Origin of the sequence: Formosa sp. Hel1_33_131, from assembly GCF_001735745.1 — a bacterium.
Taxonomy (GTDB): Bacteria; Bacteroidota; Bacteroidia; order Flavobacteriales; family Flavobacteriaceae; genus Hel1-33-131.
In genome coordinates this window covers 2399026-2456696 of the sequence record NZ_CP017260.1, presented here as the reverse complement: position 1 = coordinate 2456696, position 57671 = coordinate 2399026, and the positions used below count along the sequence as shown (strand labels likewise).

Below are 57671 nucleotides of genomic sequence, written 5' to 3'. Positions count from 1 at the left end.
CTTATCAATTCTTTAAAATACACAGATATTAATTTTTCTGCAAAAGAAGAGTTGATTCATTTAATCGGAAAAGATGTGGATGACGTTTTTATAAATGCAGCCGTTAAAAACGGTAGCTTAGAAGTGAATACTCCAGCATCAAGAGAAAATGTATCCGTCGTTTTTACGGCCTTACACGGAACTTCCATTACAGCCGTTCCAGAAACCTTGAAACGAGCAGGTTATACGAATGTACATCTTGTTGAATCACAATCCGTACCAGACGGAGATTTCCCAACAGTGAAGTCGCCAAACCCTGAAGAACCAGAAGCTCTGAAAATGGCCTTAGAATTGGCGGAAGAAGTCAATGCTGATATCGTAATTGGAACTGATCCTGATTGTGACCGTCTCGGAATTGCAGTGCGTAATTTTGACAATAAAATGGTGATGCTCAACGGGAATCAAACCATGGTTATGATGACCAAGTTTTTGTTAGATTTATGGAAAAATAACGGAGCTATTAACGGAAATCAATTTGTAGGATCTACTATTGTGTCTTCTCCAATGCTCCCTAAACTTGTGGAAGCTTACGGCGTTGAGTGCAAAATTGGACTTACAGGATTTAAGTGGATTGCCAAAATGATAAAAGATTTTCCTGAAATGGATTTCATTGGTGGTGGCGAAGAAAGCTTCGGTTTTATGGTGGGCGATTTTGTCCGCGATAAAGATGCAGTTACTTCTACCCTACTGGCTTGTGAAATTGCAGCCCATACCAAAGCAAATGACAGTTCGTTTTTTAATCAATTGATCAATACTTATGTAGAGCATGGCTTTTATAAAGAACGCTTAATTTCTATCACCAAAAAAGGAATTGAAGGCAGCCAAGAAATAAACAACATCATGGAATCTGCTCGAAACAATCCGGTAACTTCTATCAACGGTTCAAAAGTGGTGACTGTAGAAGACTTTAAACTCTCTATCTGTAAAAACTTAGCTTTAAACAGTACGGAACCCATTTCAATACCCAAAGCCGATGTGTTAATTTACACTACAGAAGATGGCAGTAAAGTAGCGCTACGCCCAAGTGGTACAGAACCTAAAATAAAGTTTTATATTAGCGTCAATACTCGCTTATCCAGCTCAGAAGCGTTTTCACAAACAGAAAATGCACTGGATGCTAAAATTGATGCTATAATTAAAGACATGAAATTGATCTGATGAATTATTTAAAACCGATTCTTCGCTATGCGATTCCTTATAAATTTTATGCGTTACTGAATGTTATTTGCAACATCTTTTATGCATTTTTCGGGACCTTATCGATGATTTCTTTATTTCCAATGCTTAAAGTGTTATTTGGAGATTCCGAAGCACTTTTCATTAAACCCAAATGGGAAGGATTTAGACATCTAACCTCTTATGGAGAAGACTATCTTAACTATTTTATCACCCTAAAAAAATCTGAAGGAAATGATGATGTCCTTATTTTTATGGTGGGATTTGTGATAAGTTCATTTTTATTAAAAAACTTCTTTAGCTACTTAGCAATGTTTTTTATTACCTTCTTAAGAAATGGTGTTTTAAAAGATATGAGAAACGAATTGTATGACAAAGTAACCAGTCTTCCATTAGCCTTTTATTCCGAAAAACGAAAAGGAGACACCATGTCTAGAATCTCTACAGATGTTTTAGAAATTCAACACTCGTTTTTATCTATTCTAGAGCTGATCGTAAGAGAGCCACTCACAATTCTGTTCACGCTTGTATCCATGTTTATAATCAGTCCAAAACTTTCAATTTTTGTATTGATATTTATCCCAATCTCTGGATTTCTGATTTCACTCATAGGGAAGTCGTTAAAACGAAATTCTAATAAAGTTCAAAAAGAACAAGGCTATTTCCTGTCTATTGTTGATGAAACACTTTCAGGTCTTAAAGTTATTAAAGGTTTTAACGGTGAAAAGATTTTTAGTAATAAATTCCAATCCTCTACCACACGGTTTTATAAGTATTCAAATAAATTATTAAACAAGCAAAATCTAGCAGGTCCGACAAGTGAATTTTTAGGTATTACAGTCATCGCTATCTTGTTATGGTACGGAGGAAATATGGTGTTGAATGAAAAATCATTAGACGCAAGTTTGTTCTTAGTTTACATGGGATTGGCTTATAATATCCTAACACCCGCCAAAGCTATAAGCAAAGCAAGTTATGGCGTTAAGAGAGGGAATGCCGCAGCAGAGCGAGTGATGGAAATTCTAAACTCAGAATCGCCTTTAAAAGACATCCCAAATGCTCTGACTAAAACTGATTTTGAGTCTGCTATTGAAATAAAAAATATTAGCTTCAAATATGAGGATGAATATGTTCTGAAAAACTTTTCAATTTCAGTTCCTAAGGGAAAATCCGTCGCACTTGTAGGACAATCTGGAAGTGGAAAATCGACCATCGCCAATTTAGTAACTCGATTCTATGATGTGAATGAAGGACAGATCGATATTGATGGTACAGATATTCGGACGCTTACAAAACACTCCTTGCGTAACCTAATGGGCTTGGTCACACAAGATTCTATTCTTTTCAATGATACCATTAAAAATAACGTGCGTTTAGGTAAAGAGGATGCCACTGACTACGAAGTTTTAAAGGCCTTAGAAATTGCGAATGCTTGGGAGTTTGTAAAAGACTTACCGGAAGGCATGGATACCAACATTGGAGATTCAGGAAATAAATTATCAGGAGGTCAAAAACAACGTTTGAGCATTGCCAGAGCCGTCTTAAAGAACCCTCCGATCATGATTTTGGACGAGGCCACTTCTGCATTGGACACAGAGAGCGAACGCTTGGTGCAAGTCGCCTTGGAAAACATGATGAAAAACAGAACCTCTATTGTGATTGCGCATCGACTTTCAACCATTCAGAATGCGGATGAAATCATCGTGATGCAAAAAGGTCAAATAGTAGAGCAAGGAAAACACCAAGAATTGTTAGACAAAAAAGGAGTTTACAACAACCTTGTATCTATGCAGTCGTTTCAATAAAAGTTTAAACTTTAACAAACTGATCTATTACTGTCACTACTTAAACGTCAGTTTAGAAATTTTCCCTTTTCCAGCAGCGAAAGCCACACTGTCATTTAAAAATCGAAGGGTATAATAGCTTTCATCGCTAAGGTGCTTCCAAGTAGCACCGCCGTCTTGACTGTAATCGACCCCCGCAAAACCCAAGGCAACCAAGCCCATTGCGTTGCTGTTAGGCACATATTGCACACAACTCCGATAACCCGGGCTTTGATCCTGTGCCACCACTTCCCAAGTTTTCCCGCCATCCTTTGTACGGATTTTATTGGAATGTTGACTTTTTGGTTTTGTATAATCGCCACCAATGGCAAATCCGTTTAGAGCATCATAAAAATCTATGGAATACATACCCGTCGTTTCAAGACCTTGAACAATTGGAGTCTCAAAAACATCCCAAGTCATTCCTTTATCCGAAGAATATAAAACACGACTCGATCGACCGCCAGTAGCCACCCAAGTTTGATCGCCTACAATCGCAATATTTGTATCACTCGCAGCAAAAGCGGCTTCACCTTCCATTGCTGGAGGTAGTATATCACATGATATTTTTTGCCATGTCAGTCCGCCATCTCTTGTAATCACCATACTCATGCAACCATCCGTTGGATCACCAATCGCAATGCCTTCTTTGGAATTCCAAAAATGAAGCGCATCATAAAAAGCAGCAGGATGTGTTTCTTCATACACCAATTCTTGATTTTTAAATAAATACGCTGGACTTCCAATGCTTAACGCAAAATAAGAATTCTCTACGATTGCCGAAGCTCGAAAATTTAGAGTATCCTCCGAAACCCTTTCGACTGCCATTTGTCCTGTTTTTGTATCATAAGTATAGACATCACCAATAGAGGATACAGCTTTTAAGGTTTGTTCATTAATTTCCAAAGCTCTAATATTGAGCAGAGAATCTTCAATCACCGATTCAATAATCAATTTAGAAAATGGAGTTGAAGGCGTTTTTTTTGAATGCTTACACCCCGTAAAAAAGAGGATGAACATTCCGATGGAGAGTGCGTATTTCATGATCGTTTTTATTTAGAAAAATTGAATTCTCAATATACATATTATCTGTAATAATTAGCATTATTAAACGTAACTTTGCAGCTATAACTAATTTACTTATGCGTTTACACAGAAACTTATGTTTTGCGGTCATCGACGGACTTTTACTGATCTTTAATGAAGGAGAATATGCTGACAAAGTCATTCAGAAATTATTAAAACGTGATAAACGTTGGGGAAGTCGCGACCGTGGATTTGTGGCTGAAACCACTTATGATATCGTACGCTGGAAACGTTTGTATGCAGAGATTGCGCAAATCAAAGAGCCATTTAGCAGAGATGATGCTTGGCGCTTGTTTGCAGTATGGGCAACGCTTAAAGGAGTGAAATTACCCGATTGGAAATATTTTGAAGGCACACCTTCTAGAAAAATAAAAGGGCGTTTTGACGAACTTTCCAAAGACCGGAAATACCGTGAATCCATTCCAGATTGGATTGATGAATTAGGTGTTAAAGAATTAGGCGAAGCCAAATGGACCAAAGAAATGGCCATGCAAAATAAACAAGCCAGTGTTATTTTAAGAACCAATACCTTAAAAACATCGAAAGCAGATTTAAAATTAAAATTAGAATCTGAAGGCATTGAAACCATCGAAATTGAGGGGTATCCTTACGCCTTACAACTGAAAGAACGCGCCAATGTATTTACAACGGAAGCGTTTAAAGATGGCTGGTTTGAAGTTCAAGATGCTTCTTCGCAATTAGTTGCTGATTTTTTAGATGTGAAACCAGGCATGAAAGTAGTGGATTGTTGTGCAGGCGCAGGTGGAAAAACCTTACACCTTTCTGCATTGATGGAAAATAAAGGCTCCGTCGTAGCGATGGATATTTACGAAAGTAAATTGAAAAAACTAAAAATTAGAGCCCGTCGTGATGGCGCCCATAATATTGAAATGAAAGTGATTGACTCTACAAAACCAATCAAAAAATTGCATGAAAAAGCGGATCGCTTATTGATTGATGCGCCTTGTTCTGGATTGGGAGTTTTAAGACGAAATCCAGATTCAAAATGGAAACTAGAACCTGAATTTATAGACCGAATCCGTAAAACTCAACAAGAGGTTTTGCAACAATATTCTAAAATGGTAAAGCCAGAAGGAAAAATGGTCTATGCCACTTGTTCAGTATTGCCTTCTGAAAATGAAACTCAAGTTAAAACCTTTTTAAAATCAGAATCTGGAAAAGATTTTACATTTATAAAAGACAAAAAAATACTGGCGCACGAAACTGGATTTGACGGATTTTATATGGCTTTATTAGAGAAAAAATAAGATGGTTTTATAATCCTTTTTGGGGATGTTCAAAACTGGTGAATAACTCCATAAATTAGGAAATAAAATCATTCAAAAATACTCTTAAAATCATTAAATTTGTAGGATCGAATAATATCCAAAACAAAACGAATGATTCATTTCTTTGGTACCCTAGATACAAAGGTATTTGCAGTTCAAACCGTAAACGAATTAACTCCCGAAACGATCGCCAAACTACAATGGCTTTTTGGTGACCAACCAAAAATAGAACAGACAACACTCAATTCAACTTTTGTAGGCCCACGTGCAGCAATGATTACGCCTTGGAGTACGAATGCCGTCGAAATTACCCAAAACATGGGTATTGAAGGGATTATTCGAATCGAAGAATTTCATACAATTGAAGAAGGTTTTTCTGATTTTGATCCTATGATTTCAGAAAAATTTGAAGGCTTACACCAGCAGAGTTTTGATATTGACATCACCCCAGAACCGATTTTGAATATCAATGATATTTCTGCTTACAACCAGCAAGAAGGACTGTCTTTAAATGCCGATGAAATTGAATACCTCAATCAAGTCAGTAAAAAAATAGGCAGACCCCTCACCGACTCGGAAGTCTTTGGATTTTCACAAGTCAATTCGGAGCATTGCCGCCATAAAATATTTAACGGAACCTTTGTAATTGATGGGGAAGAAAAACCAACTTCCCTTTTCAAACTCATAAAAGAAACATCTAAACAACACCCGAATACCATCGTATCAGCATACAAAGATAATGTTGCTTTTGTAAAAGGTCCCGTCGTAGAACAGTTTGCACCTAAAAGTGCTGACAAACCTGATTTCTATACCACAGAAGATTTTGAATCTGTAATTTCCATCAAAGCTGAAACGCATAATTTTCCCACCACTGTAGAACCTTTTAATGGGGCTGCAACAGGTTCTGGAGGCGAAATTAGAGACCGTCTCGCAGGCGGAAAAGGGTCGTTGCCCTTGGCAGGAACAGCGGTTTACATGACCTCTTACTCGCGATTAAATTCCAACCGACCTTGGGAAGCTGGATTTAAAGAACGGAACTGGCTCTATCAAACTCCCATGGATATTTTGATCAAAGCCTCTAACGGTGCTTCTGATTTTGGAAATAAATTTGGTCAACCCCTCATTTGTGGGTCGGTGCTCACATTCGAGCATCAGGAAGACGCCCAACGATTAGGATTTGATAAAGTCATCATGCAAGCTGGTGGGATTGGCTACGGAAAAGCCGATCAAGCACTGAAAGACACCCCTGAAAAAAATGATAAAATCGTCATCCTCGGAGGCGAAAATTACCGCATTGGAATGGGCGGCGCAGCTGTATCCTCTGCAGATACAGGCGCATTATCAAGCGGAATTGAATTAAATGCCGTACAACGTTCGAATCCTGAAATGCAAAAGCGTGCTGCAAATGCCGTGCGAGGCATGATTGAAAGTGAAGAGAATTTCATTGTATCCATACACGATCATGGCGCAGGTGGACATTTAAATTGCTTGTCAGAATTGGTCGAAGATACCGGAGGGCATATCGATTTAGATCAACTTCCAGTTGGCGATCCTACCCTCTCAAACAAAGAATTAATTGGCAACGAATCTCAAGAACGCATGGGGCTTGTGATTGCTGAAAAACATATTGATACCTTACAAAAAATTGCCGACAGAGAACGCTCGCCTATGTACACGGTGGGAAACGTAACCGGCGATCACCGTTTTGTATTTGAATCAAAATCTACAGGAAATAAACCTATGGATTTTAATTTAGAAGACATGTTTGGAAGCTCTCCTAAAACGATTTTAGAAGATAAAACCATTGTCAGAAATTACAAATCGGCTTCTTATGACAGCAGTTTATTTCAAATTTATCTTGAAGACGTTTTAAAACTTGAATCTGTCGCTTGTAAAGATTGGTTGACCAACAAAGTCGATCGTTGTGTGGGTGGTAAAGTTGCCAAACAACAATGTGTTGGCCCCTTACAACTCCCGCTCAATAATGTGGGTGTGATGGCCTTGGATTATTCAAGTCAAGAAGGGATTGCGACTTCTTTAGGACATGCGCCTGTGGCGGCACTTATTGACCCCAAAGCTGGGAGTCGTGCTGCCATTACTGAAGCACTTACTAATATTATTTGGGCCCCTTTAAAAGACGGTTTAGATAGTATCTCATTGTCTGCCAACTGGATGTGGCCTTGTAAAAATGAAGGAGAAGATGCACGCTTGTACAGCGCGGTGGAAGCCATTTCTGAATTTGCGATTGACTTAGGAATCAACGTTCCAACAGGAAAAGATTCACTCTCAATGAAACAAAAATATCCTGAAGGCGATGTGGTCTCTCCAGGGACGGTTATTATTACGGCGGCAGGAAACTGTAATGCGATTTCTAAAGTGGTAGAGCCTTTATTTAAACAAAATGCAGGTCCTATTTATTACATCAATATATCTCAAGATGCTTTTAAATTAGGCGGCAGTGCCTTTGGACAAATTTTAAATACCATTGGAACAGAAACGCCAAACGTACAAAGTGCAGCTTATGTGAAAACGGTATTTAATACACTTCAAGAGTTGATTCAAAACAATAAAATTGTAGCAGGTCACGATGTCGCTTCTGGTGGATTGATCACCACTTTATTAGAACTGTGTTTTTCAGATACCAATTTAGGAGCCGATTTGGATTTGAATTCCCTTGAAGAAGCAGACAGTATCAAACTGTTATTCTCCGAAAATTCAGGGATTGTATTTCAAGCAGTAGATGCCTCTGTAGCAGCCGAACTATCAAAAGTGTCTATTGATTTTTATGAACTTGGAACCGTGACAAATCAGCCTGTTTTAAACATTAAAAACGCATCGGATGATTTAGCTTTAAACATCAATGAATTAAGAGATGTGTGGTATGAAACCTCATATTTACTCGATCAAAAACAAACGGCTAATGGATTGGCAAAAGATCGATTTGATAATTATAAAACACAAGTACTTAACTATAAATTTCCACAACAGTTCACTGGGAAATTGCCTAATATCAACCTAACAAACAAACCAAAGGCCGCTATCATAAGAGAGAAAGGAAGTAACTCTGAACGAGAAATGGCAAACGCCATGTATTTGGCTGGTTTTGACGTGAAGGATGTGCACATGACCGATTTAATTTCGGGACGTGAAACTCTTGAACATATCCAGTTTATTGGAGCCGTTGGCGGCTTTAGCAACAGTGATGTTTTGGGCTCGGCTAAAGGATGGGCAGGCGCGTTTAAATACAATGAGAAGGCCAAATTGGCTCTCAAAAATTTCTTTGAGCGTCCAGACACGTTATCTGTCGGCATCTGTAATGGGTGTCAACTTTGGATGGAATTGGATTTGATCAACCCAGAACACGAAAAACATGGGAAATTAACATACAATGATTCTCAAAAACACGAAAGTGCGTTTACGTCGGTCACCATTCAGAAAAATAATTCGGTGATGCTTTCGTCTTTGGAGGGAAGTACACTTGGCGTTTGGATATCTCATGGGGAAGGGAAGTTTAAATTGCCTTATGAAGAGTCCAACTATAACATTGTCGGTAAATATGCCTACGATGCCTATCCCCACAACCCAAATGGTTCCGATTTTAACACCGCCATGATGTGTGATGCAACAGGGCGTCACTTGGTAACAATGCCGCATATTGAGCGTTCGACCTTTCAGTGGAATTGGGCACATTACCCTGAAAACAGAACTGATGATGTCTCGCCTTGGTTAGAAGGATTTGTGAATGCAAAACTGTGGTTAGAGGCCTTAAAATAAGATGTATTTATTTTTAAAGAATCAAATTTGATACTCTTTTAAAAATTAGTACTTTGCATGCTCACAAACTTATTACAATTCGATGAAACCAATTACGCGACTATTTGACTTTGCTTATTATCAATTAGAGACTCATAATTTAGAAGCCGCTTTGGTTTCTAAGAAAGATGGCGAATGGGTGAAAACATCCACAAAAGAATACCTCGATAAAGCAAATGCACTCAGTAGGGCCTTACTAAAAATGGGCGTTCAAAAAAATGATAAAATCGCCGTCATTTCGACAACCAACCGTACCGAATGGTGTATTGTCGATGTTGGAGTGCTTCAAGTTGGCGCGCAAAATATCCCGATTTATCCGACAATTTCTTCGGACGATTATGAATATGTTTTAAATCACAGTGAAGCTGTTTACTGTTTTGTATCCGATGAAGAGGTTTATAACAAGGTTCTCAAAGTAAAAGACAACACAAAACTGAAAAAGGTATTTAGTTTTGATGAAATTGAAGGTTGTGAAAATTATACAGAATTATTTGAACTGGGTGCCGATGAAAGTACGCAACCCGATGTTGAAACTCGAAAGGCAGAAGTCATTCCTTCAGATTTAGCAACTATTATTTATACCTCTGGAACGACTGGAAAGCCAAAAGGCGTGATGTTGTCTCATTACAATGTGGTTGAAAATGTGTTGGTAAGTATGCCACGTCTCCCCTTAATGGAAGGGACAACGCGCGTCCTTAGTTTTTTACCACTCTGTCATATTTTTGAACGTGTATTGATCTACATATATCAACATGCAGGGATCAGTATTTATTTTGCTGAAAGCATCGAGAAGATTGGCGAAAATGCTCAGGAGATCAAACCCAACCTGATGAGTGTGGTGCCACGCTTGTTAGAAAAAGTATTTAATAAAATAAACGCCAAAGGCAGCGAATTAACAGGGATCAAAAGAGCCTTGTTTTTCTGGGCCATCAAACTAGGCGAACGCTACGAACCGTACCAAGCCAACGGATTTTGGTATGAATTTCAATTAAAAATAGCTCGAAAATTAATTTTCAGCAAATGGAAAGCCGCGCTCGGTGGCGAGTTGCACACCATGGTTTCGGGAAGTGCAGCCCTGCACCCACGCTTGGCACGTATTTTTTGTGCATCGGGAATGATGATTATGGAAGGCTATGGCCTTACAGAAACGTCTCCAGTCGTTTCGGTGGGAATGCATACGGATCATCATTTTAAAATTGGAACGGTTGGAAAACCGATTTCTAATGTGGAAGTGAAAATTGCTGAGGATGGCGAAATTCTCATCAAAGGCCCAAACGTAATGGTAGGCTATTTCAAAGATCCTACAAAAACCGCGGAAGTCATGAGTGGCGATTATTTTCACACAGGTGATAAAGGTGAAATTGACCCCGATGGGTTTCTTAAAATCACGGGGCGTAAAAAGGAAATGTTCAAAACTTCGGGCGGGAAATACATCATTCCAACACTAATTGAAAATGATTTGAAAGAATCTAATTTCATCGAACAAGTGATGGTGATTGGTGAAAATAAAAAAATGCCAGCGGCTTTAATTCAGCTTAATTTTGAGTTTATCAAAGAATGGATCGTAAGAAAGAATATTGATCTTGAACCCACACCAGAAGCAATTTGTGCGTCTGACATCATCATTGATCGCATCCAGAAAGAAGTCAGCAAATCCAACCAAGGCTTTGGGAATTGGGAACAAATCAAACGGTTTGAGCTCACTCCAGATGTGTGGTGTATTGAAGGTGGGCACCTCACGCCTACCATGAAAATGAAGCGCAGTGTCATTTTTGACCTCTACAAAGATTTGGTTTCTAAAATTTATACAGACGATTAAATTTAGTTTAAGTTCCGTTGACTCTGAGTCACAAACTGTTAAAATCACGTGTATCTTTGGATGTACGTGATTTTTTTTATAAGTTTATCTTTGATTTTAGCTCCCAAGTCTAAATCTTCATAAGCAGCTTAACCAATTGTAAGCGATTTTTTTATTTAAATTTTAGATAACACTTGGGGAACTAGAGTGGTTCAATACACGCCAATTTGGGATGTATTGAACCACTCCAAACAAAATATAATGAAAATAAACACCACTAGTGGTTTATATACGCTAGTTATCGTTAAGAAAAATAATGTATAAATTCAGAAATAATACCACATTAGGGGGCATTCCAGAATATATTATAAATGATTTTGATGTCATTAAATTTATTGATTTAAAGGACTTAAAATCTTGTAAAGAAGGAAATTTTCTTATAGGTTCAGTTGTAAGAAATAAAAAATTTAATGATGCTAGATGTGATAGTGGTGAAATGACAATTTCGATAGATTGGGAAAATACCGACAAAGAGGAATGGACGCTTAGAGGTAAAGATTGTAAAAAGTATATTGGAATTGAAGCAACAAAAAAATTTAAAGCTATAAAAGGAAGTGGAGGATTATCAATTAAAAATCAACCTATAGCTATTGGTAATCCATACTCTTTATCGTTATCTCTTATTCCTAAAAACATATCTAAAGAAAAGAGAGAGGAGGTTATTCATTTAATTAGAGAAAGTATTGGTTTAGCAAAGGATGTAGCACTTTTAAAAGTGAATAACCCTAATGAATTAATTAAATTAATCACAAAAAAAATGAACAATAAGGTTAATCGGTACTCTTTAATTTCTTGCTCTAAAATGATTGAATATAAAGATAGAGTATTAAAAAATGGGTCTTTTAAAGAATTTAAAAAAGAAATAGATAAAAAATTTCATTCCAATGCTTTGCACTTAGATTATTTATTCATAAAACCAAATAGTTATTCCTTGGACAATGAATATCGAGTAATTTGGATTGGTCATAGCGGTAGCTTTTATTTAAATGTTCAGAGTCCTTTGACTCTAAATTATCAAAATGAAGAATTTACTATCTTAAAAGGAGTGTCATTTAAAAAATATTTCACTGTAATTGACTATAACGATAACAAAACCTAAACTGCATTAAAACGCAGTTTAGCCAAACCGTTACCTACCATTTGAATGAACGAAACCCCCGCTGCCGCACGAATCCTTTCGTGTGGTATCACAGCTCCACAAAATCTTTGACTTAGCGGATTATAAAAAAGTAAATAAACCAATCTCAACTATAAATTTAGAAATGCAATAAATGGTTCGTATTAAGAAAAAATATTTTTTAGTAATTAGTATTGGTCTCTTTTTAATTTCATTGAGTCAAAGAGCATATTGCACAAATGGTGATTGTGGTGAAATAGGCAGTGGAATGCTAATATTTTTATCTGGTTTTTTTGGTTTATTTATTGGAGGTGCATGTTTAACTTGGCTTGCCAATCCACTTTTAATTGTTTCCTGGATTCTATTTAATAGTAAGAAAAAAACTTCATTGGTATTGAGTTTAATATCACTGCTTATAGGGTTAAGTTTCCTTCTATTCAATGAAATTATTATAAATGAAGCAGGGAACTACGGAGAAATTACAGGCTATGAATTTGGTTATTGGTTATGGCTTCTCAGTATGGCTACTATGCTGATTGGAGGGATTTATATACAAATTAAAAATAGACAGATAAATAATTAACCCACTCCGTATTCTATGACTTAAACAAATAAAATTTCAATTAATTTTAAGCTGCATATTTCATAAAATCAACGTAAGGTGAATTTCTTTTAATCCCAGCTACCGCACGAATCCTTTCGTGTGGTGTGGGATTTATAACCAACGATAAACAACCTAAAAACTTACAGATTGATTCATCTGTTTTTTTTGATAATCGACAACACTAACGCAAATCAATAATAAACAGTTATACTTTTAGGATATAATTAAGCCCGTAAAAACACCTAAAGGATGAAGAAGTTTATAGCCACACGAAAGGATTCGTGCGACAGCGACGCAGTTAACCGTAAAGAAATACAAAATAATACTATGCATGCATAACTTTTTTGCTTTTTACTATGCATGCATAATATATTTACCTATCTTTGAGTTTAGATATTAAAATACGCATGAAAGATAAAACGATAGATTATGTTTTGAGAACCACATGGTTGGCGGTTCAAAAAATGTATAATGAAGAGGCTTCAGATAATGGAATCACAATGGCAACAGGTTTCACCCTCCTAAGTGTGGACCCACAAAATGGGACGCCTTCAACATCATTGGGTCCAAAAATGGGAATGGAAGCTACAAGTCTATCAAGAATTTTAAAAACCTTGGAAGGCTTGAGTTTAATTGAACGCTTACCCAATCCAAATGATGGTCGTGGTGTACTGATACATCTGACGGAATCGGGGCTTAAAAACAGAGAGGAAGTAAAACAAATTGTTTTACAGTTTAACAGTGTGATTAAAAATGAAATTTCAGAAGAAAAGCTGAACCACTTTTATGAAGTATCGGATTCTATTATGAACCTCATATCAAATAAAAAAATATTCTAACAACACTATATATACTTAGATGAAAACAAGACGAATCAAAAAAATTGCCATTATTGGATCTGGAATCATGGGCAGCGGAATTGCTTGCCATTTTGCCAATATTGGAGTCGATGTATTACTTTTAGATATTGTTCCCAGAGAACTCAACGCCAAAGAAAAAGCTAAAGGCTTAACTTTAGAAGACAAAGCTGTCAGAAACCGATTGGTGAACGAAGCCCTTACTACCTCTTTAAAATCAAAGCCCTCCCCTATTTACCATCAAAAATTCGCCCAGCGAATTACGACCGGTAACTTGGAAGATGACATCGCAAAAGTAGCCGATGTGGATTGGATCATGGAAGTGGTGGTTGAACGTTTGGACATCAAAAAAATGGTGTTTGAAAACTTAGAAAAACACAGAACGCCGGGCACTTTAATTACATCCAACACATCAGGAATTCCTATAAAATTCATGAGTGAAGGACGCAGTGACGATTTCCAAAAACACTTTTGTGGAACGCACTTTTTTAACCCTGCGCGTTATTTACAATTGTTTGAAATTATCCCAGGGCCAAAAACAGATCCCGAAGTTCTTGAGTTCTTAGGAAGCTATGGAGAGCAATTTTTAGGAAAAACGGCTGTCATTGCCAAAGACACCCCTGCATTTATAGGAAACCGTATTGGAATTTTTAGCATTATGAGTTTGTTTCATGCAGTTAAAGACATGGACATGACTGTTGAAGCTGTTGATAAATTAACAGGTCCCGTCATTGGCAGACCAAAATCGGCCACTTTTAGAACGGTGGACGTTGTTGGTTTGGACACCTTGGTACATGTTGCTAACGGAATTGCAGAAAACTGTAAAGACGATGAACGCTTAGAATCCTTTCAACTTCCAGATTTCATCAACACCATGGTGGAAAACAAATGGTTGGGCAGCAAAACGGGTCAAGGATTTTATAAGAAAAATGTATCTGCCGAAGGCAAAAAAGAAATTTTAACTTTAGACCTGAACACACTTGAATACCGTTCGGCTCAAAAAGCAAAATTTGCCACATTAGAATTAACCAAAACAATTGATAACGTCATTGATCGTTTCAAAGTTTTAGTTGCAGGAAAAGACAAGGCGGGCGAATTTTACCGTAAAAGTTTTACCGCACTCTTTGGTTACGTCTCTAATCGAATTCCTGAAATTACAGAGGAACTTTATAAGATTGACGATGCCATGAAAGCAGGATTTGGCTGGGAGCATGGCCCCTTCCAAATTTGGGATGCGATTGGCGTTGAAAAAGGAATTGAATTAATGAAAGCCGAAGGTTTGGAACCCGCTGCTTGGGTGAACGACATGCTAGCTTCTGGAAACACTTCTTTTTATACGGTTAAAAATGGAGCGACTTGTGCTTATGATATTCCTAAAAAGACACAAGAAAAAATCCCTGGGCAGGATAGTTTTATCATCCTAGATAACATTCGAAAATCTAACGAAGTCTTTAAAAATTCGGGCGTGGTGATTGAAGATTTAGGCGATGGCATTCTCAACTGTGAATTCCGTTCTAAAATGAACACCATAGGCGGGGATGTATTGGCAGGCTTAAATAATGCGATTGATTTGGCTGAAAAAGATTTTGCTGGTTTAGTCGTTGGAAATCAAGGGGCGAATTTTTCAGTGGGTGCTAATATTGGAATGATTTTTATGATGGCTGCAGAGCAAGAATATGACGAGCTCAATATGGCAATTAAATACTTTCAAGACACCATGATGCGCATGCGTTATTCCTCCATTCCAACGGTAGCAGCACCACACGGTATGGCTTTAGGAGGCGGTTGTGAATTGTCTTTACACGCCGATAAAATAGTCGCTGCAGCAGAAACCTATATGGGACTTGTAGAATTTGGTGTTGGGGTAATCCCTGGCGGAGGGGGTTCAAAAGAAATGGCTCTTAGAGCTTCCGATACCTTCCAAAAAGGAGATGTTCAATTGAATGTATTACAAGAACATTTTTTAACCATTGGGATGGCAAAAGTATCAACTTCTGCTTATGAAGCATTCGACTTAAACCTTTTGCAAAAAGGAAAAGATGTAGTAGTCGTCAATAAACACAGACAGATAGCGGTTGCAAAACAACATGCTAAATTAATGGCTGAAAGTGGATACACACAACCTATCATGAGAACGGATGTAAAAGTATTGGGCAAACAAGCTTTAGGGATGTTTTTAGTAGGAACAGACTCTATGCAGGATAGCAACTACATTTCGGAACACGATATGAAAATCGCTAACAAATTGGCGTATGTCATGGCGGGTGGCGATTTATCAGAACCAACGTTGGTATCTGAACAGTATTTATTAGACATTGAAAGAGAAGCTTTTTTGAGTCTCTGTACAGAACGAAAAACATTGGAACGTATTCAGCATATGTTGACGACGGGGAAACCGCTTCGTAACTAGTACAAAGTATAGAGTACAAAGTACTAAGACAGGTAACTAATAAAATATAATTTAAATGAAATTTTTTTAATCTTAATACTAACTACTTAATACTTAATACTAACTACTTAATACTAACTAACACTTATCCCCATGCACAAATTTGAAGATTTAAAAATATGGCAAAAAGCAATGGACATCACTGAAAAATGTTACAAAGCATCAGAAAATTTCCCCAAAGAGGAAAGATATGGTTTGACCTCTCAACTTCGAAGAAGTGCGGTTTCTATTCCTTCTAATATTTCAGAAGAGGCAGGAAGGAATACAAATGGAGAATTTAAGCAGTTCTTAGGAATTGCAAATGGTTCTTCTTATGAATTATTAACACAATTATATTTATCATCAAGGTTAAACTTAATAAAAGAAGAAAATGTAAGACCCATTATAAATGAAGTTCTTGAAGTCACAAAAATGAATTTCTCACTTCAAAGAAGTCTTAATACTTAATACTAAAAATCTTAATACCATGAATAGCAAACAAGCTTACATTGTAAAAGCCTACAGAACCGCCGTAGGGAAAGCACCAAAAGGTGTATTCCGTTTTAAAAGAACCGATGAATTAGCAGCTGAAACCATCAAATACATGATGAAAGAATTGCCTGATTTAGATCCAAAGCGTATCGACGATGTGATTGTTGGTAACGCGATGCCCGAAGGGTCACAAGGATTAAATATGGCACGACTCATCTCTTTAATGGGATTGGATATTGTAGATGTTCCTGGGGTCACCGTCAACCGTTTTTGTTCCTCTGGAATCGAAACGATTGGGATGGCAACTGCAAAAATTCAAGCTGGAATGGCTGATTGCATCATTGCGGGCGGTGCTGAAAGTATGAGCAGCGTTCCAATGACGGGTTATAAACCCGAACTCAATTACGACATCGTAAAAGCAGGTCACGAAGATTATTATTGGGGCATGGGAAATACGGCTGAAGCAGTTGCCAATCAGTTTAAAATTTCTCGTGAAGATCAAGATGCGTTTGCTTATAACTCTCACATGAAAGCCTTACGCGCACAAGCGGAAAATCGTTTTCAAGATCAAATTGTACCGATTGATGTAGAACAAACATATATTGATGCCAATGGAAAGAAAGCAACAAAATCCTATACAGTCACTAAAGATGAAGGTCCAAGAGCCGGAACGAGTAATGAAGCATTAGCAAAACTAAGAGCTGTCTTTGCTGCGGGTGGAAGCGTAACCGCAGGAAATTCATCACAAATGAGTGATGGTGCCGCCTTTGTCATGGTCATGAGTGAAGACATGGTAAAAGAATTAAACTTAGAGCCGATTGCACGATTGGTCAACTATGCAGCCGCAGGTGTCGAGCCAAGAATCATGGGGATTGGTCCCGTAAAAGCCATCCCAAAAGCATTGAAACAAGCCGGATTAAAACAAGACGATTTGTCTTTGATTGAACTCAATGAAGCCTTTGCTTCTCAATCGTTAGCAGTGATCCGAGAATTAAACCTCAACCCTGATATCATCAATCCAAATGGAGGCGCAATTTCATTAGGACACCCCTTAGGTTGTACAGGTGCAAAACTATCGGTTCAATTGTTTGATGAAATGCGAAAGCAAAAAATGAATGGAAAGTATGGAGCCGTCACCATGTGTGTGGGAACAGGACAAGGTGCGTGTGGGATTTTTGAATTCCTTAATTAGAAACAAGAGAGTAGAGAAAAAAGAGGAAAGAGGAAAGAGGAAAGAGGAAAGAAATTAAGACTAATGTGTGCTAAACAAAGACATAACTACAAAAATTTGAAAATTTGGAATCTCGGCTTGGAAATTACTAATGATATTTCGGATATTTTATTGGACTTCCCAAAGCACGAACGATATGGTTTAAGTACACAAATAAGTAGATGTTCTGTTTCAATGCCTAGCAATATTGCAGAAGGGTCTTCAAGAACAGATAAATCTTTTAGTCATTTTTTAGATATCTCTTTAGGATCATCGTTCGAGTTAGGAACACAATTATTAGAAGCAAAACATAGAAATTATATAAATAACGAAACTTTAAAAAAAATAGAAGAAAAAATAGAAGAATTCCAAAGAATGACAATGGGGTTTCAAAATAGTCTCAATTAGGGTCTATTCTCTATTTTCTATCTTCTTTAATCTATAAAAGAACATGGAAACAAACGACAAACAACTACTCAGAGGAGGTCAATTCTTAGTGAAAGAAACAAAATGTGAAGACGTATTCACACCTGAAGATTTTACGGAAGAGCAAACAATGATGAAGGAAGCGGTGATGGAATTCAACGACCGAGAGATCATTCCTCATAAGGCACGCTTTGAAGCTAAAGATTTTGCGTTAACAGAAGAGGTGATGCGAAAAGCTGGGGATATGGGCTTTTTAAGCGTTGCTGTTCCTGAAGCCTATGGCGGAATGGGAATGGGTTTTGTCTCGACTTGCCTGACTTGTGATTACATCTCTAGTGGAACTGGGTCTTTTAGTACTGCTTTTGGTGCACATACAGGAATTGGAACCATGCCAATTACCTTATATGGTACTGATGAACAAAAACAAAAATACGTACCAAAATTAGCTTCTGGAGAATGGTTTGGAGCCTATTGCCTTACAGAACCGGGCGCGGGATCAGATGCCAATTCAGGAAAAACAACGGCTGAATTATCTGCTGATGGAAAATCCTATAAAATCAATGGTCAAAAAATGTGGATCTCAAATGCAGGCTTCTGTAGTGTGATGATTGTATTTGCACGTATTGAAGGAGATAAAAATATTACGGGTTTCATTGTTGAATATGATGGTGACAAACCAAACGGTATCGTTTTGGGTGAAGAAGAACACAAATTAGGAATTCGTGCGTCTTCTACACGTCAAGTCTTTTTTAACGATTGTGTGGTACCTGTTGAAAACATGTTAGCGGGACGTGGTGAAGGTTTTAAAATCGCAATGAATGCACTGAACGTAGGTCGTATCAAACTGGCTGCGGCTTGTTTGGACTCGCAAAGACGTATCTTATCCATCGCTGTAAATTATGCTAAGGAACGTAAACAATTCGACACCCCTATTGCAGACTTTGGAGCCATTAAAGTAAAACTAGCTGAAATGGCATCGAATGCCTATGCTTGTGAGTCTGCAACTTATAGAGCTGCAAAAGATATTGAAGACCGAATCGCAATACGTGAAGCGGCTGGAAATACCCATCAAGAAGCCGAACTAAAAGGCGTTGAAGAATATGCGATTGAATGTTCCATCTTAAAAGTGGCGGTTTCTGAAGATGTACAAAATTGTGCCGATGAAGGAATTCAGATTTTTGGTGGTATGGGCTTCTCTGAAGAAACCCCTATGGAATCTGCTTGGAGAGATGCTAGAATTACACGTATTTATGAAGGTACCAACGAAATTAACAGAATGTTGTCTGTGGGTATGCTCGTTAAAAAAGCAATGAAAGGACATCTTGATTTATTAGGCCCTGCATCGAAAGTTCAAGAAGAACTCATGGGCATTCCCTCTTTTGAAACACCCGATTACTCTGAATTATTTTCAGAAGAAAAAGAAATGATTAAGAAATTGAAAAAGACGTTCTTGATGGTTGCTGGGGGTGCGGTTCAAAAATATGGACCTCAACTTGAAGAGCATCAACAATTGTTAATTGCTGCTGCTGATATCTTAATTGAAATCTACATGGCAGAATCTTCAATTTTACGAACGGAGAAAAATGTGAAGCGCACAAGTCAAAAAGAGCAATCGGCACAAATAGCGATGGCTAAATTATATTTATACCATGCCGTAGATACCGTTGAAGAAAAAGGAAAAGAAAGTATTATCTCTTTTGCTGAAGGCGACGAACAACGCATGATGTTAATGGGACTGAAGCGTTTTACAAAATATGCGAACTATCCGGATATTGTAGATTTACGTATTGAAATTGCAGAAAAAGTCAAAGAAGAAAATGGCTATTGTTTTTAACCAATTTAACTAGTGAAGAAACGTCTCAAAGTGATTTGAGGCGTTTTTTTTTATTCAAAATGTACAGTCTTAGAGTGCTAAGTTTAAAAATTGTTTAACTTTAGAAAAAAAATATGAAAACCAAATCTCTATTTTTAATCCCAATTTTGCTTTTAAGCATGTTGATTAATGGACAAAGTTTAAAATCAGACTCAGAGACCTTTACACGTCAAGACTCTCTAAGGGGTAGCATTACTCCAGAACGTGTATGGTGGGATTTGAATTATTACCATTTAGATATTTCAGTCCATCCTGAAACGAAATCCATCGAAGGGAAAAATACCATTCAGTACACAATTCTTGAACCCTATCAAACACTTCAAATTGATTTACAGCCGCCTATGAAACTGACGAAAGCAGTTCAAGATGGAGAAGAATTAGTGGTCGTAACGGAAGGCAACGCTCATTTTATCTCCTTAAAAAAACCACAGACTGCCATTGGATCTCAGGAAGAAATTGAGGTCTTTTACGAAGGTAAACCAAGGGTAGCCGTCCGAGCGCCTTGGGATGGTGGCATCTCATGGAAAAAAGATTCTAACGGTAATGATTTTATAGCCTCTTCCTGTCAAGGCTTAGGCGCCAGTGTATGGTGGCCTAATAAAGACCATATGTACGATGAAGTGGACAGCATGAAAATTAGTGTGAATGTTCCAAAACACTTGATGGACGTTTCTAATGGACGGCTAGAATCAATTGAAGAACACGACGACAATACCACCACCTACAATTGGGTCGTAACAAACCCCATTAACAACTATGGTGTGAACATCAATATTGGGGATTATGTACATTTCTCTGAAATTTATGAAGGCGAAAAAGGCCCTCTAGACATGGACTATTATGTTTTAAGAGACCATCTAGAAAAAGCTAAAAAACAATTCAAAGATGCTCCAAAAATGATGAAAGCCTTTGAACATTGGTTTGGACCCTACCCTTTTTATGAAGACAGTTTCAAATTAGTGGAAGTGCCGTATTTAGGAATGGAACACCAAAGTTCTGTCACCTATGGAAATGAATTCAAACAAGGTTATTTGGGAAGGGATTTATCAGGAACCGGTTGGGGATTGAAATTTGATTTTATTATCATCCACGAATCGGGGCATGAGTGGTTTGCAAATAACATTACGTATAAAGATGCAGCGGACATGTGGGTTCACGAAGGGTTTACGGCCTATTCAGAAAATCTGTTTTTAGATTATCATTACGGAACAGAAGCTTCTGCAGACTATGTGATTGGAACCCGAGCGAACATTCGAAATGACAAACCGATCATTGGGACCTATGATGTGAATTCTGAAGGCTCATCTGATATGTATTACAAAGGCTCCAATCTGCTCCACACACTACGCCAACTCGTAAATGATGATGAAAAATGGCGACAATTGTTAAGAGGATTGAACGAAACATTCTACCATCAAACCGTCACCACTCAAGAGATTGAAACCTATATGAGTGAATTTTCAGGTTTAAATTTAACCGCCTTTTTCAATCAATACCTTCGGGATGTTCGAGTTCCGACTTTAGAGTATTCTATAAAAGATAATGAATTGAGCTATCGCTGGATCAATATTGTAGATGGGTTTCAAATGCCTATTGAAGTAGAAATCAATGAAGAAAAACAATGGCTCTACCCTACTGCCGATTGGAAAAAAATGGAAATCAATTCTACAAAAATCAACATCGATAGAAACTTTTATATCGATCACAAACAACTAAACTAAAAACATTTTCTAATGAGAACTATACTATCAATCTTACTATTAATGTTCAGTTTTAATGGGTTCGCACAAGAATTTTCCATGGAACTTCTTAAAAACAAAACCCCTCGAAACATAGGGCCTGGCGGCATGTCGGGACGGGTCACTTCTATTGATGTGGTGCATTCCAATCCTGATATCATGTATGCAGGTACCGCTTCTGGTGGCTTGTGGAAATCCACTTCGGGAGGTATTAAATGGGCACCCATTTTTGAAGACGAAGCGACTGCTTCTATTGGCGCTGTTGCCGTTCAACAATCCAATCCAAGTGTCATTTGGGTAGGAACTGGCGAAGGCAATCCCCGTAACAGTTTGAACGGCGGTTATGGCATCTATAAATCCTTAGATGGTGGTAAAAATTGGATGTTGATGGGCTTAGAAAAAACCCGACATATTCATCGTGTTATTATTGACCCTACAAATCCGAATACGGTGTATGCAGCAGCCATTGGATCGCCTTGGGGAGAGCACCCAGAACGAGGGGTGTATAAAACCACCGATGGCGGAAAAACATGGAATAAAATATTATATACAAATCAAAAAAGTGGTGCAGCGGATTTGGTGATGGACCCTCAAAACCCTAATAAATTAATCGCAGCCATGTGGGAACACAAACGCGATCCTTGGTTTTTTAATTCTGGTGGCGAAGGCTCTGGACTGTACAGCACTTACGATGGTGGCGACACATGGAAAAAAATAAGTTCTGAAGATGGATTGCCCGAAGGGAATTTAGGACGCATTGGCATCGCAATTGCTCCTAGCAAACCCGATGTTATTTATGCGCTGATCGAGGCCAAAAAGAATGCTTTATACAAAAGTACCGATGGTGGTGTCAACTGGAAAATGGTCAGTGATAACATGGACGAAATCGGAAATCGCCCTTTTTATTATGCAGATATTTATGTCGATTCTCAAAATGAAAATCGGTTGTTTTCAATTTTCACCTACGTCAATGTAAGTGAAGATGGCGGAAAAAGTTTCAAACAACTCATGCCAGCTTACGGCGTAGATAATGGCATTCACCCCGATCATCATGCGTGGTGGATACATCCCACAAATGGTGATTTTATGATAGATGGAAACGATGGCGGTATGAACATCACCAAAGATGGTGGCGACAGCTGGCGTTTTATCGGAAATTTACCCGTCGCACAATTTTACCATATCAATATAGATAATGAATTTCCTTACAATGTGTATGGAGGCATGCAAGACAACGGTTCTTGGAGAGGTCCCGCCTATGTATGGCGTGCGCAGGGCATCAGAAATTCGTATTGGCAAGAAATAAGTTTTGGGGATGGATTTGACGTGATCCCCGATAAGGACGATTCTCAATTTGGATGGACCATGAGTCAAGAAGGCTATGTAAGTCGTTACGACTGGAAAACAGGGAATAATTACATTGTACGACCCACACACCCAGATGCAGATGTCACCCTTCGGTTCAATTGGAATGCAGCGATTAATATAGATCCCAACTCAAATAATACTTTATACTTTGGAAGTCAGTTTGTGCATAAATCAACCGATAAGGGTGAGACATGGCAAATTATTTCTCCCGATTTAACCACCAATGATCCCGATAAATTAAAACAACACGAAAGCGGCGGATTGACCATGGATGCGACAGGTGCTGAAAATCATTGTACCATCTTAGTCATCGAGCCTTCAGAAGTGGAAGCAAACATGCTTTGGGTAAGTACCGATGATGGTCGTGTGCACTATACACAAGATGGAGGCACCCAATGGACTGAGGTCACTAAAAACATTAAAGGCTTGCCAAAAGGGAGCTGGGTTCCACAAATCAAAGCATCTAAAACAAATAAGGGCGAAGCACTTTTAGTTGCCAATGATTACAGACGCTTTAATTATACGCCCTATGTCTATCGCACTACAAACTATGGAAAAAATTGGGAACGCATTGTCGATGCTACAGATGTAACCAGTTATGCATTATCCATTGTAGAAGATGAGGAAGAACCGAATCTATTGTTTTTAGGAACTGATGATGGTCTTTATATTTCTATCGACCACGGCACCAAATGGACCAAATGGACCGAAGGATTCCCAACCGTTTCGGTAAAAGATTTAATAATTCACCCCCGTGAGCATGACTTAGTCATTGGAACTTTTGGACGAGCGGCTTGGGTATTGGACGACATTCGCCCGTTGAGAGCCATCGCGAAAGATCAAAATGTACTTCAAAAAACAGTGCATTTGTTTGATCCACCTACCGCCTACCAAGCGGCGTATCAACAACCCACGGGAAGTCGATTTGGCGGGGATGCCTTGTTTAATGGTGAAAACCGAGACAGTGGCGCACAGTTTTCATATTATTTAACCGTGCAAGAAAAAGATTCAAAAGCGGATGAGGAAGAAAATGATGATGAGAATGAAGAGGAAGAAGAAATGACGACAAAAGTCAAATGGGATTCTTTACAGCTTCAACTATTTGATGGGGAACGGCTTATTAGAACCCTCAAACAGAAAGCTCCTAAAGAAAGTGGAATGCATACTTGGAAATGGAACATGGACGAAAAAGGCGTCGAATGGCCATCTAAAATAATAAGTAAATCAAAACGAGAACCTTCTGGAGTCCAAGTTCTCCCTAGCTCCTACCGTGCGGTGGTCAGTTATGGCGATCAAATTTCGGAAACTGTTATTGAAGTTCAGAGCGACCCTCGAATTCCCTACGATGTAGAAGCAACTCAAGATGTATATAATACGATGAAAGCTTTAGAACATCAGCAAGAAATGACGGGCAATGCCGTCAAACAACTGGTAGAAAGTAAAAACATCGTTTCTGAGTTTTCAGATAAACTGAACAAAAAAGACAAAAAAATAAATAAAGAGGCTCTAAAAAATTGCAAAGAAATCACCAAAAAATTAGATACTATTTTGGCCCTCTATTTTGGGAAAGACGATAAACGTCAAGGGATTACAAGTGACCCTGTGGTTTCTGTGACAGAGCGCATTGGGACGGCTTCGTATTATATCAGCACACGTCAGCATGGAATCACAGATACGGAACACAGCCTTGTGAAACAAGCAAAAACAGCTATTGATAGTGCCTTAAAAACCACGAACAGCTTTTTTGAAGCTGAATGGCTCACATTTCAAACTGAAATGGAAGCCAAGGATCTGTCTCCATTTAAGACGATAGAAACATTTAAACTAAAAAATTAAACTCCATTCTTATGCGGTTGCGATTTTTTAACTAACTTTCGAGGAACTAAATTTAAAATGAAAAAAATGAAAAATTCGATTCTAGCTTTACTTCTTATTTTCAGTGTATTATCCTGTAAACAAGAAGTCAAAAAAACAAATACGTCTGACAAAGACATGCTTAATACCGAGCAAAAACAAGAACCCGTTCAAAAGATGCGCTCTTTAACAATCGCTCTCAGCCCAAAAAGTAACAGTACAGTGACTGGAACGGCTAAATTTGTAGAAACCAACGGCATGGTTCAGATGACTGCGGTCATCAAAGGACTTTCCGAAGGATCTCATGCGATACATATTCATAAAACAGGTGATTGTACATCTACAGATGGGAAATCGGCTGGAGGGCATTGGAATCCAACGGCGCAACCACATGGAAAATGGGGTGCTGAAACGGGCTACCACAAAGGAGATATTGGGAATTTTATGGTTAAAAACGCAGCGGATGATACAACCGTTGAGTTTAGTACAGATGAATGGTGTATTGGCTGTGGAGATGACACAAAAGATATCCTAGGCAAAGGCGTTATTGTGCACCAAGGTATGGACGATTTTACATCTCAACCCTCAGGAGCTGCTGGCAGCCGTGTGAGTTGTGGAGGAATTATCGAATAATTTAATTTAAAAAAAACGATACAAAGCTACTTGTAATGAGTAGCTTTTTTAATTTTACATCAAATACGTTGCAGAATGAACCCATCAGGAAGCGGTTGGATTACGAAACTTTTAAAGCTACTCAAAGCACATTCAGAACATGAATTTGAGTCTTTGGAGCAGTTGTATCCAAAACTTAGAAATGTGGGGTTTTTATATGGGAGTAATATGGCCACACTTAGCCATATCGCTGACAATCCAGATTATACTAAGGAAGAGCGTTGTAAAATCAATTTAGTGATTGCCTTGTACGCAGTCCATTCTAATACGAAATCGACTGAACCCTTTGAAAAAAGTTTATTAAAGTTTTATAAAGAAATCACCTTATATAAATCAACCTTTATACGTACCATTCTAGGGAACAATCTAGAATCTATTCTTCATAAACGCATTCATATTGACAATAATATTCTGACTAAAAATTTTAGTTTTTTTGTGACGAATGCCCTCCTATTTATGGATGTGATGGCGTACCAAGAATATTTAAAAGGAGAAAAAAACGCCATCCTTTATTTAAATCAGTTTGAAAATTCCATTAGAACGTTGGTGTTAACGGCTTTAAATTCTAAATCGCTGAAAACATCTTATGATGACAGTTTGATTAAACTTTTAGAGTCTTCATTTCGATTCACAGAAAACGCTTCCCATAACTATAAAACGGTTATAGATGCTGCTCCCTCAGAATTAGAATCTTTATATTATTTAGATTTGGCGTGCATGTCCACTTGGAGTGATCTCAAACTTGAAGCAGCAGAACAAGAATTTTTAAATATATTAGGATCTGATCTTGGAATTTCAAAGACTCTAATTGATCAATCTATAACTTCGGTAGAAATATTTTATAAAACGCATAAAAACAAAATAGCACTTTTAAACTCCAAAAACAGTGTGCAAAGTTTTTATGACCATACCAGTTTGATGGTGCGTAAGTTGATTTCAAGAAATAGCAAACGCCTGTTTAAAGAATTAAAAGAAAGCAAGGAATTGGTGAAGTTGTTATCGCAATCGACCCAAAGAGAGCTGAATGATGCCGAACAAAAACAAATGCAAGAACAGTTGTTGGACCTCTTAAAATCGATTCCAAGTTTAGCCATTTTCTTATTACCTGGTGGTGCTTTATTATTGCCGCTATTTGTGAAATTTATCCCTAAATTATTACCCTCTGCTTTTGATGACAACAGAATAAAAGATTAACTCATAAAAATACTACCTTTGGGGCATGGGATTAAACAACAACGATATATTCAAAAAACTTAGAGTCGCTCATAAATTAAGAGATGACGATATTGTAAAAATTTGCAGTCTAAAAGATTTTAAAATCACAAAAAGTGAACTAAATGCGATTTTTAGAAACGAGACCCACCCCAAATATATGGAGTGTGGAGATCAGTTTTTAAGGAATTTCTTAGACGGACTCATCATTCACTTAAGAGGACCTATGCCACCTAAGGCTTCGAAGTCCACACCTGACACTAAAAAATAATTCAGATGAAATCCTATTTTATAATCGGCTGTTTTATAACACTCTTTTTCAATTGCAAAGAGGGAACTAAACAGAACCTTATGGATGCTGCGTATATGGATGCTTTGAACCAAAACCGTGAAATTCGTGCCGAAAACCGAGTCAAATATTTAGAGTTGACAGGTTTATTTAAGCTAGATTCTACCAGCAATACATTTGGGAAAGCAGTTTCAAATGAATTTGTTTTACCTATTGAAAATTTAGCAGAAACCATTGGAAGCATCGATTTATCAGAAGAAGCACTGACGTTTAATGCCGCTAAAAACATCAAAATTACCAATGCCCAAGATGAAGAAATAGAAACTTTACCACTAGAAATTGATGCCAATGGAAATTCAGTTCAGCTTTTTCACAAGCAGCTAAAATGGCAAGTGATTACCCGATCAGGCGCATTATATCTGAGAGTTTGGGATTTGAAAAATCCTGGCATTCAAGCCTTCAAAGGATTTAAAAATTATGATATTAATAGTGACTATATTTTTGAAGCCAACTTTAACTATTTTGAAACGGCACGTTTAGAATCTGTAGAATCAAAACTAGGGATCCCAGACGTCACCGATTTTATTGGACAACTGCGTTTTATGTATGAGGGCGAACCTTACAGCTTAGATATCGGAAGTGAAGGATTTGTGATGGTTGGAGATTTAACTTCCGGAGAAACCACCTATGGAGGCGGACGCTATATGTATATTGACCTTCCAGAAACAGATGGAACCGTTACTTTGGATTTTAATTATCTTTTTAATCCTCCCTGCGCCTATTCGGAATTTACAACATGTTTATTCCCACCACGACAAAATCAACTCGCTTTTAGCGTTAAAGCCGGAGAACTTCTAGAAGAAGCTCTTTAATTTTTTATAATTTGAGTAACAATTTATTACATTTAGATACTAACACTTCAACGAACCAATACATTTGAAATTATCATCAGAACATAATTTTGTAGAACTTTTGCAAAAGCACCAGAACATCGTGCACAAAATTTGCAGTCTTTATACCAATGATTCTGATGCGCATAAGGATTTGTTTCAAGAGATAACCATTCAGTTATGGAAGGCGTATCCGAAGTTTAGAGGGGACTCAAAATTTAGCACTTGGATGTACCGAGTGGGTCTAAACACCTCCATCACTCTCTACCGAAAATCCTTGCGACGGGTCGAAAGTCAGAGTATTGAACCTGTCGCCTATAAGCTTTCTTATGAGGAGTATGATGACACCAAGGATGAACAATTGAAACTAATTTATGCTGCCGTGCATAAGTTAAACGACATCGAAAAAGGAATTGTTTTCTTGTATTTAGAAAACAAAAATTATAAAGAAATTAGTGAAACACTAGGGATTAGTGAAGTCAATGCTCGCGTGCGAATGAACCGAATTAAAACAAAACTAAAAACCCAGTTAAATTCTTAGGTATGGATGAATTAGAGCTATTAAAAAAAGATTGGGAGACGTCTTCTAAAAACTATCCCGAGTTAAACAAAGAGGAGCTTTATAAATTAATTTATAAGCGTTCTTCATCGATTGTAAAATGGATTTTCATCATCAGTCTGCTAGAATTTGCGTTTTGGACTCTCCTCTCATTCGCCTTTAATAGCAGTGAAGATTTAGAGAAAATGCAGAGTTATAATGTCGAATACATCCTCTATCCTCTTATGATCCTAGGATATGGTGTGTTGATTTATTTCTTCTATGTTTTCTATAAAAACTACAAAAGTATTTCAGCGACAGAGAATACAAAAATGTTGATGGAACGCATTTTAAAAACACGCAAAACTGTAAAACACTATGTGATTTTTAATCTTGTTTTCATGTGTATTTGTATTGTTATTGGTGTGTATATTGAGTTGACAAACAACCCGGAAGTTCTAACCACACTCTCTAGAATCGATTCAGAAGGTGAAGGAAATGTTACTGTATTTTATCTGATAGTCGTTGGATTGAGTCTCGTTGCAATGGCCCTTATTACTGTGTTTTTATTAGGATTCTACTATTTGATTTATGGGATTTTATTGAAGCGTTTAAAATCGAATTACAAAGATTTAAAAGAATTGATAACAGAGTAATCATTTACCATTTACGTTTTTTGTTCAGCGATTCTTTTTCCAACAATTCTTCTTGAGAAATCACTTTCATGAATGAGGAATGTTGTTCAATCGCATACTCAATTTTTTCTACGATTTGTTCAATCGATTCCTTTTCATAATCAATCTCTAAAGGGGCTTTAATTTCCATCGACTGAAGAATATTTTTCTTCTTCACACGGATGCCTTTTTTATCAAACGACCGTCGAAAACCATCAATTACAATTGGCACAACAATGGGTTGGTAATGCTTGATAATATGTGCCGTTCCTTTACGAATGGGCTTAAAAGGAGTGGTGGTTCCCTGAGGAAATGTAATCACCCAGCCATCGGTTAGAGCTTTATTAATATTAGAAATATCGCTCATTTTAACCTGTCGGTTCACGTTTTCGCCAGAAGCACGCCACGTTCTTTCAATACTGATAGACCCCGCAAGAGCAAACATTTTTGGGAGAAATCCAGATTTCATGGTTTCTTTCGCCGCTACAAAATAGACATTCAATTTCGGATTCCACAAGTAGCCTACGTTTTTAATATTGTCATCGCGTCCGCTGAGGGCTGCGTTAAACACATGAAACATCGCCATCACATCCGCAAAATACGTTTGATGGTTAGAAATAAACAAGACATTATTTTGGGGTAAATTTCGTAAAATTTCGGAGCCTTCTATCTGAAGTTCGTTAAATCCTCTGTAACGTCGGTGACTTAATACCCCTGCAATTCGAATGATCCATTTTTTAAAGAATAAAAATTGACCGAATATATTTTTCTTGAAAAGACCCATTAAAATTTTAAAAAAAGTTATTCTGCAAACGTAAGCTATTTTTTTAAAATTTGATTTAACATTGATTTAATTTCTATCAACATCATGGCGGTCGCTCCCCAAACAATACGTCCGTTGAGTTTAAAAGCCGGTACCTCGTAGGCAGTACCATCCGCAGCTAATATTTCAGAGACTACCTCAGACTTGTCATCCATAAAGTCTGTCAAAGACACTTCCAGAACTGCATCTACTTCGGAAGGTTGAAGTGTGAACGTCAGTGGCGCATGTGCAATCCCTAAAAAAAGAGATACCAAAAAATTACTGGGCGGTATATAAATAGAGGTCAATTCGCGGAGGACTTTAATTTTTTCAGAAGAAACACCAATCTCTTCCCAAGTCTCTCGCAAAGCGGTGGCTTCCATCCCATCATCCTCGGGTTCTGGTTTTCCTCCTGGGAATCCCACTTGCGCAGAATGTACCCCTTTATAGGATTTACGTAATATTAAAACCAAGAGCGTCTCCCCTTCTTTACTCGGGTAAAATAACGCCAAAACAGCCGCCAATTTTGCGGATTTCTGTTCTTCTTTATAACGTTCCATTAATTGCTTTCGAAATGAAGGAGCCATTTTTAACTGCGTCTCTATGCCAGGTAAACTAAGTTTATTTATTTCTGAAATCGCTTTTTCAAATGCCTTAAATCTCATATATTACAGTTCAATAAATTAATACGATCCATGCGACTAGTTTTACTTTTCTTTTTAAGTTGTGTTTTGTTGAGTTGTGAAGGTAAGAAAACAAAAACAATCAAGCCCCAAAAAAACGACTCTACTTCCATCACAAAAGAACCGACTGCTGAAGAAAAAAAACCAAACTTTCTTCTAAGCGATGCGAATGTCATGGAGTTTTTCTTGGACTACGACCAAAAGCATAAAGAAGACACAATAAGAATCACCACCGATTTTGGAACCATTGATGTCCAATTGTTTGAGGCGACTAAGTTCCACCGCTCCAATTTTATTTACCTTATAAGAAAACAGTATTTCGACGGGACTCAATTTTACAGAGTCATTCAAAATTTTGTCATTCAAGGGGGCAATAGCGATGACCGAGAAACGTCCCTAAAACGACGGAAGATTGGGAAATACTTACTTCCTAATGATCACAACAAAGGGTTTAAACACGACCGTGGCATACTCAGTATGCCGAGCAAAAACATAGAAAACCCCTACAAAAAGGCCTCCCCTTTTGAGTTTTTCATTGTGCAGCAGCAAGGCGGAGCCCATCATTTAGATGGTGATTATACTATTTTCGGAAAAGTGATTCGCGGTATGGAGGTGGTGGATAAAATTGCTGCCGTTCCCACCGATGCCTCCGATTGGCCACTTCAAAATGTATTCATCCAAAAAATTGAAATTTTAAATTAATTTTAAATCTACAAGGGGTATAATATATTTTGAGTAAATTGTGAAAATCTATTTTAACATTCAAAATCATAAACCATGAAAATTACTGTACCAAAATCTTACCTCAAAGTTTTTTGTTTGAGTCTTCTAACCCTGATTATAAGTTGTAAAAAAGACATGAAAACACAAGCTGAAAATGTATTATTACAAGAGTGGAATGGCCCCTACGGCGGCGTTCCAGCCTTTGATAAAATGACTGTGAATGACATTCAAGAAGCCGTAGAAACAGGCATGGAACTCAATCTTGCAGAGATCGAAGCCATTGCAAATTCAACAGAGCCAGCCACCTTTGAAAACACCATCGCAGCGATGGAACGCTCAGGAGCAGAATTGGACCGTGTGTTTTCCTATTATGGAATTATGAGTGCCAATATGTCGTCTCCTGAATTCAGAGAAATACAAGGCGTACTCGCGCCAAAACTGTCTGAGTTTTCTTCTAAAATCAATCAGAATAAAGCGCTTTTTGAACGCATTAAAACGGTCTATGATGCGTCTTTAGTGACGCCTTTGGATGCCGACCAACAACGTGTTGTTGAACTTACGTATAACGGTTTTGCCATGCGTGGTGCAGAATTAGGTGCAGAAAAGAAAGCCCGTTATGCAGCGATCGACAAGGAATTATCATCCCTCTATAACACCTTCTCAGACAATGTACTTCACGATGAAGAAAATTATGTGACCTTTTTAAATGACGATCAGTTGGATGGACTTTCAGAAGGATTTATTAAATCTGCCGCCGCCATCGCCACTGAAAAAGGAAAAGAAGGCAGTTATGCGATTACAAATTCGCGTTCGTCAATGGATCCATTCCTCACCTATTCTACAAACAGAGATTTAAGAAAACAAGTGTGGACCAATTATTATGCACGTGGTGACAATGGAGATGAATACGATAACAATAGCATCATCGCACAAATTCTGAAATTACGTCGAGAACGTGTAGAATTATTAGGACATAAAAATTATGCCGAATGGCGTTTACAAGATCGCATGGCAAAAACGCCCGAAAATGCGTTGGCTTTGATGGAAGCCGTTTGGCCAGCATCCATCGCGCGTGTTCATGAAGAAGTGGCGGACATGCAAGCGGTGGCAAATGCGAGTGGCGTGAAAATTACGATTGAACCTTGGGATTACCGTTTCTATGCCGAAAAAGTACGGGTGGCAAAATACGATTTAAACAGTGATGAAGTGAAGCAATACCTTCAACTCGACAAATTGAGAGATGCGATGTTTTACGTCGCAGGACGTTTGTTTAATTATGAGTTTACGCCAGTGCCAGAAGGCAGTGTCCCTGTTTTCCAAGAGGATGTAAAGGTTTGGGAAGTGACGGACAAAGATTCTGGAGCCCATATTGGACTTTGGTATCTAGACCCCTATGCACGTCAAGGGAAACGTTCTGGAGCGTGGGCAACCACCTACCGAAGTCATACCACCTTTGATGGTAAAAAAACAGTGTTGGCTTCTAACAACTCCAACTTTGTGAAACCTGCAGAAGGTGAAGCCTTGTTAGTCTCCTGGGACGATGCGACCACCTTTTTTCATGAGTTTGGACATGCTTTGCACTTCTTTTCATCCAATGTAAAATACCCCACTTTAAACGGCGGTGTCAGAGATTATACAGAGTTTCAATCTCAATTGTTAGAACGTTGGTTGTCCACGGACGAAGTGATCAATCAGTTTTTAGTGCATTATAAAACGGGTGCTGTGATTCCACAAGAATTGGTGGCAAAAATCAAAAAAGCAGCGACGTTTAACCAAGGGTTTGGAACGACTGAATATTTAGCTTCTGCATTGATGGACATGAAACTTCACCTTGCAGACCCTGAAAACATTGATATTGATGCGTTTGAAAGACAAACCTTAGCAGACCTCAAAATGCCGACAGAACTTCCAATGCGTCACCGCACGCCTCATTTTGGACATGTATTTTCTGGGGAAGGTTATGCCACTGCTTACTATGGCTATATGTGGGCAGATGTACTGACTGCCGATGCTGCAGAAGCGTTTCAAGAAGCCCCAGGCGGGTTTTATGACAAAGAGGTCGCCCAACGTTTGGTGAAGTATTTATTTGAACCTAGAAACTCTATGGATCCTGCAGAAGCTTACAGATTGTTTAGAGGCCGTGATGCTGAAAAAGAGGCCTTGATGCGCGACCGTGGCTTTCCTGTAAACTAAAAGAATCACATATAGTATTTGATAAAGAGGGAGTCTAAAAAGTAGAAAATCTGTCATTCTGAACTCGTTTCAGAATCTCAATTCACAGATATTCAATTTGTTTTAGAATCTGAAACGAGTTCAGATTGACAAAGCAAAGCTTTTCAGACTCCCTCTTTTTTTATTTAAATAGTGTGAAACCCCTGCTGCGCAAAGTCTCCTGACTTAGCGCAACATAAAAAGAAAGAATGCATTGTAAAGCCCGCTCCGTATTCTTTGGCTTAAACAAATAAAATTTCAACTAATTTTAAGCTGTATATTTCATAAAATCAATGTGTACCCCTGCTGCGCAAAGTTTGACTTCGTCGAATCCCCATGCTGCACAAAGTTTGACTTCGTCGAATCTTCGATTTCCCGACTTAGCGCAACATAAAAAAGGCAAGATTACATTAAAAAGTAAAAAAAAATGAAGAATAATGAAAGAGCGTATTATAAAAATAGAGAACTCAAAGTCGGCAGACTTTGCAGTAGCAGTTGTTCTGAAATAAACCTGACTACCGTCAGGTTCAGAATGACAGCCTATTTTTTTAACTCAAAACAGTAAAAAACTATCAAAACAAACTGAGTTCATAGTTTTTATTGATAGCTTTGCAATCTCAATAAGAACCATTATGACCATCACACAACTCAAATATGTCTTAGCAGTTGCTGAACATCAAAACTTCACCAAAGCAGCGGAAAAGTGTTTTGTCACACAACCCACACTGAGCATGCAAATTCAAAAACTGGAAGACCAGTTGGCGGTTCAGATTTTTGACCGCAGTAAAAAGCCAATTGAATTGACTGAGGTGGGACGCAAAATTGTCAACCAATCAAAAAACATTGTCAATGAAGCCGAACGCATCACGGATATTGTGGACCAACAAAAAGGATTTATTGGTGGAGAGTTCAAATTAGGAATCATCCCAACCGTCATGCCAACATTGTTGCCAATGTTTCTAAAAACGTTTATCAAACGCTATCCAAAAATAAAGCTTAAAATCGAGGAACTGAATACCGAGGAAATCATCCAACGGATCAGGGACGGGCATTTAGATGCTGCCATCGCCGCAACGCCTTTGAAAAACGAACACATCAAAGAACGTGTTTTGTTTTACGAACCCTTTGTAGGCTACATTCCCAACAACCACCGTTTGACCTCCAAAAAAACATTAGAGGTTTCGGACTTGGACATTAATGACATGTTGTTGTTAGAAGACGGGCATTGTTTTAGAGATGGGGTGCTTAATTTATGTAACGCCAAAAAAACCAAAGACCATGACGAGTTTCAGTTGGAAAGCGGAAGTTTTGAAATGTTGGTAAAATTAACCAACGAAGGGATGGGAATGACACTGCTCCCCTATTTGCACACCTTAGACTTAAAAGAAAAAGAACAAGAGAATCTACATTATTTTAGTGAGCCTTCACCTGCAAGGGAAGTCAGTTTGATCTATCATAAAAGTGAATTGAAAATTCAAATAACGGATGCACTCCACAACATCATTTCTGGAATCATTCGGGGGGCGATTGCCTTTCAAAATGTGCAAATTATAAGTCCCGTTCCAAAATAAAAAAAGTGGCCTCTCGGCCACTTTACAGTTTAATTTTATACAAAGACTAATTCAAATAAACCATACATTGTTTCAAATCAGGATTGAATGTAATCAAGTTTTGAATGAATAATTTTAATTCTTCTATTTCGTATGGTAATAAACGTTGAAGTGCCTTTTGAACTTCTTTACAAAAAAGGTTGGTATCGAAACTCACCTTATTCAGTACCGTTTTGGTGTACTCAAACATTGCTCTTGACATTTTTAGAATGGATTAAAATTAATAAAAAGTAATGTTATTGAATAGGCGAATATTTAATGATTATTTTATAAATGTAATGAAAAAATGAACCCCTCATCAAACTTTAACAGTATCTTTTGATTTATTTTTGTTTCAGTTTCAGAGACCACTCGAAGTCAAAAGAAGCGACCTCATCGCCTGCCAAATCAATTCCATTGGCGGTTAAAATCACCGTTTGCCCCTCGCCTGTTTCTATTGCTTTTTGCAAGGCTTTGTCTACTAGGTTACCTTGGTCGCAAGTAAACGTAATAACCCCTTTTGCTTTTTTGGTGAAACGGGCATTGTTTTTAATGACCAACATGGAAATGTTTTTATGAGAAGCTTCCACTTTCATCATAATCAAAGCCCCTGTTGCTAGTTCTGCTGCCATCCCTTGTACGGCCCAAAACATGGATTTAAAAGGATTCTGATTGATCCAACGGTGCTTCACAACGATCACACATGTTTGTGCATCAATCGATTTTGCCCTTACGCCTGTCAGATAAGCAGATGGTAATTTGAACAGTAAAAATAAATTGAGTTTTCTTGGTGTGAAGTCCATTTGTGCGATTAGATTGTTAGCTAAGATAAGTAATTTTTAAAGACCTTGATTTGTTAAAGTTAAGTTAAAATATAATACTATGTTATGCATAATACCTTTTTATGTATTAGGTTTGTTGAAAATTAATAGTAATGAAAATAGAAAACACAAAAGCGCAAATGCGAAAAGGTGTTTTAGAATTCTGCATATTGTCCGTCTTAAAAAATAAAGATGCCTACGTCGCCGAAATTCTAAAAACCTTAAAAGAAGCAAAACTGCTGGTGGTTGAAGGTACTATTTATCCCCTTCTCACACGGCTTAAAAATTCTGGACTCCTCAATTACCGTTGGGAAGAATCCACAACCGGACCTCCCAGAAAGTATTACACACTCACTGAAACTGGGGAATTGTTTTTAGTTGAATTAACGACCACGTGGAGCGAACTCCACAACGCAGTCACTTTAGTAACCCTCCCAAAAACCACAAAAAAATGAACAAAACTGTAAGTATAAATCTAGCCGGGATCTTATTTAATATAGATGAAGATGCCTATCAAAAACTTCAAAATTATTTTGAAGCCATCAAAGCCTCGTTACAAAACACCCAAGGTGCATCTGAAATTATTTCAGATATCGAAGGGCGTGTTGCTGAACTGTTTTCAGAGCGCATAAAAACAAGTCAACAAGTCATTTCTAATAAAGAAGTGGATGAGATTGTAATCATTATGGGACAACCTGAAGATTATAAAATAGACGAAGAAATTTTTGAAGAAGCCCCTAAAAATGAAAAATCAGACAGTCAAAAACGACGTTTGTTTAGAGATCGAGATAACTCATACATAGGAGGCGTATCGTCTGGTTTTGGGTATTATTTTGGAATTGACCCACTCATCATAAGACTGATTTGGGTGATCTTAATTTTTGGTGCCGGAATGGGACCTTTATTATATATTATTTTATGGATTTTAATTCCTGCTGCGAATACAACAGCCGAAAAACTATCCATGATGGGAAAGCCCATCAACATTACCAATATTGAAAAAAAAGTAAAAGAAGAGTTTGGTAATGTTAAGGAGAGCCTTGGGCGTGTTAAAGACAGCGTCAACTCAGGAAGATTAAATGATTTGGGTAAAAATATCCAGTCAACATCGCGCTCTTTTTTTGAAACGATTGGGGATCTCATTTTGCTCTTCTTTAAATTAATTTTCAAAGCGATTGGAATGTTCTTTATCGTTTTCAGTATCGTGATACTAATTGGATTTTTTATAGGCTTACTAACGGTTGGTATCGCAGATGCCATCCATTTTCCAGGGATGGATTTTGCAGAGCTCGTCAACTCGTCAGGCTTGCCAATATGGTTGGTTTCTATTTTAGCACTGTTAATTGCTGGAATTCCAATGGTCTTTATATTGCTCTTAGGCTTGCGCATGGTGTCCAAACGGATTCCTTTATTCAACAAGTATACTAAATTTTCACTCTTAGGAGTTTGGCTCATTGTCTTGATTACACTCACCATATTTAGTGTTAAACAAGCTGCCGATTATAGATTGGATGCGAGTGTCACGGAGCAAGTAGAGTTGCCCATTACAAAAATGGATACGTTGTATCTAGAAATGAAAGGCAATCCCTTATACTCGAAATTTTTACATCGCAATAGTAACTTAGAGATTATCTATGACGAACAGGATACAAAACGAATTTATGGTTCGGATATAAGGCTCATCGTACAGTCCACAAAAGATTCTATTGGGAGTATTTCAGTCGAAAAGAAAGCGTCTGGAGTCGATTATTTGATCGCTAAAGATCGAGCGATGGCGTTGGATTATCAATATGAATTCAAAAACAACACCTTGTACTTAGATGGATTTTTCCTTACAGATATAGAACAAAAATATAGAGGACAAAACATTGAAGTCATTATACAACTGCCCATTGGCAGCGTGTTGTTTCCAGATGAAAACACCTATTCTTACCACCGTAACTATTCAATACATAATGACATTTTAGACAATGGAAATGAAGATCATTATCTAAAAATAGAACATAAATCCATGCGATGCTTGGATTGTCCAAACCTAAATAAAAACAACTAACTTAAAACCTAAACTATCATGATCACCCTTATCAAATTTATCAGCATCACTATTGTAAGCCTTGCCTTAAACGCTTGCCAATTTAACTCCTATCCATTTAATAAAGGGGTGCGTGGCAACGGCGTTGTAGTCACCGAACAACGAAACAGTAATGAATCCTTTAACAGTATCGAAGTCAGTGCAGGTATCGATCTCTTTTTAACACAAAGTGACAGCCCTAGTATTTCAGTTCAAGCAGATGAAAATATTCAAGAATTAATCATCACTCACATTGAAAATGAAACGCTTAAAATTTACATGGATAAAAGCACCCATCATGTTACCTCCAAAAAAGTAGTGGTCAATTTTATGACTATCCAACAAATCAAAGCTTCGAGTGGAAGTGCCGTTTTTAGCACCAATACACTAAAAGTTCCGAGTCTTGACTTGAGCACTTCTAGCGGAAGTGAAATGAAACTCTCCGTTGAAACCAAGCATATAAATAGCAGCAGTTCAAGTGGCAGTGATTTAATCTTAGAAGGAAACACCAAAGGGTTTGTTGGAAATTCTTCAAGCGGAAGTCAAATAGATGCTTCAAAATTAACGGCTGAATTTTGTGAAACAAAAGCATCCAGCGGGTCCAATTTATCTGTAAAATGCTTGGAAGAATTTAATGCGAATGCCTCTAGCGGTGCGCACATTAAAAATCACGAAACTGCTGTAAAAAATGATGTTAAATCATCTTCTGGAGGCGACATCGATACTAATAATTAAAGGAGTCTTTTAGTCATTTTAATTACCCTAAAGTAATCACATTTTCTTTACATAAGAGAAGGTGATTACTTGATCATTATCAATAATATCTAACACAAGCTCCGTCGCAGACAATTTAGTAATTGTAAATTCTTGACCTTCTTTCTGTATGTCTAATTTGATATATACAGATTTTTGGTTGTCAGAAAGTTCCCAAGTACCCTTGTTGTTTTTTTCGCCAACAATCCCTTCAAATTGATTGTTTTCAGAATATATTTGGAATACATTATTGGTCTCAAATGCTTCTTTAGCTGTTATTTTATCATTGTCAACTTGCAGTGTTTGCAATTGCCACTGTCCAAGAATATCTTCGGATACAGTTTGTGCAAATGTGTTTGAAATTGAAAGAAAAAATAGGATGAAAATACATTTTTTCATGATCGTAGGTTTAGGGGTTATTTTGGTGAAATTACAAAAAAATAAATAATACACATGAATGTCGTGTTAATTCACCGTTTACTATTGTAGCGAAAATATGTCGGGGTGGTCAAATTTATTCGTAAATTGCTTGAAAGAATTCAATGCAAAGCTCTCTACTGGGACTTCCATTAAAATCTCGAATCTTCTATAAAATGGTCATTGAATTTTTCTTTGACAGAATTATAGTCCTTAAAAATCAAAACCTATGGAATCTAATTATTCAAAACTGTATGCCGGAAGCTTTATTGTGGTTCAACTCATCACTCAAAACTTAGAAAAAATGGGCATCAGCCCTATTATAAAAGATGAAACAGAATCCGCTCGTTTGGCAGGTTTTGGAACGCCTACTTACGGATTTCAAGAACTGTACGTACACTCGAGTGAAAAGAGTAAAGCAGAAGCCATCGTTGCCACCACATTGGCAGATTTTTAAATTAATATTTCTATTTTGTGCTAAAGATTGTATTTTAGTCAATCCTAACAAACATTTCATAAAATGAAGAATCGTCTATTTTATATCAGTTTAGTCTCTCTTTTTATTGGCTCCAGTCAATCTATTGAAATCCCTGTGGACACGATTGTGACCACTACCCACTCCACAACCGTAAAAGGGGTGAAATTCGATTATACTGCCGAAACAGGTATGCAACCCGTTTGGGATAATGAGGGCATGCCAATCGCTAGTTTGTATTATACCTATTACACCCGAAATAACGTGAAAAATAGTGCGATGCGTCCCTTAATCATTTCCTTTAATGGAGGCCCAGGATCGGCGTCCGTTTGGATGCATGTTGCCTATACAGGTCCTCGCATTTTAAATGTCGATTCCGAAGGCTATCCTGTCCAACCCTATGGGTTTAAAAACAATCCAAATTCCATTTTAGACGACGCGGACATTGTTTTTGTCAACCCTGTAAATACGGGATATTCCAGAATGCTTCCCAATAAAGAAGGTGAAATGCCCGATCGAGAACAATTTTTTGGAATCAATGAAGATATCAAATATTTAGCGGGATGGATCAATACATTTGTAAGTCGAAAAAACAGATGGGAATCTCCTAAATATATTATTGGCGAAAGTTATGGAGGCACCCGTGTGATGGGCCTGTCTTTAGAACTCCAACAAAATCAATGGATGTACTTAAATGGCGTCATCTTAGTATCTCCCGCAGATTATAAAGTCTTACGTGTTGGAGGGCCCGTTTCCTCCGCATTGAACCTTCCCTATTATACAGCAACCGCATGGTATCACAACAAATTACCAGAGGCACTTCAATCCAAAGATTTATTAGACATTCTTCCAGAATCAGAAGCCTATGCGCTCAATTCACTTATTCCTGCATTGGCAAAGGGTGGCTTTATTGATGCCGAAGAAAAAATGGCAGTCAGTGAAAAAATGGCTTATTATTCGGGCTTGAGTCAAAAGGTGATTTTACAACATAATTTAGAGGTTCCGAATTCGTTTTTTTGGAAAGAATTACTTCGAGATGATACCGGTCAAACCATCGGACGACTGGACTCTCGCTACCTAGGAATTGACGAAAAAGAATCGGGCGATCGTCCCGATTACAGTGCAGAGCTCACCTCTTGGCTGCATTCGTTTACGCCTGCCATCAACCATTATATCAAAAGTGAATTAAAGTTTACAACCGATTTAAAATACAATATGTTTGGCTCTGTGCAACCTTGGAATAACGATGATGACAACACCCGTGACAATCTGCGTTTGGCAATGGCACAAAACCCCTATCTAAAAGTGTTGAACCAATCTGGATATTACGATGGTGCAACCACTTATTTTAATGCAAAATACACCTTATCGCAAGTGGATCCTAGCGGGAAAATGAAAGATCGTTTTACGTTTAAAGGCTACCGCAGTGGACACATGATGTATTTGCGTGATGAAGATTTAATTCAGGCAAATGAAGACTTAAGAACCTTTCTTAAAGAATCGTCTGCCAATGGAAAGGCAGCGAAATACTAATGCAAACACCGCTTATAAGTATTCTGGTTCCCTTTAAAAACACGGAATCCTATTTGGTGGAATGTCTAGATTCTATCCTACAACAAACCTATACAAACTGGGAACTTCTTATTGTGGACGATGGATCCACCGATACGAGTTATCAAATTGTACAAAACTACGCTAATAGCGATGCTCGAATCCACTTGCTTCGCAATGACGGAAGTGGTATAATTGAGGCGCTTAGAACCGGCTACAAACAAGCGAAAGGTACGCTTGTGACGCGTATGGACAGTGACGACGTAATGGCGTTAAACAAACTTGATCAGATGCAACAGTCGCTTGTCACGCATGGCGAAGGGCACTTGGCTTTGGGAACCGTTCGATACTTTTCAGAAAATGGAATTGGGAATGGCTACAAACGCTATGAAATGTGGCTCAATAACCTTACTTCAAAAGGCACTAACTTTAACGAAATTTATAAGGAATGTGTGATTCCATCTCCCTGTTGGATGGTATATAAAACAGACTTTGACCGCTGTGGAGGGTTCACTCCCAACACTTATCCAGAAGATTACGATTTAGCATTTCGATTTTATAAACAGGGATTGAAATGTATTCCTTCCAATGAAATACTCCACCATTGGCGTGATTATGCCGTAAGAACCTCGAGAGTTGATGCGCATTATGCTGAAAATTCATTCTTAGAATTAAAGATCAACTACTTTTTTGAGCTGTCGCACGACAAAGAAAAAACCATAATAATCTGGGGAGCCGGTGCCAAAGGGAAAAAAGTAGCGCAATTACTTATTGAAAAAAACACCCCCTTTGAATGGGTGTGTGACAATCCTAAAAAAATAGGAAAAGATATTTACAATCAAACCTTAAAATCCTTCGAATACCTGAGTACAATCGAAAATTACCAAAGCATTATTACCGTTGCAAATCACGAGGCTCAATTGGAAATCGAACAGTATTTCCAATCCCACAAAATGACCGCTATGAACGATTATTTCTTCTTCTGTTAACCAAATCAAATTTTAGTTTTTATATTTGACAATTCAATCCATCAGATGCAGTTTTTACACCCAGAATTTTTTTACGCACTTCCAGCACTGCTCATCCCTGTTTTTATTCATTTATTTCAACTGAGACGTTTTAAAATTCAAGCGTTTACAAATGTTGCCTTATTACAAAAAATACGCTTTCAAACCCGAAAGAGTTCGCAACTAAAAAAATGGCTCATTTTATTGATCAGACTTCTAGCCATTGCCTGTATCATTATAGCGTTTAGCCAACCGTATCTATCCAATCAAACAGCAGAAAAAAACAGTTCTGAAACCGTTGTTTATTTAGACAATTCCTTCAGTATGCAAGCGATTGGCCCCAAAGGATCTCTCTTAAATAGAGCGGTTCAAGATGTGATGACGGGCTTCGATGAAACTGAAAAAATTGGAGTGTTCACCAACGACCAAAGTTACAAATCGACCTCTATAAAAGAGTTAAAAACAGACTTACTGTCACTAGAATACAGTCAAGATCAGTTGGATTTAAACACCTTAATTCTAAAAGGGAAAGCACTGTTCTCAGATTCCAAAACAAGTTCAAAGACACTTGTGCTCGTCTCTGATTTTCAACAACACGATGACGCTATTTCCCCAAAAATAGACTCCACAATACACATCGTTTTAGTGCCCTTAAAACCAATCAACACCAACAATAGTTATATTGATAAGGTGTCTTTAGAACCCGCTCTCAACGCTAATTACACCTTGAATGTGAGCGGTAAATCTTCGAGTGAGACGAACGCCCCCATCCCTGTGACTTTATACCAAGACCAAAAAGTGGTTGGGAAATCAATTTTAGAAAAATCTAAGAATTACAAAACTACTTTTGTGCTTCCGAATACAGTAGAGTTTAACGGCAAACTTTCCATCGAAGATACTCAAATGCCGTATGATGATACGTTTTATTTTAACATCCCAAAAGCCGAAAAAATAGCAGTTTTGGCCATTCACGAAAATTCAAATTCTACCTTTTTAAAGAAACTCTATGCGGATGATGAATTTATATTTCAAAGTCAAAATTACAAGACCCTCGATTTTAGTCAACTAAAAACCCAAAATCTAATTGTCTTAAATGGATTAAACCAGATTTCAATCGCCTTACAAAACAGTCTCAAGGCGTTTATGGATGCTGGAGGCGTGGTCGTCATGATTCCCTCTAAAGATGGGGATTTACAATCCTATAACCAGCTCTTAGCAACGCAGACAAACCACAGGCTCGAACCGCTTACAACTCAAGAAAAACGCATCACCAACATCGCGTTTAACCATCCCGTTTTAAAAGACGTTTTTGAAGAACAAGTCACTAATTTTCAATACCCAAGCGTTCAATATTATTATCCAATTAGTAGTTCTGCTAACAGTGTATTATCCTTTGAAGATCAACAGGCTTTTTTAATTCAATTTAAAGCTTTGTTTGTCTTTACAGCCCCCGTAGAAACGGAGGCTTCTAACTTTGTGAATTCTCCATTAATCGTGCCTACACTCTATAACATCGGAAGATCAAGTTTAAAAACACCACCGCTTTACTATTGGATTGGCGCAGAAAATACGTTTGATCTTAAAGTGAATTTACAGAAAGACCGGATTTTAAAATTAGCAAACAAAGACGCTCAATTCATTCCTTTACAAACAAATTTCAACACCAAAGTCAGCATCACCACAACAAACGATCCTAGTGAGCCTGGACACTTTTCCATCTTAAAAGATACGGACACCCTGACCCATGTGAGTTATAACTATACTCGGACTGAAAGCCAATTACGCTATTCCGATCTCTCAAAAATACAAGGGGTTTTGATTGAGAATTCTTTGGAAGCGACACTTAAAAATATAAAAATTGAGGCGAATGTGACTTGGTTATGGAAATGGTTTGTTATTTTTGCACTAATATTATTAGCTTTTGAAATGCTCATCTTAAAATATTTTAAATGAACGTACTTATAAAATCAGCTACCATTCTTGACGACAAAAGTGATTTCCACAATCAAACTCAAGACATTTTAGTTGAAAACGGTTTCATTACTCAAATTGCTAAATCTCTCAAAAACCCAAAAAAATATCCTGTAATCGCATTAGAAAACCTCCATGTATCTAGTGGATGGTTTGACAGCAGTGTATCGTTTGGAGAGCCAGGGTATGAAGAACGTGAAACAATTGCAAATGGATTACAAGTAGCGGCGGCCTCTGGGTTTACAGACATCGCTCTCAATGCGAATACAAATCCGGTGATTGACTCGCATTCAGACATTGCGTTTGTGAAGTCTAAAGCTGCAAATTCTGCGACCAACCTCCACCCTATTGGAGCGCTCACCAAAGGAAGCGAAGGGGTTGATCTTGCCGAATTATTTGACATGAAATCCGCTGGAAGCATCGCTTTTGGAGATTATAAAAACCCAATTGAAAATCCGAACCTCCTCAAAATAGCCTTGCAATATGCATCTAGTTTTGACGGCTTGGTACACTCTTTTCCACACGAATCAAGAGTGGCCACAAAAGGAGTGATGAATGAAAATATAACGAGCACACGACTCGGATTGAAAGGATTGCCAGCATTGGCAGAAGAATTGCAAATTGCACGTGATTTATTTCTCCTAGAATATACCGACGGAAAACTACACATACCGACAATATCTACTGCAAAATCAGTGGATTTAATTCGGGAAGCCAAAGCTAAAAAACTAGACGTCAGTTGTAGTGTCGCCATCCACAACTTACTGTTTACAGATGAAAGTTTAAACGACTTTGACACCAACTTTAAAGTGAATCCTCCCTTACGAACACAATCAGATATAGAAGCACTTATTGCGGGAGTCAAAGACGGTACTATAGATATGGTCACATCGGATCATAACCCGATTGATATTGAGTACAAAAAAATAGAATTTGATTATGCCAAAAATGGCACGGTCGGATTGGAAAGTGCTTTTGGCGTTTTGAATGCCTTATTTACAACCAAAAAAGCGGTGCAATTACTGACGAAAGGAAAGCAACGTTTTGGTTTAAAAACAGATGCCATTCACATTGGAAGCAGCGCACAACTGACTTTGTTCAATCCTTCAGAAACCTATGTTTTTGAAGAAAAACACATCGGTTCAAAATCAAAAAACTCGCTTTTTATAGGTTCAAAACTAAAAGGAAAAGTTTATGGCATCATTGCGAACAACACCACTTCAATACCTCTTTAATGATAGAAAATCAAGATGTTAAGTCTGGAAAAACCAGTGCGCTTATAAGTTATTTTTGGTTGATAGGAGTGATTATCGCCTACAATTCAAATGCGGATACAAAAAGCCAATTCGCCTATTTCCACATCCGCCAGTCTTTGGGTTTATGGCTGACGTTAATGGCGTTGGGCTACACTGTAGGACACTTTGATAATTTGCAAATTACCATTTCATTTTGGATGGCGTTTGGAATTCTATTTATTTATGGATTTTCGACAGCATTATCAGAGAAAATGATCCCAATCCCTTTGGTTGGAAAATTCTATCAAAACGCTTTTAAAAATATTAAATAAATGAGTGTAAAACTCCCTTTAGTTCATATTTCCAGACCGTCCACACTCAAAGAAAATGCACCCTTATTAGTGATGCTTCATGGCTATGGCAGCGATGAAAATGATTTATTTTCGTTTGCCTCTGAACTTCCAGAAGAGTTGTTCATTATCTCCATAAGAGCTCCTTACGCACTCCAACCGAGTGGAAATGCTTGGTATGCGATTAATTTTGATGCAGAACAAAATAAATGGAACGATAACGATCAGGCGAAATCTTCTATGAAAATTTTGGTCGATTGTATTGACGACGCTTGTAAACAGTATCCCGTAGATCAAAATAATGTGACGCTATTGGGCTTTAGTCAAGGCACCATTTTAGGAATGGCAACAGCTTTGAATCACCCCACAAAAATTAAAAACATCATTGGCTTGAGTGGGTATGTGAACCATGATATTTTACCTAATAATTTAAAGGAAATGGATTATTCAAACCTGAATTTCTACTGTTCTCATGGAACTGTCGATCAAGTGATCCCCATCGATTGGGCACGACAAACGCCTGTGTTTTTGAAGTCTTTAAACATCCAACATTCCTATAGCGAATTCCCTGTGGGACATGGTGTTGCTCCTCAAAATTTCTATGAATTAAGAGATTGGATTTCAACTAAAATTTAGAACAACTATAACGAAGGTTCTACAGTAGATACTTCTGCTGCTGCTTTTTTAGCTTCTAAAAGAGTGGCTTCTGATGTTTCTAAAACTTCAATTTTAGATTTAAATTTTTTGATGTCTTTTTCATATTTATCAATAATGGCTTTGGAGTTCACGTACTGGAACACATTGACTAATAGAGAAAACATGAATAAATAAAGGTATATTTTTCCTTTCATTTTAGAGAGATATTTGTAGTTGATCGTAAGCGAGATAAACGTTTGGCGGTAGGTTTTTTTGCACGGCTTCATGAAAGCCTAAATGATGACTCAGGTGCGTCAAAAAAGCTCTTTTTGGATTGACCAGTTTGATAAACGCCAAGGCTTCTTCGAGATTAAAATGAGAGACATGGGGCTCAATTCGCAAGGCATTAATCACCAAAACATCTAAGTCTTGAAGCTTTTCAACTTCTAAGTCTGAAATTGTTTTTGCATCGGTTATATAGGCAAATGCATCCATTCGAAAACCGAAAATGGGCAGTGAATTGTGAAGCACGTTGATGGGCTGTATTTTTTTTCTGCCCACAGAAAAAGGAACATCCGTAATTGGATGTGCATTTAAAGTCAGCACACCAGGGTATTTATTTTCAGTGACAAAAATATAATCAAAACGTTTGTAAAGCGATTTCAAAACCCGTTCGTGTGCATACACATCGAGGGCGCCTTGTCTGTAAAAAAAAGGCCGTAAATCGTCCAAACCTGCGGTATGATCGCTGTGTTCATGCGTGAACAGAACGGCATCTATTTGGGTGCAATCGGTACGTAAGAGCTGTTGTCTAAAGTCTGGACCACAATCAATTAAGACCGAAAAACCGTCCCACTGAACGAGTGCCGACACCCTAAGACGTTTATCCTTAGAGTCTTCACTCAAACATACGGGATGCGTGCTTCCAATAATTGGAATCCCTTGTGAAGTTCCCGTGCCTAAAAATGTAATTTTCAATGAATGATTAATTTCAACAAAAATAGACTATTTTTTTTGTAAGCTATTCTAAAGTGATACCTTTGTGAGGTAACCCCGTTAATTTTAAAGATGGAAATAACGCTTAAAGGAGATGCTATCATTGAAAGCATTCCTTCATTAAAAGACAAAGCTTTAAGAATAAATTTGAATGAAAATATCTACGGAACTTTTGCGGAAATTGGTGCCGGACAAGAAACGGTAAGGCATTTTTTCAGAGCTGGAGGTGCTTCAGGAACCATTGCAAAAGCCATGTCTGCTTACGACAAATCCTTTAGTGATGCTATTTATGGAACTGAAAAGGAGAATCGGTATGTAACCGAAGATCGCTTGAAAAAAATGCTGTCTCATGAAGTGATGTTGATTGAAGATCGTCTTTCTCGTGATGAATATCCTAATAAAATGTTTTTTAGTTATGCAAATACCGTCGCAACGATTGATTTTGCAAAACGTTTTAAAGGACATGGATGGGTTGGAATCCGCTATCAAATTGATGCCCAACAAGAAGAATACAACGAAATCACACTGCACGTCCGTTTTAAAGAAACCGATGCACGACTCCAACAAGAAACGCTTGGAAAACTAGGAACCAACCTGATATATGGTGCGTTTTATAAATACAATCAACCAAAAAAATTATTAAGATACCTATACGATCACATTGATAAAGACCAGTTAGAAATTGATACAATTAATTTTTCTGGACCTGACTTTAAAGAGGTCGATAACCGACTGATGAGTTTACAGCTCTTAAAAAATGGAATGACGGATGCCGTCATGTTTGCTCCTGATGGCAATAATGTACTGCCAGCACGGGTGTTGTATAAGAAAAACATCTTAGCCTTTAGAGGAAGTTTCAGACCTGTTACAAAGGTTAACATGGATATGTATGAGAAATCATATCAAATGTTTTTAAACGAGAATAAAGTCCAAAAAGAAAATACGCGCGTGGTTTTTGAAATCACCTTATCCAACCTCAGGGCTTCTGGGGGTGAAATTGACGAACAAGACTTTATGGACCGCGCGCGACTGTTGGGTTCTCTGGGACAAACGGTACTGATTTCTAACTTTCAAGAGTATTACAAACTTGTAGAATATTTCAATCTCTATACCAAAAACCGTATGGGCTTATCGATGGGGATCAATAACTTAATTGATATTTTTGATGAGAAATATTACCGCCATTTAAGTGGTGGTATTTTGGAGGCGTTTGGAAAACTCTTTAACAAGGATCTTAAAATCTATTTGTATCCCATGTTAAATGAAAACAACACCATGACCACCAGTGAAGATCTGAAAGTACATCCGCGTATGAAAGAACTTTATAAGTATTTCAAATTCAATGGAAAACTGGTGGATATTAAAAATTACGATCCTGAAATTCTGAATATTTTCTCCAGAAAAGTCTTGAAAATGATTTCGAATGCTGAACCGGGTTGGGAAGCAATGCTCCCAGAAGGGGTTTCTGATATCATCAAAGAACAAAAATTATTTGGGTACGAAACTTAGAAGTGCTCTCTGAATTCATAAAGGAGGAATCAGAAAAAAAGACGAATTTGTCATTCTAAATCTGCCTGCCGGTAGGTAGGTTTATTTCAGAATCTCAAATTGCTGGTTTCAATAATTTGTGAGAAGCTGAAACGAGTTCAGCTTGACAAGAAAAGGACTTTCAAGAAAGCAAGTTCTTATTTTAAAATCTGCCCTGTATGTTCTTTGGTTTTAACTTTGAGAATGATGTCTTCAATCACACCTGCTTCGTCAATCACAAAAGTAGTACGGTGAATGCCGTCGTATTCTTTGCCCATGAATTTTTTAGGACCCCAAACACCAAAGGCGTTGATGACTGTTTTATCTTCATCCGCTAACAAAGGATAGGGAAATCCATATTTCTCTTTGAAGTTGGACTGGCGTTTGGCGCTGTCTGCACTCACTCCGAGGACATCATAACCTTGGGCTGTAAAACGACTGTAATTGTCACTTAAATTACAAGCTTCAACAGTGCATCCAGGAGTGCTGGCTTTCGGGTAGAAAAACAACACGAGTTTTTTTCCTTTGTAATCTGCTAAAGAAATGGTGTTTCCCGCCTCGTCTAAGGATTTAAAATTTGGAGCGGCATCGCCTATTTGTAATGTTGTCATAATTAGTATCTTTGGTTATCACAACAAAGATAAACGAATGACAAAAACTGAGAAGGTAAATTTTGTTATAAAAACCTTAAAAGATTTTTATCCTGAGATTCCGATTCCCTTAGACCATAAAGATCCCTACACCCTTTTGATTGCAGTATTGCTATCGGCACAATGTACAGATGTGCGTGTGAATAAGATTACGCCCCTTCTATTTGCCAAAGCCGACAACCCCTATGACATGGTGAAACTAACGGTGGAAGAGATCAAAGCTATTATACGGCCTTGTGGATTGTCCCCCATGAAAAGTAAAGGGATTTATGGCTTGTCAAAAATTATCATAGAATCCCATAACGGAGAAGTCCCACAGAGTTTTAGTGCTTTGGAGGCCTTGCCTGCCGTGGGTCATAAAACGGCGAGTGTGGTGATGGCACAGGCGTTTGGTGTGCCTGCATTTCCTGTGGACACACACATCCACCGCCTCATGTACCGTTGGAACCTGACCAATGGTAAAAATGTAGTGCAAACGGAAAAAGATGCCAAACGCCTATTTCCTGAAGCATTGTGGAACGATTTGCACTTGCAAATCATTTGGTATGGCCGTGAGTACTCCCCTGCCCGTGGGTGGAATTTAGACGCGGATGTCATTACCAAAACCATTGGTCGGCAATCTGTGATTGATGCCTATTATAAATAACTCCAAAAATTCTCGTTGGTGGAACGAATATTAAAGTTTCTACTATTTAAAATACACTTTAGAAAGGGTGAAACACCCTCTATTTCATTTATTTTAAAAAGCAAGTAATTTACTGTTAGTTATTTAAGTTGAAATTTGCTGCGTTTTTTTGGAGGTTTAAAAAATATGTCATAGGTTTGAGTGATGAAGATCCCGAATCTAAATCTTAGTAAGTAATTTGACCGAAGTTTTAGATCTTATTTTGCTAGAATTATAGAACAGTTGGGGAACTAGAGTGGTTCAATACATGCCTGTTTGGGATGTATGGAGTTACTTCAAACTGATTAAAAAAAACAAACAGAAAAAATATGTATTTAGCAATCGGAGCAATCCAATTAATTTTAGTTTTAATAGTTCCAATTGGAATATTCCTGTTAGGATTTTCTATTGGGAAAAAATCAGGATATATAAAAAGAGTCAAAGAAACCGAAAACCAAAATAAGCAGATAGATTAAATACTCTGATGTCGCTAGTTTGCGCTCCCGCTAAGTTGTACTTAGTGGTGTCAAAGATTGGCAGGTCTGTTGGGGTCATGTAAAAGTTGTTTTCAGCTAGTTTATGACCACTAAGCGCACGCTGGTGCGCGAATCCATTCGCGTTCCAAATAAATTTTGTAAACCACACGATAGGATTCGTGCGGTAGCGGCGTAATATTTCATCTTGCAATTGTTTTAGTATTTGGTTTAATAAGTTTTTTCTTTTCAATGCTTGCTGTACTAATTTTATATTTATTTCCAATAGAACAACACTTAAAATTTATCAAAAATGAAAAACACAACTAGGATTATTTCTGTATTACTGCTATTATTTCAATGTATAATATTATTTACGACCTACAGTAGATTACCATCAAAAATCGCAATACACTTAAATTTAAAAGGCGAGGTTGACAACTTCGGACCAAAATGGATGCTATTCCTTATTATACTTTTATCACTTACTTTATTTAGTTTATTTAGTTATATTAGAAAAAGACCTGAAAAATTTAATTATCCGTATTTTAACATAGAAAAAAAGGATATTATATATATTAAATCACAAAATCTAATTGATTATTTAAATATCTCTACTATGTTAATTTTAACATACGTATTGCTATTATTTACAGTATTTTATGATAATGTTATTTCTAGTTTAGTAATCATACTCTATATTCTGATATTTGTACCTTTAGTAATTATTATTGCTTACATAATTGATCTATATAAAGTTAGCAAATCAAATTGACAAAAGTGAAGATAGTAACGGCTACCAACAATGTATAAAAAAAATAGGGCAAAAAGTGCTTAACCAAGCTGCCCACGCTGGTGCGCGAATCCATTCGCGTTCCAAATAAATTTTGTAAACCACACGATAGGAATCGTGCGGTAGCGGCGCAGATTAAAATCTGACATTTATATTCTTAAATTAATTAGCAATAACAAAGTAATTACTCGAAAATTTATAAAAAAATAAAATTATGAAACATCTAATTAACATAATTTTACTTCTCTCTTTTTTCTTACAAAGTTGTAATTCTCAAGACTTACAGAGTGAGCAAAATGCTTATTTGGGTAATTGGGAAGAAATTCATCCTGTTTTAGGCAGGACAGTATTGGTGTTTTCAAAAAATCAAATGATTAAAAAAACTGATTTTAATGAAGCAGAGTTATCTTACTCATTTATTATTATTAATGACACTATTGAGTTAAGTTCTAACGTTTCAGACGAGAATAGACCAATCAAAGTTTTTTTTAAAATAAAGGAAGGTGAAATGCTAATAGGTGATTTTCTTTCAAATGATACTTATAGAGAAATTTTAAGGTTAAAAAAGAAATAAAGTTGCCAACAATCTGTATAGTTAATGGCTAAGAAAGTACAAACCTCAAAGTTTGTGCTTTTTTGTATTTTTGTGCTTAACCGAAAAGTAGTGCTTTTATAGTCGCCACTAACCATACAGTAAACGTTGCCATTCATTGGCTGAACGTACTCAAACAGAAAATAAAAAGAAATGAAAAAAACATTAAAAATAATTTCTACAGTATCAATTGTATTATTTGGAATTTTATGGATTTCGAGCAAACTTGATTTCTTGACTGAATATAACTTAACAGATTTTAGAAATATTCTTGTACTGATTTATTTGTTTACAAGTTTAAAGTATTTTCAAATGGAGGTTAAAGATAAAAACACTGAAATCCAGGAATTGAAATTTAAACTGGAGAGAACAAGAAGGGAAATTTAAATCAAACTGAATACGGAATTTAGAAATCTGATGAGTTACTTGCTCTATCGGAATTAAAAAAATGCGGAATAAAAAGCTGACTGAATTTACTCGAACTCTGAAAAGCAGAAAACGGAATTTAGTCAGATAATTTGAGTCCTGAAAAAACAACGGAATGGCAACAACCCCGCTGCGTATTCTCTGACTTAGCGCAACATAAAAAATGGATGACGAACTAACTAGTATGATCAATGAATTTTGAACGGAAAAGCAATGAGAATTATTTACCCTCAAAGTCGGGAAATCGAAGATTCGACGAAGTTAATCTTTCGTGTGGGGATCAAACAAGCTAGCTAGCTAGCTCAGACATGCAATCACCGCTAGCGTCACGCTTTTAGCGTGGTGCCCAGTATGCAAAAGAAGACGTAAAAGAGAAATAAATGATTTACTGAATTATTTGAAATTGTTAACGGCATCACGCCAAAAGCGTGACACCAGCAGTAGCGTTGGACTTCATAAACCCTAAAAAAAATAGTTTCAAACTATAAGCCGATTTTTTTGTAAATTTGAATTTAAGAAATAACACATTATGAATATTCAAACTTCTAAAATAGAGCTAGTGAAAATGATTCTCAACATTGAGAATGACAAATTCATTAAAAAAATCACAGAATTTATTCAAAAAGAAAAAGTTGATTTTTGGAATGAATTAAGTGTATCCGAGCAAAAAGAAATTGAAAAAGGGATTCAAGAGTTAAACAGTGGAAAAAGAGTTGAATTCAACGACTTTTTGAAAAAGATTTCTTAATGAAAGTGTTTTTATCAACCCACTAACTCAGACTTACATTCCTTACAACATAAATCAATTTCCTAACTTAGCGGAACAAAAAAAATCCCAACAACTGTCAGGATTTATAAGATCGTATTCTAATTAATTACAGATTCAAATTTAAGCCCTTTATAAACAGAAACTTTCAAGGCTTTTGAATAATTCAAAAGGAAATTTATGGTTTCTGTCTTGGGTTTAAATGTGTTAGAATTAGAGAATTTTTCAGTGTAAATTTTTGCCATGAGCCTGTCATTGTTAGTTAGTTAATACTACAACGACAGAATATATACTTTATTTTATCAGGTAATTAATTTGTCAAAACAATATTGTGTTTTTCAATTAATTTACGAAGATTGATCAAGGCATAACGCATCCGTCCCAAAGCCGTATTGATACTCACACCCGTGTTTTCGGAGATTTCCTTGAAACTCATATCGTTATACATACGCATCACGAGAACCGTTTTTTGTTCTTCTGGCAACTCCTCTACCAAGGCTCTGATGTCTTCAACAATTTGAGATTTTACCAATTCACCTTCGGCATTTAGAGCCCCATCACTCAACACAGAGAAAATATCAAAATCGCCGCTGTTGTTAAACTTCGGCATGCGGTTGTTTTTTCTGAAATGATCGATCACGAGATTGTGTGCAATACGCATCACCCAAGGTAAAAACTTACCTTCTTCATTATAATTACCCCGTTTGAGGGTACGAATCACTTTTATAAAGGTATCCTGAAAAACATCCTCAGTCACATCGCGGTCGTAAACCTTCGAATAGATAAAACTGTACAACCGTTGTTGGTGGCGTTTGATGAGCACCGATAAGGACGGTTCATCACCTTGAATGTATTGACTTACGAGAGTGGCATCGCTAATAGATTTAGATTTCATAACATTACTTTTAATAGCACACCGTAGGTGTACTGGGTTTAATAAAAATTGAAAAGTAATGTTATTCTATAAGCGTTTATTAAGAGTTATTTTATCAAATATAAGAACAATCTATTTAATTACACAAATTTATTTTAGTTTTTAATCGTAAGTAGAGCAAAGACGGCTTTAATATTTTTTATATTAATGGTATCTTTGCAACCAAAATTTAACTCAATAAATGCCACTAGACCTTTCAAAACTAAGTCCAAAAGAGCACATTCTAATTAAGGGTGCAAAATTGCACAACCTAAAGAATATAGACGTTGCGATTCCACGACACAAATTGGTAGTCATCACAGGACTTTCTGGATCGGGGAAATCAAGCTTGGCATTTGACACCCTCTATGCCGAAGGCCAACGACGTTATGTGGAGAGTTTATCGAGTTATGCACGGCAGTTTTTGGGGCGGCTCAACAAACCAAATGTCGATTATATCAAAGGCATTGCGCCGGCGATTGCGATTGAACAGAAAGTAAATTCTACCAATCCGCGTTCCACCGTTGGAACTACCACCGAAATTTATGATTATTTAAAATTAGTATTCGCGCGTATCGGGAAAACCTATTCCCCTACTTCTAACAATGTAGTGAAAAAAGATACAACCAGCGATGTCATTAATTATATCAAAACGCTTGAAATAGGCGATAAACTGCTCCTCCTTGCTCCCATCCATCTGGAAGAAGGGCGAACACTAGAAAATAAACTACAGGCTCTGCAACACCAGGGATTTGCAAGAATCAAAGTGAGTGATACCGTAGAGCGTATTGAGCAGATTGAAGATTTTAAAAAACTACCAAAAACAATCAGTTTGGTTGTCGATCGGATTATTGTGAAAGGCGAAGAAGATTTTTACAACCGTTTGGGAGATGCGATTGAAATGGCATTTTTTGAAGGAAAAGGACGTTGTCAAATTGAAAAAATAGAGACTTCGGAGTCCCGTGAATTTAGCAATTCATTTGAACTCGATGGTCAAAAATTCTTAGAACCCAACACGCATTTATTCAGCTTTAACAACCCTTATGGCGCCTGCCCAAAATGTGAAGGCTATGGAGATGTCATTGGTATTGATGAAAGCCTTGTGATTCCAAATACCTCTCTTTCGGTTTATGAAAATGCGGTGTTTCCATGGCGTGGGGAAAGCATGAAATATTACAGGGATCAACTGGTTAATAACAGCCATAAATTTGACTTCCCAATTCACAAGCCTTACTTTGAATTAGAAGCCAAACACCAAAAATTGTTATGGAAAGGGAACTCTCATTTTACAGGTTTAAACGACTTTTTTGCCGAATTAGAATCCAAAGCTTATAAAGTTCAAAACCGAGTGATGTTATCTCGCTACCGCGGAAAAACAAAATGTGGAAGTTGCCACGGAAAACGCTTACGACCAGAAGCCAATTTTGTAAAAGTTGGAGGTGCCTCCATTACCGATTTGGTGGAATTATCACTCAAGGATATCATTGCATTTTTTAAGACCATCAAGCTAGACGCAAAAGAACGAGAAATTGCAAAACGATTGCTCAAAGAGATTAATAACCGCTTGGAATTTTTATCCAATGTGGGGCTGGATTACCTGACTTTAAACCGAAAATCAAACACCTTATCGGGGGGCGAAAGCCAACGGATCAATCTGGCTACCTCCCTTGGGAGCAGTCTTGTGGGATCTATGTATATTTTGGACGAACCGAGTATTGGACTCCATTCTAAAGATACCGAACGCCTGATCAATGTACTGAATGCCTTGCGGGATTTAGGAAACACAGTGATTGTGGTGGAACATGACGAAGCCATCATGGCAGCCGCAGATTACGTCATTGATATTGGACCCGAAGCAGGTACTTTTGGTGGCGAAGTGATGGCGAGTGGAACTTACAAATCGCTTTTAAAAAGTAATACTTTAACAGCTCAGTACCTCAATGGGACTCTGGAAATTGAAGTTCCTAAAAAACGACGGACGTCAAAATACAGTGTAACCATCAAAGGCGCTCGAGAACATAATTTAAAAAATATTGATGTGACCCTTCCACTAAACATGCTCACGGTTGTGACGGGTGTTTCTGGAAGTGGAAAAAGTACGCTTGTCAAACAAATTGTGTATCCTGCACTGCTAAAATCCATTGGAGGCTATGGCGAAAAGGCGGGCGAATTCACGAGTATTGAAGGGAACTTTAGCACCGTTAAGTTTATCGAGTTTGTCGATCAAAACCCCATAGGGCGTTCTTCACGTTCCAACCCTGTGACGTATATCAAAGCCTATGATGATATTCGGGCGCTATTCGCGAAGCAAAAATTAAGTGTTTTAAGAAATTACCAACCCAAACATTTTTCATTCAATGTCGATGGAGGCCGTTGCGATACCTGTAAAGGCGAAGGTGCTGTCACCATTGAAATGCAGTTTATGGCTGACGTCCAATTGCTTTGTGACGACTGTGATGGAAAACGCTTTAAGAAACAAGTGTTGGAAATTAAGTTCCATGACAAAACAATTGATGATATTTTAAACATGACGATTGATGATGCCGTTGCCTTTTTTGAAATGCATAACGTGACTAAAATAAAAACAAAACTACAGCCACTTCAAGATGTGGGGCTGGGGTATGTGACCCTTGGACAAAGTTCTTCGACCCTCTCTGGTGGTGAAGCACAACGTATCAAACTTGCCTCCTTTTTAGGAAAAGGTTCCAAAGCAGACACGGGTTTGTTTATTTTTGATGAGCCTACGACGGGACTTCATTTTCATGACATTAAAAAACTACTCAAATCCTTCAATGCCTTGATTGACAAAGGGCACTCGGTATTGGTCGTTGAGCACAATTTAGAACTGATTAAATGTGCCGATCATGTGATCGATTTAGGTCCTGAAGGCGGTGCCAATGGCGGCTATGTATTGGCTGAAGGCACGCCAGAATTTATAACCAAATCAAAGAAATCTTCAACAGCTGATTTTCTAAAAAGTAAATTAAATTGAGTTTGTTTTAAATTTATTTATTTGACCGTCAGTCAACTAAACTAGAGCTGTGATTCTTGGCATGCTGTTTGGTAATACAGAGTTGTGTTTAACTTTTAAAACTTTGTATTATGAGAAAATTATTTTTAGCCCTCGTCACTTTAACCTTATTCGGAACCGTTTCTGCAAGCACAGTTTCTAAGCAATCGAGAACTAGTAATTCTTTTGTATTTAATGAACAAGGGATTGAATTTGCTATTTTTAACGATGGACAATTT

53 protein-coding genes and 1 pseudogene (2 of these 54 only partly in view) are annotated in these 57671 nt (G+C 37.4%); 43 read left to right on the top strand and 11 right to left on the bottom strand.

Annotation, left to right across the window (positions count from 1 at the left end; all coding sequences use genetic code 11):
- Both FORMB_RS11325 and FORMB_RS11320 read left to right on the top strand, forming a co-directional pair.
- On the top strand, positions 1–1197 hold the 3' portion of the coding sequence (locus tag FORMB_RS11325; RefSeq protein WP_069677566.1) for a phospho-sugar mutase. Its footprint begins 537 nt before the window's first position; only the last 1197 of its 1734 coding nucleotides appear in the window; its start codon lies off the left edge, out of view; the stop codon is at positions 1195–1197.
- Entirely contained in the window at positions 1197–3020 is a 1824-nt protein-coding gene (locus FORMB_RS11320; protein ID WP_069677565.1) for an ABC transporter ATP-binding protein, read from the top strand. Before FORMB_RS11325 ends, FORMB_RS11320 begins: the two co-directional genes overlap by 1 nt.
- Before the next feature lie 36 nt (positions 3021–3056).
- Here FORMB_RS11320 and FORMB_RS11315 read toward each other — a convergent pair whose 3' ends face one another.
- Positions 3057–4082 carry a WD40/YVTN/BNR-like repeat-containing protein gene (locus FORMB_RS11315; RefSeq protein ID WP_069677564.1) on the bottom strand — a complete coding sequence of 342 codons (1026 nt, stop codon included), beginning with the start codon at positions 4080–4082 and terminating at the stop codon, positions 3057–3059.
- A gap of 98 nt (positions 4083–4180) precedes the next feature.
- Between FORMB_RS11315 and FORMB_RS11310 the strand changes: the two genes are divergently transcribed.
- The 19 genes from FORMB_RS11310 to FORMB_RS11220 all read left to right on the top strand — a co-directional run bounded on the left by FORMB_RS11310 (position 4181) and on the right by FORMB_RS11220 (position 29309).
- Entirely contained in the window at positions 4181–5392 is a 1212-nt protein-coding gene (locus FORMB_RS11310; protein WP_069677563.1) for an RsmB/NOP family class I SAM-dependent RNA methyltransferase, read from the top strand.
- A 132-nt stretch (positions 5393–5524) separates the two neighbouring features.
- Positions 5525–9187: a phosphoribosylformylglycinamidine synthase gene (gene purL, locus FORMB_RS11305; RefSeq protein WP_069677562.1), complete on the top strand. Its 3663-nt coding sequence runs from the start codon at positions 5525–5527 to the stop codon at positions 9185–9187.
- Between the two features lie 82 nt (positions 9188–9269).
- The gene (locus tag FORMB_RS11300; RefSeq protein WP_069677561.1) at positions 9270–11045 is read left to right on the top strand and encodes an AMP-dependent synthetase/ligase; all 1776 of its coding nucleotides are present in this window, start codon (positions 9270–9272) and stop codon (positions 11043–11045) included.
- A 295-nt stretch (positions 11046–11340) separates the two neighbouring features.
- Complete coding sequence (locus tag FORMB_RS11295) at positions 11341–12183, top strand: hypothetical protein (RefSeq protein ID WP_069677560.1); 843 nt, start codon at positions 11341–11343, stop codon at positions 12181–12183.
- Positions 12184–12355: 172 nt separating this feature from the next.
- The gene (locus FORMB_RS11290; protein WP_069677559.1) at positions 12356–12784 is read left to right on the top strand and encodes a hypothetical protein; all 429 of its coding nucleotides are present in this window, start codon (positions 12356–12358) and stop codon (positions 12782–12784) included.
- Positions 12785–13212: 428 nt separating this feature from the next.
- The gene (locus tag FORMB_RS11285; protein ID WP_069677558.1) at positions 13213–13644 is read left to right on the top strand and encodes a MarR family winged helix-turn-helix transcriptional regulator; all 432 of its coding nucleotides are present in this window, start codon (positions 13213–13215) and stop codon (positions 13642–13644) included.
- Between the two features lie 19 nt (positions 13645–13663).
- Positions 13664–16072, top strand: coding sequence for a 3-hydroxyacyl-CoA dehydrogenase/enoyl-CoA hydratase family protein (locus tag FORMB_RS11280; protein ID WP_069677557.1), 2409 nt, complete (start codon positions 13664–13666; stop codon positions 16070–16072).
- A 132-nt stretch (positions 16073–16204) separates the two neighbouring features.
- Entirely contained in the window at positions 16205–16558 is a 354-nt protein-coding gene (locus tag FORMB_RS11275) for a four helix bundle protein (protein ID WP_069677556.1), read from the top strand.
- A 19-nt stretch (positions 16559–16577) separates the two neighbouring features.
- A complete protein-coding gene (locus FORMB_RS11270; RefSeq protein WP_069677555.1) occupies positions 16578–17774 on the top strand; it encodes an acetyl-CoA C-acyltransferase in 1197 nt (398 codons plus the stop codon).
- 63 nt (positions 17775–17837) lie between these two features.
- Positions 17838–18200 (top strand): four helix bundle protein, encoded by a 363-nt coding sequence (locus tag FORMB_RS11265; protein WP_069677554.1) that lies wholly within the window; start codon positions 17838–17840, stop codon positions 18198–18200.
- A gap of 43 nt (positions 18201–18243) precedes the next feature.
- Complete coding sequence (locus FORMB_RS11260; RefSeq protein WP_069677553.1) at positions 18244–20052, top strand: acyl-CoA dehydrogenase family protein; 1809 nt, start codon at positions 18244–18246, stop codon at positions 20050–20052.
- Between the two features lie 113 nt (positions 20053–20165).
- Positions 20166–21812: a M1 family metallopeptidase gene (locus FORMB_RS11255; protein ID WP_069677552.1), complete on the top strand. Its 1647-nt coding sequence runs from the start codon at positions 20166–20168 to the stop codon at positions 21810–21812.
- Positions 21813–21824: 12 nt separating this feature from the next.
- Positions 21825–25034, top strand: a complete 3210-nt coding sequence (locus FORMB_RS11250) for a WD40/YVTN/BNR-like repeat-containing protein (protein WP_069677551.1) — start codon at positions 21825–21827, stop codon at positions 25032–25034.
- A 66-nt stretch (positions 25035–25100) separates the two neighbouring features.
- Positions 25101–25685: a superoxide dismutase family protein gene (locus FORMB_RS11245; RefSeq protein WP_083243991.1), complete on the top strand. Its 585-nt coding sequence runs from the start codon at positions 25101–25103 to the stop codon at positions 25683–25685.
- A gap of 75 nt (positions 25686–25760) precedes the next feature.
- Entirely contained in the window at positions 25761–26918 is a 1158-nt protein-coding gene (locus FORMB_RS11240) for an LETM1-related biofilm-associated protein (RefSeq protein WP_069677549.1), read from the top strand.
- Between the two features lie 25 nt (positions 26919–26943).
- Positions 26944–27207, top strand: a complete 264-nt coding sequence (locus tag FORMB_RS11235; protein WP_069677548.1) for a DUF1456 family protein — start codon at positions 26944–26946, stop codon at positions 27205–27207.
- Positions 27208–27212: 5 nt separating this feature from the next.
- The gene (locus tag FORMB_RS11230; protein ID WP_083243956.1) at positions 27213–28097 is read left to right on the top strand and encodes a DUF1684 domain-containing protein; all 885 of its coding nucleotides are present in this window, start codon (positions 27213–27215) and stop codon (positions 28095–28097) included.
- 64 nt (positions 28098–28161) lie between these two features.
- Positions 28162–28656, top strand: coding sequence for an RNA polymerase sigma factor (locus FORMB_RS11225; protein ID WP_069677546.1), 495 nt, complete (start codon positions 28162–28164; stop codon positions 28654–28656).
- Between the two features lie 2 nt (positions 28657–28658).
- The gene (locus tag FORMB_RS11220; RefSeq protein ID WP_069677545.1) at positions 28659–29309 is read left to right on the top strand and encodes a hypothetical protein; all 651 of its coding nucleotides are present in this window, start codon (positions 28659–28661) and stop codon (positions 29307–29309) included.
- Between the two features lie 4 nt (positions 29310–29313).
- On the opposite strand, the gene FORMB_RS11215 is transcribed toward FORMB_RS11220, so the two are convergent.
- Positions 29314–30111, bottom strand: a complete 798-nt coding sequence (locus FORMB_RS11215; RefSeq protein ID WP_069677544.1) for a lysophospholipid acyltransferase family protein — start codon at positions 30109–30111, stop codon at positions 29314–29316.
- 35 nt (positions 30112–30146) lie between these two features.
- The gene (locus FORMB_RS11210) at positions 30147–30794 is read right to left on the bottom strand and encodes an NUDIX hydrolase (RefSeq protein WP_069677543.1); all 648 of its coding nucleotides are present in this window, start codon (positions 30792–30794) and stop codon (positions 30147–30149) included.
- A 30-nt stretch (positions 30795–30824) separates the two neighbouring features.
- On the opposite strand from FORMB_RS11210, the gene FORMB_RS11205 reads away from it, so the two are divergent.
- From FORMB_RS11205 to FORMB_RS11195, 3 genes are all read left to right on the top strand, one after another.
- On the top strand, positions 30825–31514 hold the full coding sequence (locus tag FORMB_RS11205) for a peptidylprolyl isomerase (protein WP_069677542.1): 690 nt from the start codon (positions 30825–30827) through the stop codon (positions 31512–31514).
- 75 nt (positions 31515–31589) lie between these two features.
- Positions 31590–33728 (top strand): M3 family metallopeptidase, encoded by a 2139-nt coding sequence (locus tag FORMB_RS11200; RefSeq protein WP_069677541.1) that lies wholly within the window; start codon positions 31590–31592, stop codon positions 33726–33728.
- 650 nt (positions 33729–34378) lie between these two features.
- A complete protein-coding gene (locus tag FORMB_RS11195) occupies positions 34379–35317 on the top strand; it encodes a LysR substrate-binding domain-containing protein (RefSeq protein ID WP_069677540.1) in 939 nt (312 codons plus the stop codon).
- A gap of 46 nt (positions 35318–35363) precedes the next feature.
- Here FORMB_RS11195 and FORMB_RS11190 read toward each other — a convergent pair whose 3' ends face one another.
- Both FORMB_RS11190 and FORMB_RS11185 read right to left on the bottom strand, forming a co-directional pair.
- On the bottom strand, positions 35364–35558 hold the full coding sequence (locus FORMB_RS11190) for a hypothetical protein (RefSeq protein WP_069677539.1): 195 nt from the start codon (positions 35556–35558) through the stop codon (positions 35364–35366).
- 121 nt (positions 35559–35679) lie between these two features.
- Entirely contained in the window at positions 35680–36138 is a 459-nt protein-coding gene (locus tag FORMB_RS11185; RefSeq protein WP_069677538.1) for a DUF4442 domain-containing protein, read from the bottom strand.
- 131 nt (positions 36139–36269) lie between these two features.
- On the opposite strand from FORMB_RS11185, the gene FORMB_RS11180 reads away from it, so the two are divergent.
- Genes FORMB_RS11180 through FORMB_RS11170 form a run of 3 tightly spaced genes read left to right on the top strand, consistent with a single transcriptional unit; the run spans position 36270 to position 38962 of the window.
- Positions 36270–36611 carry a PadR family transcriptional regulator gene (locus FORMB_RS11180; RefSeq protein ID WP_069677537.1) on the top strand — a complete coding sequence of 114 codons (342 nt, stop codon included), beginning with the start codon at positions 36270–36272 and terminating at the stop codon, positions 36609–36611.
- Positions 36608–38209 (top strand): PspC domain-containing protein, encoded by a 1602-nt coding sequence (locus FORMB_RS11175; protein WP_069677536.1) that lies wholly within the window; start codon positions 36608–36610, stop codon positions 38207–38209. The genes FORMB_RS11180 and FORMB_RS11175 overlap by 4 nt, the downstream gene beginning before the upstream one ends.
- Positions 38210–38227: 18 nt before the next feature.
- The gene (locus FORMB_RS11170) at positions 38228–38962 is read left to right on the top strand and encodes a head GIN domain-containing protein (RefSeq protein ID WP_069677535.1); all 735 of its coding nucleotides are present in this window, start codon (positions 38228–38230) and stop codon (positions 38960–38962) included.
- 36 nt (positions 38963–38998) lie between these two features.
- On the opposite strand, the gene FORMB_RS11165 is transcribed toward FORMB_RS11170, so the two are convergent.
- Positions 38999–39379, bottom strand: coding sequence for a lipocalin family protein (locus tag FORMB_RS11165; protein ID WP_069677534.1), 381 nt, complete (start codon positions 39377–39379; stop codon positions 38999–39001).
- A gap of 247 nt (positions 39380–39626) precedes the next feature.
- Between FORMB_RS11165 and FORMB_RS11160 the strand changes: the two genes are divergently transcribed.
- From FORMB_RS11160 to FORMB_RS11130, 7 genes are all read left to right on the top strand, one after another.
- Positions 39627–39854, top strand: coding sequence for a DUF2007 domain-containing protein (locus tag FORMB_RS11160; RefSeq protein ID WP_069677533.1), 228 nt, complete (start codon positions 39627–39629; stop codon positions 39852–39854).
- A gap of 63 nt (positions 39855–39917) precedes the next feature.
- Positions 39918–41405: a S10 family peptidase gene (locus FORMB_RS11155; RefSeq protein ID WP_069677532.1), complete on the top strand. Its 1488-nt coding sequence runs from the start codon at positions 39918–39920 to the stop codon at positions 41403–41405.
- Positions 41405–42412, top strand: a complete 1008-nt coding sequence (locus tag FORMB_RS11150) for a glycosyltransferase family 2 protein (RefSeq protein ID WP_069677531.1) — start codon at positions 41405–41407, stop codon at positions 42410–42412. The genes FORMB_RS11155 and FORMB_RS11150 overlap by 1 nt, the downstream gene beginning before the upstream one ends.
- Before the next feature lie 45 nt (positions 42413–42457).
- The gene (locus FORMB_RS11145; RefSeq protein WP_069677530.1) at positions 42458–44383 is read left to right on the top strand and encodes a BatA domain-containing protein; all 1926 of its coding nucleotides are present in this window, start codon (positions 42458–42460) and stop codon (positions 44381–44383) included.
- Positions 44380–45636, top strand: a complete 1257-nt coding sequence (locus FORMB_RS11140; RefSeq protein ID WP_069677529.1) for a dihydroorotase — start codon at positions 44380–44382, stop codon at positions 45634–45636. The genes FORMB_RS11145 and FORMB_RS11140 overlap by 4 nt, the downstream gene beginning before the upstream one ends.
- The gene (locus tag FORMB_RS11135) at positions 45636–45968 is read left to right on the top strand and encodes a hypothetical protein (RefSeq protein ID WP_069677528.1); all 333 of its coding nucleotides are present in this window, start codon (positions 45636–45638) and stop codon (positions 45966–45968) included. Before FORMB_RS11140 ends, FORMB_RS11135 begins: the two co-directional genes overlap by 1 nt.
- On the top strand, positions 45969–46622 hold the full coding sequence (locus tag FORMB_RS11130) for an alpha/beta hydrolase (RefSeq protein ID WP_069677527.1): 654 nt from the start codon (positions 45969–45971) through the stop codon (positions 46620–46622).
- A gap of 5 nt (positions 46623–46627) precedes the next feature.
- Here FORMB_RS11130 and FORMB_RS13185 read toward each other — a convergent pair whose 3' ends face one another.
- Together FORMB_RS13185 and FORMB_RS11120 are read right to left on the bottom strand one after the other, a co-directional pair.
- Positions 46628–46837: a hypothetical protein gene (locus FORMB_RS13185; protein WP_069677526.1), complete on the bottom strand. Its 210-nt coding sequence runs from the start codon at positions 46835–46837 to the stop codon at positions 46628–46630.
- Between the two features lies 1 nt (position 46838).
- On the bottom strand, positions 46839–47600 hold the full coding sequence (locus FORMB_RS11120) for an MBL fold metallo-hydrolase (protein WP_069677525.1): 762 nt from the start codon (positions 47598–47600) through the stop codon (positions 46839–46841).
- 90 nt (positions 47601–47690) lie between these two features.
- On the opposite strand from FORMB_RS11120, the gene FORMB_RS11115 reads away from it, so the two are divergent.
- Complete coding sequence (locus FORMB_RS11115; RefSeq protein WP_069677524.1) at positions 47691–49127, top strand: nicotinate-nucleotide adenylyltransferase; 1437 nt, start codon at positions 47691–47693, stop codon at positions 49125–49127.
- A 176-nt stretch (positions 49128–49303) separates the two neighbouring features.
- Here FORMB_RS11115 and bcp read toward each other — a convergent pair whose 3' ends face one another.
- Positions 49304–49756: a thioredoxin-dependent thiol peroxidase gene (bcp, locus tag FORMB_RS11110; RefSeq protein ID WP_069677523.1), complete on the bottom strand. Its 453-nt coding sequence runs from the start codon at positions 49754–49756 to the stop codon at positions 49304–49306.
- A 37-nt stretch (positions 49757–49793) separates the two neighbouring features.
- Here bcp and FORMB_RS11105 point away from each other — a divergent pair, with 37 nt between their 5' ends.
- Positions 49794–50441, top strand: a complete 648-nt coding sequence (locus FORMB_RS11105; protein WP_069677522.1) for an endonuclease III domain-containing protein — start codon at positions 49794–49796, stop codon at positions 50439–50441.
- 456 nt (positions 50442–50897) lie between these two features.
- On the opposite strand, the gene FORMB_RS11100 is transcribed toward FORMB_RS11105, so the two are convergent.
- A complete protein-coding gene (locus FORMB_RS11100; RefSeq protein WP_157498164.1) occupies positions 50898–51185 on the bottom strand; it encodes a hypothetical protein in 288 nt (95 codons plus the stop codon).
- Positions 51186–51245: 60 nt separating this feature from the next.
- Between FORMB_RS11100 and FORMB_RS13370 the strand changes: the two genes are divergently transcribed.
- The 5 genes and pseudogenes from FORMB_RS13370 (at position 51246) to FORMB_RS11080 (ending at position 53491) form a co-directional block, all read left to right on the top strand.
- A complete protein-coding gene (locus FORMB_RS13370; RefSeq protein ID WP_069677520.1) occupies positions 51246–51707 on the top strand; it encodes a DUF1648 domain-containing protein in 462 nt (153 codons plus the stop codon).
- 162 nt (positions 51708–51869) lie between these two features.
- Positions 51870–51935: pseudogene (locus tag FORMB_RS13365) on the top strand (hypothetical protein); the annotation flags it as partial.
- Positions 51936–51939: 4 nt separating this feature from the next.
- Positions 51940–52299, top strand: a complete 360-nt coding sequence (locus FORMB_RS11090) for a hypothetical protein (protein ID WP_069677519.1) — start codon at positions 51940–51942, stop codon at positions 52297–52299.
- A 171-nt stretch (positions 52300–52470) separates the two neighbouring features.
- The gene (locus FORMB_RS11085; protein ID WP_069677518.1) at positions 52471–52704 is read left to right on the top strand and encodes a hypothetical protein; all 234 of its coding nucleotides are present in this window, start codon (positions 52471–52473) and stop codon (positions 52702–52704) included.
- Between the two features lie 568 nt (positions 52705–53272).
- Positions 53273–53491, top strand: coding sequence for a hypothetical protein (locus FORMB_RS11080; protein ID WP_069677517.1), 219 nt, complete (start codon positions 53273–53275; stop codon positions 53489–53491).
- 328 nt (positions 53492–53819) lie between these two features.
- Here FORMB_RS11080 and FORMB_RS11075 read toward each other — a convergent pair whose 3' ends face one another.
- Entirely contained in the window at positions 53820–54404 is a 585-nt protein-coding gene (locus FORMB_RS11075) for an RNA polymerase sigma factor (protein WP_069677516.1), read from the bottom strand.
- 220 nt (positions 54405–54624) lie between these two features.
- Between FORMB_RS11075 and uvrA the strand changes: the two genes are divergently transcribed.
- Complete coding sequence (uvrA, locus tag FORMB_RS11070; RefSeq protein ID WP_069677515.1) at positions 54625–57414, top strand: excinuclease ABC subunit UvrA; 2790 nt, start codon at positions 54625–54627, stop codon at positions 57412–57414.
- 110 nt (positions 57415–57524) lie between these two features.
- Positions 57525–57671, top strand: the 5' portion of a protein-coding gene (locus FORMB_RS11065) for a hypothetical protein (protein ID WP_069677514.1). Its footprint extends 765 nt past the window's final position; only the first 147 of its 912 coding nucleotides appear in the window; its start codon is at positions 57525–57527; its stop codon lies off the right edge, out of view.

Excerpts from the sequence above, each read along its gene's own strand:
- FORMB_RS11320 (WP_069677565.1), top strand. The coding sequence starts at position 1,197 with ATGAATTATTTAAAACCGATTCTTCGCTATGCGATTCCTTATAAATTT.
- FORMB_RS11315 (WP_069677564.1), bottom strand. The coding sequence starts at position 4,082 with ATGAAATACGCACTCTCCATCGGAATGTTCATCCTCTTTTTTACGGGG.
- FORMB_RS11310 (WP_069677563.1), top strand. The coding sequence starts at position 4,181 with ATGCGTTTACACAGAAACTTATGTTTTGCGGTCATCGACGGACTTTTA.
- purL (WP_069677562.1), top strand. The coding sequence starts at position 5,525 with ATGATTCATTTCTTTGGTACCCTAGATACAAAGGTATTTGCAGTTCAA.
- FORMB_RS11300 (WP_069677561.1), top strand. The coding sequence starts at position 9,270 with ATGAAACCAATTACGCGACTATTTGACTTTGCTTATTATCAATTAGAG.
- FORMB_RS11295 (WP_069677560.1), top strand. The coding sequence starts at position 11,341 with ATGTATAAATTCAGAAATAATACCACATTAGGGGGCATTCCAGAATAT.
- FORMB_RS11290 (WP_069677559.1), top strand. The coding sequence starts at position 12,356 with ATGGTTCGTATTAAGAAAAAATATTTTTTAGTAATTAGTATTGGTCTC.
- FORMB_RS11285 (WP_069677558.1), top strand. The coding sequence starts at position 13,213 with ATGAAAGATAAAACGATAGATTATGTTTTGAGAACCACATGGTTGGCG.
- FORMB_RS11280 (WP_069677557.1), top strand. The coding sequence starts at position 13,664 with ATGAAAACAAGACGAATCAAAAAAATTGCCATTATTGGATCTGGAATC.
- FORMB_RS11275 (WP_069677556.1), top strand. The coding sequence starts at position 16,205 with ATGCACAAATTTGAAGATTTAAAAATATGGCAAAAAGCAATGGACATC.
- FORMB_RS11270 (WP_069677555.1), top strand. The coding sequence starts at position 16,578 with ATGAATAGCAAACAAGCTTACATTGTAAAAGCCTACAGAACCGCCGTA.
- FORMB_RS11265 (WP_069677554.1), top strand. The coding sequence starts at position 17,838 with ATGTGTGCTAAACAAAGACATAACTACAAAAATTTGAAAATTTGGAAT.
- FORMB_RS11260 (WP_069677553.1), top strand. The coding sequence starts at position 18,244 with ATGGAAACAAACGACAAACAACTACTCAGAGGAGGTCAATTCTTAGTG.
- FORMB_RS11255 (WP_069677552.1), top strand. The coding sequence starts at position 20,166 with ATGAAAACCAAATCTCTATTTTTAATCCCAATTTTGCTTTTAAGCATG.
- FORMB_RS11250 (WP_069677551.1), top strand. The coding sequence starts at position 21,825 with ATGAGAACTATACTATCAATCTTACTATTAATGTTCAGTTTTAATGGG.
- FORMB_RS11245 (WP_083243991.1), top strand. The coding sequence starts at position 25,101 with ATGAAAAATTCGATTCTAGCTTTACTTCTTATTTTCAGTGTATTATCC.
- FORMB_RS11240 (WP_069677549.1), top strand. The coding sequence starts at position 25,761 with ATGAACCCATCAGGAAGCGGTTGGATTACGAAACTTTTAAAGCTACTC.
- FORMB_RS11235 (WP_069677548.1), top strand. The coding sequence starts at position 26,944 with ATGGGATTAAACAACAACGATATATTCAAAAAACTTAGAGTCGCTCAT.
- FORMB_RS11230 (WP_083243956.1), top strand. The coding sequence starts at position 27,213 with ATGAAATCCTATTTTATAATCGGCTGTTTTATAACACTCTTTTTCAAT.
- FORMB_RS11220 (WP_069677545.1), top strand. The coding sequence starts at position 28,659 with ATGGATGAATTAGAGCTATTAAAAAAAGATTGGGAGACGTCTTCTAAA.
- FORMB_RS11215 (WP_069677544.1), bottom strand. The coding sequence starts at position 30,111 with ATGGGTCTTTTCAAGAAAAATATATTCGGTCAATTTTTATTCTTTAAA.
- FORMB_RS11210 (WP_069677543.1), bottom strand. The coding sequence starts at position 30,794 with ATGAGATTTAAGGCATTTGAAAAAGCGATTTCAGAAATAAATAAACTT.
- FORMB_RS11205 (WP_069677542.1), top strand. The coding sequence starts at position 30,825 with ATGCGACTAGTTTTACTTTTCTTTTTAAGTTGTGTTTTGTTGAGTTGT.
- FORMB_RS11200 (WP_069677541.1), top strand. The coding sequence starts at position 31,590 with ATGAAAATTACTGTACCAAAATCTTACCTCAAAGTTTTTTGTTTGAGT.
- FORMB_RS11195 (WP_069677540.1), top strand. The coding sequence starts at position 34,379 with ATGACCATCACACAACTCAAATATGTCTTAGCAGTTGCTGAACATCAA.
- FORMB_RS11190 (WP_069677539.1), bottom strand. The coding sequence starts at position 35,558 with ATGTCAAGAGCAATGTTTGAGTACACCAAAACGGTACTGAATAAGGTG.
- FORMB_RS11185 (WP_069677538.1), bottom strand. The coding sequence starts at position 36,138 with ATGGACTTCACACCAAGAAAACTCAATTTATTTTTACTGTTCAAATTA.
- FORMB_RS11180 (WP_069677537.1), top strand. The coding sequence starts at position 36,270 with ATGAAAATAGAAAACACAAAAGCGCAAATGCGAAAAGGTGTTTTAGAA.
- FORMB_RS11175 (WP_069677536.1), top strand. The coding sequence starts at position 36,608 with ATGAACAAAACTGTAAGTATAAATCTAGCCGGGATCTTATTTAATATA.
- FORMB_RS11170 (WP_069677535.1), top strand. The coding sequence starts at position 38,228 with ATGATCACCCTTATCAAATTTATCAGCATCACTATTGTAAGCCTTGCC.
- FORMB_RS11165 (WP_069677534.1), bottom strand. The coding sequence starts at position 39,379 with ATGAAAAAATGTATTTTCATCCTATTTTTTCTTTCAATTTCAAACACA.
- FORMB_RS11160 (WP_069677533.1), top strand. The coding sequence starts at position 39,627 with ATGGAATCTAATTATTCAAAACTGTATGCCGGAAGCTTTATTGTGGTT.
- FORMB_RS11155 (WP_069677532.1), top strand. The coding sequence starts at position 39,918 with ATGAAGAATCGTCTATTTTATATCAGTTTAGTCTCTCTTTTTATTGGC.
- FORMB_RS11150 (WP_069677531.1), top strand. The coding sequence starts at position 41,405 with ATGCAAACACCGCTTATAAGTATTCTGGTTCCCTTTAAAAACACGGAA.
- FORMB_RS11145 (WP_069677530.1), top strand. The coding sequence starts at position 42,458 with ATGCAGTTTTTACACCCAGAATTTTTTTACGCACTTCCAGCACTGCTC.
- FORMB_RS11140 (WP_069677529.1), top strand. The coding sequence starts at position 44,380 with ATGAACGTACTTATAAAATCAGCTACCATTCTTGACGACAAAAGTGAT.
- FORMB_RS11135 (WP_069677528.1), top strand. The coding sequence starts at position 45,636 with ATGATAGAAAATCAAGATGTTAAGTCTGGAAAAACCAGTGCGCTTATA.
- FORMB_RS11130 (WP_069677527.1), top strand. The coding sequence starts at position 45,969 with ATGAGTGTAAAACTCCCTTTAGTTCATATTTCCAGACCGTCCACACTC.
- FORMB_RS13185 (WP_069677526.1), bottom strand. The coding sequence starts at position 46,837 with ATGAAAGGAAAAATATACCTTTATTTATTCATGTTTTCTCTATTAGTC.
- FORMB_RS11115 (WP_069677524.1), top strand. The coding sequence starts at position 47,691 with ATGGAAATAACGCTTAAAGGAGATGCTATCATTGAAAGCATTCCTTCA.
- bcp (WP_069677523.1), bottom strand. The coding sequence starts at position 49,756 with ATGACAACATTACAAATAGGCGATGCCGCTCCAAATTTTAAATCCTTA.
- FORMB_RS11105 (WP_069677522.1), top strand. The coding sequence starts at position 49,794 with ATGACAAAAACTGAGAAGGTAAATTTTGTTATAAAAACCTTAAAAGAT.
- FORMB_RS13370 (WP_069677520.1), top strand. The coding sequence starts at position 51,246 with ATGAAAAACACAACTAGGATTATTTCTGTATTACTGCTATTATTTCAA.
- FORMB_RS11090 (WP_069677519.1), top strand. The coding sequence starts at position 51,940 with ATGAAACATCTAATTAACATAATTTTACTTCTCTCTTTTTTCTTACAA.
- FORMB_RS11085 (WP_069677518.1), top strand. The coding sequence starts at position 52,471 with ATGAAAAAAACATTAAAAATAATTTCTACAGTATCAATTGTATTATTT.
- FORMB_RS11080 (WP_069677517.1), top strand. The coding sequence starts at position 53,273 with ATGAATATTCAAACTTCTAAAATAGAGCTAGTGAAAATGATTCTCAAC.
- FORMB_RS11075 (WP_069677516.1), bottom strand. The coding sequence starts at position 54,404 with ATGAAATCTAAATCTATTAGCGATGCCACTCTCGTAAGTCAATACATT.
- uvrA (WP_069677515.1), top strand. The coding sequence starts at position 54,625 with ATGCCACTAGACCTTTCAAAACTAAGTCCAAAAGAGCACATTCTAATT.